Annotated in this window: 50 protein-coding genes (1 of these 50 cut by a window edge); 29 read left to right on the top strand and 21 right to left on the bottom strand. The window is 58.4% G+C overall.

Annotated elements, in window-relative coordinates; translation table 11 throughout:
- Positions 1 to 612, bottom strand: the 5' portion of a protein-coding gene (locus tag XX99_RS09950) for a pyridoxal phosphate-dependent aminotransferase (protein WP_082125426.1). It extends 519 nt beyond the left edge of the window; 612 of the gene's 1,131 nt are visible here — the first part of the coding sequence; it begins with the start codon at positions 610 to 612; its stop codon lies beyond the left edge, outside the window.
- 210 nt (positions 613 to 822) lie between these two features.
- Between XX99_RS09950 and XX99_RS09945 the strand changes: the two genes are divergently transcribed.
- Positions 823 to 1,404, top strand: a complete 582-nt coding sequence (locus XX99_RS09945; RefSeq protein ID WP_050059173.1) for a TetR/AcrR family transcriptional regulator — start codon at positions 823 to 825, stop codon at positions 1,402 to 1,404.
- Positions 1,405 to 1,579: 175 nt separating this feature from the next.
- Here XX99_RS09945 and XX99_RS09940 read toward each other — a convergent pair whose 3' ends face one another.
- The 3 genes from XX99_RS09940 to XX99_RS09930 form a co-directional block, all read right to left on the bottom strand.
- Entirely contained in the window at positions 1,580 to 1,873 is a 294-nt protein-coding gene (locus XX99_RS09940; RefSeq protein ID WP_050059172.1) for a DUF1330 domain-containing protein, read from the bottom strand.
- Between the two features lie 27 nt (positions 1,874 to 1,900).
- The gene (locus XX99_RS09935) at positions 1,901 to 2,776 is read right to left on the bottom strand and encodes an MBL fold metallo-hydrolase (RefSeq protein WP_082125425.1); all 876 of its coding nucleotides are present in this window, start codon (positions 2,774 to 2,776) and stop codon (positions 1,901 to 1,903) included.
- A 196-nt stretch (positions 2,777 to 2,972) separates the two neighbouring features.
- Positions 2,973 to 4,160, bottom strand: coding sequence for a YbfB/YjiJ family MFS transporter (locus XX99_RS09930; RefSeq protein ID WP_050059170.1), 1,188 nt, complete (start codon positions 4,158 to 4,160; stop codon positions 2,973 to 2,975).
- A 246-nt stretch (positions 4,161 to 4,406) separates the two neighbouring features.
- Between XX99_RS09930 and XX99_RS09925 the strand changes: the two genes are divergently transcribed.
- The 4 genes from XX99_RS09925 (at position 4,407) to XX99_RS09910 (ending at position 8,663) form a co-directional block, all read left to right on the top strand.
- Positions 4,407 to 5,393 carry an aldo/keto reductase gene (locus XX99_RS09925; RefSeq protein WP_050059169.1) on the top strand — a complete coding sequence of 329 codons (987 nt, stop codon included), beginning with the start codon at positions 4,407 to 4,409 and terminating at the stop codon, positions 5,391 to 5,393.
- Between the two features lie 38 nt (positions 5,394 to 5,431).
- Positions 5,432 to 6,304 carry a haloalkane dehalogenase gene (locus XX99_RS09920; protein WP_197081864.1) on the top strand — a complete coding sequence of 291 codons (873 nt, stop codon included), beginning with the start codon at positions 5,432 to 5,434 and terminating at the stop codon, positions 6,302 to 6,304.
- 366 nt (positions 6,305 to 6,670) lie between these two features.
- Positions 6,671 to 7,906 carry a cupin domain-containing protein gene (locus XX99_RS09915; protein ID WP_050059167.1) on the top strand — a complete coding sequence of 412 codons (1,236 nt, stop codon included), beginning with the start codon at positions 6,671 to 6,673 and terminating at the stop codon, positions 7,904 to 7,906.
- Between the two features lie 85 nt (positions 7,907 to 7,991).
- The gene (locus XX99_RS09910) at positions 7,992 to 8,663 is read left to right on the top strand and encodes an HD domain-containing protein (protein WP_082125424.1); all 672 of its coding nucleotides are present in this window, start codon (positions 7,992 to 7,994) and stop codon (positions 8,661 to 8,663) included.
- Between the two features lie 37 nt (positions 8,664 to 8,700).
- Here XX99_RS09910 and XX99_RS09905 read toward each other — a convergent pair whose 3' ends face one another.
- From XX99_RS09905 to XX99_RS09895, 4 genes are all read right to left on the bottom strand, one after another.
- Positions 8,701 to 9,918: a cytochrome P450 gene (locus XX99_RS09905; RefSeq protein WP_050059166.1), complete on the bottom strand. Its 1,218-nt coding sequence runs from the start codon at positions 9,916 to 9,918 to the stop codon at positions 8,701 to 8,703.
- 183 nt (positions 9,919 to 10,101) lie between these two features.
- Entirely contained in the window at positions 10,102 to 10,260 is a 159-nt protein-coding gene (locus XX99_RS27190) for a hypothetical protein (protein WP_156185901.1), read from the bottom strand.
- 567 nt (positions 10,261 to 10,827) lie between these two features.
- Positions 10,828 to 14,571, bottom strand: a complete 3,744-nt coding sequence (locus XX99_RS09900) for a TonB-dependent receptor (RefSeq protein ID WP_082125423.1) — start codon at positions 14,569 to 14,571, stop codon at positions 10,828 to 10,830.
- Positions 14,572 to 14,992: 421 nt separating this feature from the next.
- Complete coding sequence (locus XX99_RS09895; protein WP_050059164.1) at positions 14,993 to 16,504, bottom strand: sugar transferase; 1,512 nt, start codon at positions 16,502 to 16,504, stop codon at positions 14,993 to 14,995.
- 548 nt (positions 16,505 to 17,052) lie between these two features.
- Between XX99_RS09895 and XX99_RS09890 the strand changes: the two genes are divergently transcribed.
- Together XX99_RS09890 and alaC are read left to right on the top strand one after the other, a co-directional pair.
- The gene (locus XX99_RS09890; RefSeq protein ID WP_050059163.1) at positions 17,053 to 17,658 is read left to right on the top strand and encodes an HD domain-containing protein; all 606 of its coding nucleotides are present in this window, start codon (positions 17,053 to 17,055) and stop codon (positions 17,656 to 17,658) included.
- Between the two features lie 475 nt (positions 17,659 to 18,133).
- Complete coding sequence (gene alaC, locus XX99_RS09880; protein WP_197081863.1) at positions 18,134 to 19,336, top strand: alanine transaminase; 1,203 nt, start codon at positions 18,134 to 18,136, stop codon at positions 19,334 to 19,336.
- 90 nt (positions 19,337 to 19,426) lie between these two features.
- Here alaC and XX99_RS09875 read toward each other — a convergent pair whose 3' ends face one another.
- The 3 genes from XX99_RS09875 to XX99_RS09865 form a co-directional block, all read right to left on the bottom strand.
- A complete protein-coding gene (locus XX99_RS09875; RefSeq protein WP_050059161.1) occupies positions 19,427 to 20,842 on the bottom strand; it encodes a UDP-glucose dehydrogenase family protein in 1,416 nt (471 codons plus the stop codon).
- A 736-nt stretch (positions 20,843 to 21,578) separates the two neighbouring features.
- Positions 21,579 to 22,505: a malate dehydrogenase gene (mdh, locus tag XX99_RS09870; protein WP_050059160.1), complete on the bottom strand. Its 927-nt coding sequence runs from the start codon at positions 22,503 to 22,505 to the stop codon at positions 21,579 to 21,581.
- 84 nt (positions 22,506 to 22,589) lie between these two features.
- Positions 22,590 to 23,990, bottom strand: a complete 1,401-nt coding sequence (locus XX99_RS09865; protein ID WP_050059159.1) for an NADP-dependent isocitrate dehydrogenase — start codon at positions 23,988 to 23,990, stop codon at positions 22,590 to 22,592.
- 237 nt (positions 23,991 to 24,227) lie between these two features.
- Here XX99_RS09865 and XX99_RS09860 point away from each other — a divergent pair, with 237 nt between their 5' ends.
- The 5 genes from XX99_RS09860 to XX99_RS09840 all read left to right on the top strand — a co-directional run bounded on the left by XX99_RS09860 (position 24,228) and on the right by XX99_RS09840 (position 30,635).
- Positions 24,228 to 25,358 (top strand): Gfo/Idh/MocA family protein, encoded by a 1,131-nt coding sequence (locus XX99_RS09860; RefSeq protein WP_156185900.1) that lies wholly within the window; start codon positions 24,228 to 24,230, stop codon positions 25,356 to 25,358.
- A 250-nt stretch (positions 25,359 to 25,608) separates the two neighbouring features.
- Positions 25,609 to 26,478: an alpha/beta hydrolase gene (locus XX99_RS09855; protein ID WP_050059158.1), complete on the top strand. Its 870-nt coding sequence runs from the start codon at positions 25,609 to 25,611 to the stop codon at positions 26,476 to 26,478.
- A gap of 31 nt (positions 26,479 to 26,509) precedes the next feature.
- On the top strand, positions 26,510 to 27,358 hold the full coding sequence (locus tag XX99_RS09850) for an SCO family protein (protein ID WP_050059157.1): 849 nt from the start codon (positions 26,510 to 26,512) through the stop codon (positions 27,356 to 27,358).
- An 88-nt stretch (positions 27,359 to 27,446) separates the two neighbouring features.
- The gene (locus XX99_RS09845; protein ID WP_050059156.1) at positions 27,447 to 28,874 is read left to right on the top strand and encodes an MFS transporter; all 1,428 of its coding nucleotides are present in this window, start codon (positions 27,447 to 27,449) and stop codon (positions 28,872 to 28,874) included.
- Between the two features lie 177 nt (positions 28,875 to 29,051).
- The gene (locus XX99_RS09840) at positions 29,052 to 30,635 is read left to right on the top strand and encodes a DHA2 family efflux MFS transporter permease subunit (RefSeq protein WP_050059155.1); all 1,584 of its coding nucleotides are present in this window, start codon (positions 29,052 to 29,054) and stop codon (positions 30,633 to 30,635) included.
- Positions 30,636 to 30,724: 89 nt separating this feature from the next.
- On the opposite strand, the gene XX99_RS09835 is transcribed toward XX99_RS09840, so the two are convergent.
- Complete coding sequence (locus XX99_RS09835) at positions 30,725 to 31,018, bottom strand: hypothetical protein (protein ID WP_050059154.1); 294 nt, start codon at positions 31,016 to 31,018, stop codon at positions 30,725 to 30,727.
- 72 nt (positions 31,019 to 31,090) lie between these two features.
- The gene (locus XX99_RS09830) at positions 31,091 to 32,011 is read right to left on the bottom strand and encodes a diguanylate cyclase domain-containing protein (protein ID WP_050059153.1); all 921 of its coding nucleotides are present in this window, start codon (positions 32,009 to 32,011) and stop codon (positions 31,091 to 31,093) included.
- Positions 32,012 to 32,186: 175 nt separating this feature from the next.
- Here XX99_RS09830 and XX99_RS27185 point away from each other — a divergent pair, with 175 nt between their 5' ends.
- The 5 genes from XX99_RS27185 to XX99_RS09810 all read left to right on the top strand — a co-directional run bounded on the left by XX99_RS27185 (position 32,187) and on the right by XX99_RS09810 (position 37,263).
- On the top strand, positions 32,187 to 32,456 hold the full coding sequence (locus XX99_RS27185) for a hypothetical protein (protein ID WP_156185899.1): 270 nt from the start codon (positions 32,187 to 32,189) through the stop codon (positions 32,454 to 32,456).
- Complete coding sequence (locus XX99_RS09825; protein WP_050059375.1) at positions 32,453 to 34,666, top strand: alpha-N-acetylglucosaminidase; 2,214 nt, start codon at positions 32,453 to 32,455, stop codon at positions 34,664 to 34,666. The genes XX99_RS27185 and XX99_RS09825 overlap by 4 nt, the downstream gene beginning before the upstream one ends.
- Positions 34,663 to 35,841 (top strand): acyltransferase family protein, encoded by a 1,179-nt coding sequence (locus tag XX99_RS09820; RefSeq protein ID WP_050059152.1) that lies wholly within the window; start codon positions 34,663 to 34,665, stop codon positions 35,839 to 35,841. The genes XX99_RS09825 and XX99_RS09820 overlap by 4 nt, the downstream gene beginning before the upstream one ends.
- Before the next feature lie 272 nt (positions 35,842 to 36,113).
- A complete protein-coding gene (locus XX99_RS09815; RefSeq protein ID WP_050059151.1) occupies positions 36,114 to 36,839 on the top strand; it encodes an energy transducer TonB in 726 nt (241 codons plus the stop codon).
- A 154-nt stretch (positions 36,840 to 36,993) separates the two neighbouring features.
- Entirely contained in the window at positions 36,994 to 37,263 is a 270-nt protein-coding gene (locus XX99_RS09810) for a glutaredoxin family protein (protein WP_050059150.1), read from the top strand.
- 63 nt (positions 37,264 to 37,326) lie between these two features.
- On the opposite strand, the gene XX99_RS09805 is transcribed toward XX99_RS09810, so the two are convergent.
- On the bottom strand, positions 37,327 to 37,557 hold the full coding sequence (locus XX99_RS09805) for a putative signal transducing protein (RefSeq protein ID WP_050059149.1): 231 nt from the start codon (positions 37,555 to 37,557) through the stop codon (positions 37,327 to 37,329).
- Positions 37,558 to 37,750: 193 nt separating this feature from the next.
- Between XX99_RS09805 and purB the strand changes: the two genes are divergently transcribed.
- Entirely contained in the window at positions 37,751 to 39,070 is a 1,320-nt protein-coding gene (gene purB / locus XX99_RS09800; protein ID WP_050059148.1) for an adenylosuccinate lyase, read from the top strand.
- Between the two features lie 292 nt (positions 39,071 to 39,362).
- On the opposite strand, the gene XX99_RS09790 is transcribed toward purB, so the two are convergent.
- The gene (locus XX99_RS09790) at positions 39,363 to 39,959 is read right to left on the bottom strand and encodes a peroxiredoxin family protein (RefSeq protein ID WP_184084775.1); all 597 of its coding nucleotides are present in this window, start codon (positions 39,957 to 39,959) and stop codon (positions 39,363 to 39,365) included.
- Positions 39,960 to 40,061: 102 nt separating this feature from the next.
- Between XX99_RS09790 and XX99_RS09785 the strand changes: the two genes are divergently transcribed.
- Complete coding sequence (locus XX99_RS09785; protein WP_050059146.1) at positions 40,062 to 41,756, top strand: L,D-transpeptidase family protein; 1,695 nt, start codon at positions 40,062 to 40,064, stop codon at positions 41,754 to 41,756.
- A 35-nt stretch (positions 41,757 to 41,791) separates the two neighbouring features.
- Here the strand turns inward: XX99_RS09785 and XX99_RS09780 are convergent, their stop codons facing one another.
- Complete coding sequence (locus XX99_RS09780; RefSeq protein WP_082125421.1) at positions 41,792 to 42,340, bottom strand: YcbK family protein; 549 nt, start codon at positions 42,338 to 42,340, stop codon at positions 41,792 to 41,794.
- A gap of 276 nt (positions 42,341 to 42,616) precedes the next feature.
- Between XX99_RS09780 and XX99_RS09775 the strand changes: the two genes are divergently transcribed.
- The 3 genes from XX99_RS09775 to XX99_RS09765 all read left to right on the top strand — a co-directional run bounded on the left by XX99_RS09775 (position 42,617) and on the right by XX99_RS09765 (position 45,054).
- Positions 42,617 to 43,642, top strand: a complete 1,026-nt coding sequence (locus tag XX99_RS09775; protein WP_050059145.1) for a radical SAM protein — start codon at positions 42,617 to 42,619, stop codon at positions 43,640 to 43,642.
- A gap of 23 nt (positions 43,643 to 43,665) precedes the next feature.
- Positions 43,666 to 44,370 carry a class II aldolase/adducin family protein gene (locus XX99_RS09770; protein WP_231581226.1) on the top strand — a complete coding sequence of 235 codons (705 nt, stop codon included), beginning with the start codon at positions 43,666 to 43,668 and terminating at the stop codon, positions 44,368 to 44,370.
- A gap of 96 nt (positions 44,371 to 44,466) precedes the next feature.
- Entirely contained in the window at positions 44,467 to 45,054 is a 588-nt protein-coding gene (locus XX99_RS09765) for a UbiX family flavin prenyltransferase (RefSeq protein WP_050059144.1), read from the top strand.
- Positions 45,055 to 45,093: 39 nt separating this feature from the next.
- On the opposite strand, the gene XX99_RS09760 is transcribed toward XX99_RS09765, so the two are convergent.
- The 3 genes from XX99_RS09760 to XX99_RS09750 form a co-directional block, all read right to left on the bottom strand.
- Positions 45,094 to 46,191 (bottom strand): 3-deoxy-7-phosphoheptulonate synthase, encoded by a 1,098-nt coding sequence (locus XX99_RS09760; RefSeq protein WP_050059143.1) that lies wholly within the window; start codon positions 46,189 to 46,191, stop codon positions 45,094 to 45,096.
- A gap of 61 nt (positions 46,192 to 46,252) precedes the next feature.
- The gene (locus XX99_RS09755; protein WP_082125420.1) at positions 46,253 to 47,191 is read right to left on the bottom strand and encodes an alpha/beta fold hydrolase; all 939 of its coding nucleotides are present in this window, start codon (positions 47,189 to 47,191) and stop codon (positions 46,253 to 46,255) included.
- Positions 47,192 to 47,286: 95 nt separating this feature from the next.
- Positions 47,287 to 47,757 (bottom strand): NUDIX hydrolase, encoded by a 471-nt coding sequence (locus XX99_RS09750; protein ID WP_050059141.1) that lies wholly within the window; start codon positions 47,755 to 47,757, stop codon positions 47,287 to 47,289.
- A gap of 178 nt (positions 47,758 to 47,935) precedes the next feature.
- Here XX99_RS09750 and recR point away from each other — a divergent pair, with 178 nt between their 5' ends.
- Complete coding sequence (gene recR, locus XX99_RS09745; RefSeq protein ID WP_050059140.1) at positions 47,936 to 48,541, top strand: recombination mediator RecR; 606 nt, start codon at positions 47,936 to 47,938, stop codon at positions 48,539 to 48,541.
- A gap of 220 nt (positions 48,542 to 48,761) precedes the next feature.
- On the opposite strand, the gene XX99_RS09740 is transcribed toward recR, so the two are convergent.
- Positions 48,762 to 49,133 carry a response regulator gene (locus tag XX99_RS09740; RefSeq protein ID WP_050059139.1) on the bottom strand — a complete coding sequence of 124 codons (372 nt, stop codon included), beginning with the start codon at positions 49,131 to 49,133 and terminating at the stop codon, positions 48,762 to 48,764.
- Between the two features lie 355 nt (positions 49,134 to 49,488).
- On the opposite strand from XX99_RS09740, the gene XX99_RS09735 reads away from it, so the two are divergent.
- From XX99_RS09735 to XX99_RS09720, 4 genes are all read left to right on the top strand, one after another.
- Positions 49,489 to 50,835, top strand: coding sequence for an ABC transporter ATP-binding protein (locus XX99_RS09735; protein WP_050059138.1), 1,347 nt, complete (start codon positions 49,489 to 49,491; stop codon positions 50,833 to 50,835).
- Entirely contained in the window at positions 50,832 to 52,592 is a 1,761-nt protein-coding gene (locus XX99_RS09730; protein WP_050059137.1) for an ABC transporter permease, read from the top strand. The genes XX99_RS09735 and XX99_RS09730 overlap by 4 nt, the downstream gene beginning before the upstream one ends.
- Positions 52,593 to 52,826: 234 nt before the next feature.
- Complete coding sequence (locus XX99_RS09725; RefSeq protein WP_050059136.1) at positions 52,827 to 53,135, top strand: PadR family transcriptional regulator; 309 nt, start codon at positions 52,827 to 52,829, stop codon at positions 53,133 to 53,135.
- A 16-nt stretch (positions 53,136 to 53,151) separates the two neighbouring features.
- Positions 53,152 to 53,676: a hypothetical protein gene (locus XX99_RS09720; RefSeq protein ID WP_050059135.1), complete on the top strand. Its 525-nt coding sequence runs from the start codon at positions 53,152 to 53,154 to the stop codon at positions 53,674 to 53,676.
- 407 nt (positions 53,677 to 54,083) lie between these two features.
- Here XX99_RS09720 and XX99_RS09715 read toward each other — a convergent pair whose 3' ends face one another.
- Complete coding sequence (locus tag XX99_RS09715) at positions 54,084 to 54,533, bottom strand: transthyretin-like family protein (protein ID WP_156185898.1); 450 nt, start codon at positions 54,531 to 54,533, stop codon at positions 54,084 to 54,086.
- A gap of 273 nt (positions 54,534 to 54,806) precedes the next feature.
- On the opposite strand from XX99_RS09715, the gene XX99_RS09710 reads away from it, so the two are divergent.
- Positions 54,807 to 55,616: a thiamine pyrophosphate-dependent enzyme gene (locus XX99_RS09710; protein ID WP_156185897.1), complete on the top strand. Its 810-nt coding sequence runs from the start codon at positions 54,807 to 54,809 to the stop codon at positions 55,614 to 55,616.
- A 79-nt stretch (positions 55,617 to 55,695) separates the two neighbouring features.
- Complete coding sequence (locus XX99_RS09705) at positions 55,696 to 57,516, top strand: capsule assembly Wzi family protein (protein WP_231581225.1); 1,821 nt, start codon at positions 55,696 to 55,698, stop codon at positions 57,514 to 57,516.
- The last annotated feature ends 155 nt before the right edge of the window (positions 57,517 to 57,671 follow it).

The following is a 57,671-nucleotide window of genomic DNA, read 5'->3' as shown; positions in this document are numbered from 1 at the left end:
GGCGGTGTATTCGAGATAGGCCTCGTCTACGATCACCGGCGCCTGCTGTGAGACCTCGCGAAGAAAGCGTTTGAAGGCCACGTTGTCGCTGAGAGTGCCGGTTGGGTTGTGCGGATTGATGAGATATACGGCGCGAGTCTCTGCGCTGACCTTCGCCGCGAGCGCTGCGAGGTCATTCGCATACTGCGCATCGAGCGGCACGGGAACGCCGATGCCGCCGACGCGAGAAGCGGCATCAATGAGCGCAAGATAGCCTGGCGTGGAGTAGACGAATTCTCCGCCTGGACCTTTCTGGCTGCCGAGGTAGAGCCCGAGTGCGCCAAGGATTTCACCCAACACCACCTGCTCCACGGGCACGCGCTCGTAGGCTGCGATCTGCTCGGCGAAGGCTTGAGCGGATGCCGCATCGGCGTAGCGTGAGAGGCGGACAAACTCGCGCTCGATAGCTGAAGCCACATTGGGTGAGGGTCCAAAGGCGTTCTCGTTCAGGTTGAGATGGATAAGGTTTTGTGGAGGCTTCTCCGCAGTGACAGCGGATGCGGGTAAAAAGCCTGCTCCAAGCATAAGTCCTGAAGTCCTGATGAGTGAACGGCGAGTGAGATTCGATGGCATTTTTGCTCCTTTGCGGGAGATAACTGGAGGACAGGTTTCTCTTCGAGGGCAGGAAACGGGGCAGGGAAGAGAGTATGTCCGCCACACTAACTTCATCCGCTCTTCGCCGGCCCATCGGCGAGATTGTATAGCTTTTGCTATATTTTATGATGAAATTGGTAGAATTGACGAGATCCCAGTTCGAGACTTGCTGACCTGGAGGAGAAACATATGGCACGTCCACGCGTGTTCGACATTGACAAGGCCATCGAGATTGCGACCGACCTCTTCTGGAGGAATGGCTATGAGCAGACCTCGCTTGCAAACCTGACGCAAGCTATGGGCATTACGCCTCCGAGCTTTTACTTTGCATTCCAGAGCAAAGACAACCTCTTCTGGAGAGTGATTGAGCACTATCAGGCCACCTATCTTGGCTTCATGGAAGAAGCTTTGCGTCAACCTACAGCACGAGGCGTCGCCGAAGGCGTGCTCTACGGAAGCGCCAATACCTACAGCGATGCTTTACACCCACGCGGATGTCTTATTGTGAACTGCTCGCTGCCATGTTCGGATGATGCGATTGAGATACGGCGCGAACTGGCAAAGCGCGGACGAGTGCGTCAGGCAAAACTGCGCAAGCGCTTCCGAGATGCCAAATCCGCCGGCGATCTTCCTCCTGATTCTGACCCGGACGAACTCACGCGATTCATCCTTGTCGTCAGATGGGGAATGGCCATGGATTCGCAAGCGGGAGCAAGCCGTAAAGACCTCCATCGCACGGTAGCGAGGGCAATGCAGGCTTGGCCCCGATGACAGCAGCCGTTGTTGAGAAACTGAACAGACCACGATGGTGTGGTTGTCGAAGTTACTCGATAGCAGTTTCGAAGGTTCCTTTCACTTAGGAACCTTCGACCAACATAGTCAACTCCTTGTCTGCGTCGTGAGCCGCAAACTCGCGGGGAAGCTTCTCTGAGCCGGAAGCTCGACATCATTTCATCCCTTGTACTGTGGCGCCGAAATGCGTGATCGCCGAATTTAGACGTATCGGTTTGACAGGCCGATAGGCCTCGCCCTCGTACCATTTTTCGAACGATGCCTTGTCTTCGAACTTCAGCAGGATCACGCGGCTGCCTGGCAGTGTGCCCTCGTGAGTTACCGGATTATCGTCGAGCGCGAGAATTTCGCCGCCCGCGGCGGACAGCGCAGAGGCTGCGCGCGGTACGTACTCTCCGAAGCCTTGGGAATCATGTATATCCAGCAAGCTGATGAAGTAGATTGCCATTGCGTTTCCTCCTATCTGGTGAACTACTTATTCGTGGCCGGGGTGGAAGCGAAAGGCATCTCCGTCGCGGCTAATTCTGCCATAGTGCGGTGCTCCTAGATGCGCCGCAGCCAGGAGATGGCCGTTATCGGCGCACTCGCCGAGATAGCGGCGCCGCGTTGCAACCGCGAGTTGAGGATCAGCGCAGAATATGGTGTTTACTTCCGGGTATCTGGTCTGGATGGGGTGATAGATCAAGTCGCCGACGAACAGGACCGTTTTGCCGTGCGCTTTCGCGCGAACTACCATGTGTCCCGGTGTGTGTCCCGGCGCCGCCTCCATCACGAGGTTGTCGTCGAGGGCATATCCATCTTCGACCAGCACCATCTGACCAGATTCCGCCACCGGCAGGATGCTGTCCTTGTAGATGACGTCTTCGCCGTGCGGCTCGGGAGAGAATGCGAGCGACTGCGTGTTGTCGAACTCCCGGCTACCGAAAAGATAGCGCGCCTTAGAGAAGGTCGGTACCCAGCGGCCATTCTCGAGCTTCGTATTCCATCCGATGTGATCGAAGTGCAGGTGGGTGCATATGACAAAGTCGATGTCGTCTGGAGACAGGCTTACGGCGGCGAGCCGCTCGAGATAGGGAGTTTCGATTTGATTGAATGCCGGAATGAGACGCTTCTTATGATTACCAACACAGGTGTCGATGAGGACGTTGTGATGTTTGGTGCGTATTACCCAGCTATGCGAGCTTAGTAATACCATGCCAGATGTTTTGTCGAAGTAATCTGGACCGAGCGAGCCGGCCTCTGAATTCAGCGCGTCTTTTGACAGGCCGACAAAGAAGTCCTGCGGCGGAAAAGGTAAGGCGTACTCCGCAACTCTATCAATCTGGAGCTCGCCAATCATAAATACACTCATAGTTCAAATCCTTATAGAGGGGAAGTAGTTTATAAGTCTTATAATCGGAAATTTGCGATTTCAATCTCGGCGATATCGCGCGCTTATCGCCCAGGTTTAACTACGAAAAATGCAGAGCAGATCTCCCTATCGAACATTGGAGTTGCTGAGGTAGAGTCGTAACACTTCTTCCAGAACGTGACGGCTGCCGGCTTGGCTAAGGCGCCGGTTCAGGTTGGAAAGCCGCGACCAGAGTGGCGATTGCGAGGATACCCACCGAAAGCCAGAGGCCTGCCCGCAAGCCATTCGCCTTGTCGGAGAACGCACCAGTCAACACAGGCCCAACGCTCTGTCCGATTCCCAACGCGATGGTCAATGCAGCAATGGCGGCAGTCCAAGCATGCGGCTTCGCCGCCCGGCGCGCGAACGATGTCACGGCAGTAATAACAGCGAGAAATGAGCCGCCGAAGAGAATGGCGGATAGATATCCTACGCCGTGTCCCTTCCATAGGAGAGGTAGAGCAACCCCAACGGTTACGCCGCAAAGAGTCGCCGCTGTTCCCCAGCCACCCTTCAGCCGGCCGAGGATCGGCCCCCAAGCAAAGGCGGTGGCCACAGAAGCGATGCCGAGTATCGACCAAAAGTGTGTGACGTCAGCCGCCGAGAACCCTTCGTTGCTCCGTAGATACGCGATGATGAACGTCGCGTAGGAGATGTAACCTACGCCGAAGAGGCCATACGCCAGCAGTATGCACATCATGAAACGCGGCGACCAGCCGTCGAATGCCGATCCCGCGAGGGCATGGGCCGGTTCGGGAGCGCGATCCAAGACCCACCAGCCGAATATTGTGGCAGAGAGTGCGAGAGCGCCTAACGCTAGCCAGCCACCTCGCCAACTGACCCTTTCCAGCAAGGGAGAAACCACGAGAGCCGATGCCGTGATGCCGATGCCGGCCCCGGAGAAATACACGCCCAACAGCGTGGGAGCGCGTTTCCTGGAACCACCTTTCGCGGCGGCTGAAGCCAATCCGGCGCCGCACACGAAGACGAGCGCACCCGTAAAACCTGCGATCGCGCGTAACGCCAATAGCACGGGGAAGTCGGCCGAAAGACCTGAGACGCTCACCGCCACCGCGGTCAAGAGTAGGCTGGCCGCGAAGACGCGCCTGTCACCTACTCGTTTCCCGATGGGCGTTGCGAAGAGCGCCCCAATCAAATAACCAGCTGCGTTGGCGGTGTTCATCGCTCCCGCGTCCGCGAAACTCCATCCAAGGGCGGTACGCATTGACGGAAGCAGCAGCGCGTAGGCAAAGCGCGCAAAACCGAGAGCGACCGCCGGTCCCATCGCGAGGCCAACGACGACCCATGAAGGCGTCAGGGCTGTGGCTGGTTTTGCGGGTCGCATACAAGCTCCATTCGAGTAATTTAGCTATTGCTATAGAACCATGAGCGGAGACTTTATTCCGTGCCCGATGATTTTCTTCCTTATGGCGAAAGAATTGCCTCGCTCGAGGAGGACCGGCTCGATTCGATCACGTCGATTTCCAGACGTAATATAGCCATCGATATACAACGCTCCTGGAATTCGCTATAAATATATCCATCGCTATACATCTTGGCCGCTGGCCAATGAGGAGCGGAAGGAGTCGATATGGAGTTCACGAAATTCGGTCGAACGGGGCTAACGGTTTCCCGTTTGTGTCTCGGCACTGGAACATTTGGAAAACAGACGGACGAAGCAGAGGCGCATCGCATGCTTGATCGGGTAGCCGAGGCAGGCGTGAACTTAATCGACACTGCGGACATTTATCCGCCGGGAGCGGAGGCAGGCACCTCGGAGGTCATCACAGGCCGCTGGCTTCGCGGCAAGCGTGGTCAATTTATTCTCGCGACCAAAGGCGGTGGTCGGATGGGATCAGCTGCGTGGGATCAAGGCAACTCACGGAAGCACCTCCTGGACGCTATCGACGACTCGCTACGCCACCTCAATACGGATTACGTCGACCTATATCAACTGCACATGGACGATCCGGCGACCCCGCTCGACGAAATGGTTGAAGCGGTGGACGTGATTGTGCGCTCTGGCAAGGCGCGCTATATCGGCGTATCCAACTTCCTCGCTTATCGTCTGGCCAGGGCCCTCGGTCTGCAGGCGTTGCAAAAGATGACTCGTTTCGTTTCCGTCCAGCCGCGTTACAACCTCTTGTTTCGGGAGGTCGAACGTGAACTGTTTCCGTTGGCCCAGGAGGAAGGCATTGCTGTCATTCCGTACAACCCACTGGCCGGAGGGCTTTTAAGCGGCCGATATAAACACGGCGACACGCCTGACACGGGCCGCTTCTCGACAGAGCTCGGAGGATTTGGAAAGATGTATCACGCTCGGTATTGGCACGAGCGTGAGTTCGAGTCGGTTGGCAAAATTGACGAGATTGCTGAACAACAAAAGATACCGGTCACAACCTTATCTATAGCTTGGGTTCTTGCGAACCCCGTTGTTACGTCAGTCATTCTGGGAGCCAGCCGCCTCAATCAACTGACCGACACATTGGCCGCGGCAGACTACAAACTCGATAATGCAGCGAAGGCGAAACTGGACGAAATAAGCAGTGTGTACCGAAGAGGCGACGCAGGGAAGTAAGGCTGCATTGCTCGAATCAAGCTCGATCGGAGATATACGTGACCCAGCGTTCGATGAAATATGTAGAAGTTCTCAACTCAAAGATGGCGTACGTGGATGAAGGCTTGAGCGAAGGGAAAGAAACCGTTGCGCTGTTTCTACATGGCAATCCCACCTCGTCCTATCTCTGGAGAAATGTGATCCCACACGTCGCACCGCACGTACGTTGTGTGGCGCCGGACCTGATCGGGTTTGGACATTCTGACCGGCCCAATCTCTCCTATCGGATAGAAGATCACGCGAGCTATTTGCAAGTATTCATCGAGGCACTCAACCTAACGGACGTGATATTGGTCCTGCACGATTGGGGTTCTGCGCTGGGACTCGACTGGGCGCGGCGTCATTCGACGCAAGTCAAAGGCCTGGCGCTGATGGAGTTCATCGCTCCGGTTCCGACCTGGCTGGACCTCGGTACAACAGCATACGAGTATCTCAAGACACTCCGGGATCCGGCGATCGGGCGGTCGCTGGTGATCGATCACAACATTTTCATTGAGCAAGGCCTGCCCAGTGGAGTCGTACGTCACCTTTCTGCTCACGAGATGGAAGAGTATCGTCGTCCCTTCCTCAACGCGAACGATAGGGAGCCTATTTATCGGTTTCCAAATGAACTTCCGATTGCTGGCTCCCCGAGCGACGTCTACGCGATGGCAGTTGCTTATCATGAGTGGCTGCTGTCAACGGATACGCCAAAGCTTTTCTTTCATGCCCAGCCCGGTATTTTTATTCCACCGGCTCGAGCGGAGTTCTATCGCACACATCTGAAGTCATGCCACGCTGTCGATCTCGGACATGGACTCCACTACCTGCAGGAAGATCATCCGGATACGATCGGACAGGAGATAGCCGCGTGGTTGAAGATGCTCCCCTAAGCCCGGCAAGATCGCCAACTGGCTTCACTTGGAGATGACCCACATTCACCATCGTGGGTTTCAGGCTTATGTGCCGGTCGGTTTATCCGCGCAACCTTCTTGTGACAACAATCTCGTTTGTAAGATAAAAACATGGGCATAATTTGCCACCTGGAGTGTTTTTATTCACAGGGGCCTGCGAAAGCAGATGGTCTGCAACTGACAAATGAGTCGCGATCTTGATTTCGCGGGACGGCTGAACATCTTGAAACCGGCCTCGAAAGAAAGAAGGCTGTTCATTGCCGGATGAACTTGAAGTTCCTGTTCGGTTGTAGTTTCCTCACATGGAGGACTCCCAATATTGCATGAACGAAGAGAGACGAAGTAGTGAAAGCGATCGAAGCGGAAGACGAGAAATCCTTGAGCCGCCGTTCTTTTCTAGGTGCGGCGGCAGCAACCATAGGCGCGGGAACTCTGATGGCCCCTCATGTGTTCGGGCAGACCAGCAAGGGCGAAGCCGATCATTCGGCGAGCAGCGCTGAGACTGCCGGGAAAATAGCGGCTCCAGGCAATCAGGCCGCCGCTTCTCCGCATATCACTTCGGTCACTAAGAAAAAGCCGTATTTCGCCGGTGACTTTGGCAGCCAGACTCGCATCGATGTGAGCGATCTGCCCGTGCTTGAGCGGCTCTCGATTCGCCGTTTGCTTCTCGCGCCAAAAGGTGTTCGAGAGCCACACTGGCACGCAAATGCGCACGAGCTGGGATATTGCCTGCACGGAGAGCACCTTGTAACGATCGCCAGCAACGGCGAGGCCAGAAACAGTTTCGTCATATCCGCCGGCGAGATGTTTTTTGTGCCATCCGGCGCTCTCCATCACGTCGAGAACATTGGCACGCAAGAAGGTGAAATCATTCTTGGGTTTTCACACGAGAGCCCGGAGGACTTCAGTCTCTCCGGCACCTTTGGCTGTTTCAGTGATGCTGTTCTCGGTAACAGCTTTGGCTTGCCTGCATCTGACTTCGCCAATTTGAAAAGGACGCGGCAGAACACTGAAATAGGGCATCGAACGACCGCGGCCGTGATTGAAGTCCAAGACAAAGAGAACAATCCCTACAAGTATTCCATCGAGGCGGCTTTGCCACAGCGGAATTCCGAAGCAGGCACAGCCCGTACGGCTCTCGCCAAGCTTTGGCCGGCCCTCCAGAATATTGCAATGTTCTCCGTGGATCTTACCAATCAGGGAATGCGCGAATTACATTGGCATCCCGAGACTGCGGAGATGGGATACATAGCCAAGGGAAAAGGCCGGATGACGATCGTGAGCCCGGATGGATCGGCCGACACATTCGAGATGAATCAAGGAGATGTCTATTTCATACCACGGGCGTATCCGCACCACTTCGAGGACATCGGCGACGGTGATCTCAAATTGCTCGTCTTCTTCGATCAAGTTTCTCCAGGGGACATCGGCGTAAGAACGGCAGTTGGATGTTATTCCCGCGATGTGTTGGCGGCGACGTTTAAAGTTGAGCCCTCAGCGCTTCCTCGATTTCCTTTCACAGACGAAGATCCGCTTCTTGTGCCACGAATCAATCCTATTGACCCATTGACCAAGTCTTAGGCAACGCGCCTCTGCTGAGGGAAGGCTATCATCGCCAGGTGACGCTTTCCGCTCGGCAGTCGTGATGTCCGGGCGAGGAGACAGCATGTCGAAGCTGACGAGTTGTGTTAAGAGCGAAGTTTTAAAACGAGTAAGTAATTCCGAACAATCGGTTGCACATCGTTTCGACCACATAGAGCGTGTAATGCATAATGCTCTTAAGATTGCCGCAACCATCCAAGGCGTCGATTATGAGCTTCTCGAGCTTGCGGTGCTCTTACACGATGTTGACCAGCCAACTGGAAGGAAAGCGGAACATGTGGAGTTGAGCCTGCTGGCGGCAGAGGAAATTCTGCGGCAGGCGGGTTGTCCGAATGATCGTGCAAGCGATGTTCTTACGGTCATTGCGGAACACTCCTCAGAACATGTCCGTACTATCAAGCCATCTACAGACGAGGCAAGAGTTCTGTTTGACGCAGATAAACTCGATGGCCTGGCGGCGGTGGGTATCGCCCGCGTTTTTTCAATGTTCGGGCAGATGGGGCTAGCGCCTTTTGAGGCGATAGAGTGGTACAAGAGAAAGATTGAAATTGCTTCGGAATACGTTCAGACCGATGAAGGACGCAGGCTCTTTGCGTTGCGATTGCCCTACGTCCAACAGTTTCTCTCTGAGATGGAATCAGAAGCTGGGGACGTCGCGGATATCTGGAAATCGGGTAAATTTGATTCATATGCTGCGTTGCCGCCACCTACATTCAGCAGCGGCTCCGAGGTTTAAGAGAATTCGCACTCGACATTGATTCTTTTTGCTAAGACTAATCCGTGTCGACCCATAGAGCTTCCAGGCCATTGAAAGATGGCAATGATTTCCGCATTGGGTGATGGCCGGCCATGAGGCGAAGCTTAGGAAACCTCGTCAATAGCAGTGGGATGGCGATCTGTGCTTCCACGCGTGCGAGCGGTGCTCCGAGACAGTAGTGAATGCCACCTCCGAAAGAAGAGTGCTTTTTGTCCTGGCGCTCGATATCAAACTTCTCCGGGTTGGGATGTGCTGCCGGATCGTGATTCGCACCGAACAATAGCGTTGTGATGCTTTGCCCCTCCCCGATATCCACTCCTCCCATCTGCATGGGCTTGGTTGCAATGCGAGTCGCATTCACGACCGGCGAGTCGTAACGCAAGACCTCTTCAACTGCATCGCGAATTAGTTCGGGCCGCGTAGTGAGTTTATCCCGTTCCTCCGGATTGTTGATGAGTGCCAGAACGGCGTTGCCAATCAGGTCGGTTGTCGTAACATTCCCGGCGATGAGCAGCAGGATACAAACGTCGACGATCTCCCGTTCTGTGAGTTTCTGTCCTACTTCTTCGGCCGATATGAGATTGCTAATAAGGTCGGACCCACGTTCTTTGCGGCGCTGATCGATAATCCTTGCGAAATATTCGTTCAATGCTTTGCGTCCCGCCACGAGTACAGCAGTTTCTTCTACGGTGCGCCTGGGATTGAAGCCAATTACCTGACTGTCAGACCAGTGCTTAAAATCTTCTCTATCCTTGTCGTCGATCCCCAGCATTGCGGCGATCACGATTGTCGGCAGGGGATTTGCATAGGCTTCGATAACGTCGAAGCGATCAGGATCGGGAATCTCGTCCAGAAGTCGATTTCCTATTTCAACGATGCGTGGTCGTATGGCATCGACGGATTGCTGATTGAATGCCTTCGAAACCAGGTCGCGAAGACGCTTGTGATCGGGAGGGTCCGCGAACAACATGGTCGGCTTGTAATCATCATCCACTCTTTCTATGACACGCGCGAAAGAGCCTGGCCTGGATTTCCGCGGATCCTTAGCCAATTTACGATCGTTCAGAACAGATTCGATATCCTCGGCACGTGTGAGCACGATTCTGTCGAATTCCCGATCTTGATGCACAGGTTCCTCTGATCGAAGCTGGTCTATGTATAGGCTAGGATGATCCCGAAAAGTCGGATCGAGTGCTGAAAGTGCTATTCCAGTGGGAGGCTTATCGTCGCTCATGCTTGCGCATCCTTTGCTGTGGAAGTGATCAGTAAGTGAGGGTGCTTTTTGGCCGATATACGGCTAGCACAGCCATAACGTTTTCAGTTTGCCATTGACGTCGAGTCGTAGTTGCCGCGCGATTGCCAAGGGGAGGCCAATTTTAGGCGAGGACTTCGGGAATCTGCATTCTCCGCATGTAGCTCATGACACGCCAGCAGCGAATTTATTCCCATGTAGAACCATCGTTGTCTTGATCGCCCACTCAAAGACCTTCCGCTGCATTTCATTGTCGAGCGTTATTGATAGATCGTTCAACATGCTGCCGGCGATAGGGAAGTTCGCTGCTTCAAGGTCGCTCATCCAGCCGTTCTCATACTTTCGAGACGTGATCGAAGAAGCCGGCACGGGAACCGTGGCACCCGAATATGGGAACTCCTGAGGCAGCGGCTTACCAAAGTGGAGCGACTCTGGATGATCGACCGCGCTGACGCAAATGTTGCAAAAGCGGCGCTCACGGAGCGTTGATCGTGGTGATGCTGTGACGCAAACCCGGCGTCAGCAAGGAACATAAAGAAACTACATCAACGTCCGATAACGTATATTCTGTATAGTTCAAGTGTTGATGCCAATGGCATCGGTATCTGTCTTTATTTCATACAAATCCCGCAATTTTTTCAAGTAACGGTCGTTTCACTTTCGGAGTTCCCCGTCACGTACATTGAAAACTCCATTTCCTGTGCGCGGGCGACCGAAGTAAGCCCTGGTTGACGCTCTCTAAGGCCATACGGTGTTGGAGTTTCGTGTAGAACACAGGATGCACATTTTCGTGGATCGAAGGTCTTCACGGCGAGACGTGCCGATGTCACAGCTGCTGAAAAGAAAAATGCCGGAGAGCGTGACGCCTCCGGCATTTGGTCAGGCTGAGAGTTAGAAGTCGTAGCGCAAGGAGAATTGCATACGGCGAGGTGTGGAGAGGGTTGCATTGTAGACACCGAGGCTGCCGGTGCCCAGGCCCTGCCCTAGATCGTTGGGGCTGGTGTTGAAGCGCACGCTGTTGGTGACGTTGAAAACCTCCCAGGCAAACTTGAGAGCTCCATATTCTTTCATCCCCCAGGTTTTGGATAGACCGGAGTCGATGCCAAAGATGCCGTCGCCGCGGAAGTTGTTACGTTCTCCGGCCTCACCCGGATAAGGAAGACGGATAGGCCCGCCCGTGAGTATTCCGGAATTGATTGCGTTTGGATTGGCAAAGATCTGCGGGGCTCCGTTGACGACGTGCTTGTGCAACTGAACCTTGCCTGTCACGACACCGAAGCTTGAATCGTTCCAGTCGGTGGTGAAACCAGGCTCGGTTACACCAAAAGGCAGTCCGCTGGTCCAGCGATTGATGCCTGACCACTGCCAGCCGCCAATGACGGCGTTGGCAGCGGCGCTTGTCGAGCCGAGAAACTGCTTTCCCTGACCGACGGGAAGCTGATAAACCCAGTCGGCGGTGATGAGATGCCGGGTGTCGAAGTCTGAAGGAGCTCGATTGAGAGAGGGCTTCCAAGTGTTCAGGATGGCACTGAACGACCCGTCGTTAGAAAGGTTGGAGGTTTCATTGCCGCGTTCCGTGTCCGACCCCATGTCGATGGATTTCGATAGGGTGTAACTGAAATCAAGATTCAATCCATGACTGGTGGGATGACGGAGGATAAATTGACCGGCGTTGTAGTAGCTCACGCCAATGGTGGACAGCGCATACAGAGAGGAGAACTGATTTTGCCAGAAACGGGTACCCAGCGGGCAGCCGTAAAGGCAGGAGAAGTCAAGGTCGGCGAGAGCGTTGGTCTCTCCCAGAGTGCTGCGGTTGGGTGCCCACTCCAGGTCATAGATGGCCTGGGTAGCGCTCTCACCCGCATATTCGTATCCAGCCATAAATGGAAAGACGTCTTCAAAGTATTTGATGGCGGGAACCGGAGCGGGAGCCCTGCCGCCATTGGCATCAACCAGCTTGGCGAGCTGAGTGCCGGCGGTGAAGTAGTCTCCTCCGCCTTTATTATCGACGAAGTCGACGGGCTGGGCGAGATCGAGGCTTTGCAAAAGATGACGCCCGAGGCGGCCAACATAGTTCGTCTCGAGGGTGAAACCGCCGGGAAGCTGACGCTGCACCGATAAGTCGATGGATTCGGAGTAAGGAGTCTTGAGGTGGTTGTCTAAGCCCCAGCTGATTGCAAAGTTATTTGTGGGTGCCGTGTAGGGATAGCTGATGGTTGCCGGCGCTATCCCGTTACTGATGGGCGGAAAGGTACGGTTGTTGACGTAACGAGGAGCGTTTTCGAAATTGTAAGCGTCGGCGGGACTCTCGATCTGAGAATTGATTCCGAAGGAGCCGTTCTGATCGAAGGTGCTCACCAGTTGCTCGCCATAGTGATCGAAGAAGATTCCGAAGCCGGCGCGAATCGAGGTCTTCGAGTCAAGAGCATAAGCGAAAGAGGCACGCGGAGCAAAGTTCGCCTTCTGCTTGGGCCAATAGCCCGGCTTGTTGTAGAAGGGCCCACTTGGACTAAAGGCCAGGTTTGGCTCATATACCTGTCCTTGCTGAGCGGCAGCTTCACGCTCCGTGAACCAGGCGTGAGTATCGATGGTGGGAGCGACCTGCTGACCGTGCGTTTCCCAAGGAGTTTGCAGGATGCTGTGCCGTATGCCAAAGGTCATCGTGAGCTTGGGTGTGGCATGCCAGGAATCTTGAACGTACCATTCGAATTCGTTGGCTTTGAAATGGCGCGCGAGAGGCGCACCGTCGCCAAGCAAGGAGCCGGATGTGGCGCTCGTGACCTGATAGTTCTCGGTCGTTGTAACGTCGGGCACGGTGCCGACCAGATTAGCGTAAGCCTCCAGGTAAGATTGCGAAAAACCGGCGTCTACAGGGAGGCCACCAATCGTGGACGGGTCAGGAGGATTGCCCGCAAGCCAGAGGGGATTGGTGCTGGCGACGTTAAAGGAGTTCGAGTCGGAGGTGCGATTCTGATGGACGAGCCGCCAGTTTCCTCCGAATGCGACAGTGTGTTTCCCCTTAGTCCAGCTCAGGTTATCAACGATGTTGTTCACCGGCACGCTGATGATGGTATTGCGGTTCTCGGAGGTGAGCGACGTAAGGAATTTGATGTTGACGTAGTCGCCGCTGCCGGCCCCGAGGTTGCCAAAGCCCTGGCGTATATAGCCATAGCGAAGGTCGTTGATGAGGTTGGGAGTGAAGGTATACGTATAGCCAGCGGCCAGTCCCTTCGTGTTGTCCACCAACGTGGAAGAAGGACCCTGTCCGGGAAATTGTTCCGTGCCTAGTGTGGTGTCCTTCTGGAAGTTGCCGCGCACGAAGATGCGCTGTTTGTCGTCAGGAGTGTAATCAAGGCGGACGATCGTGGTATTCAGCGCAACGGGATTCGGTGAGGAGAAAGTGAAAGAGCCGGTATTCAGTCCGTCGCCGAGGGTCGTTCCGTTGGCTGTGGGGTACTGATTGAGGTAGCTGAGAATGTTGGGATTGGGACCAGGGCCGTTGGGATAGCTAGAGGTATTGCACGCTTGGCAGCCGGCATCGAGTGCTGTAACTTGCGCGGCCGAGATGGAAGTGTTCTGAAGCGCGCCGGCTGCGCTGTCGCCCTGATAAGTGATGATTCCCTGCTTGTAACTCGCGGTGGGAGCGATCTCGCTCACAATCTGGTTCTCCGCCTGGCGCTGGCCTTCGTAGTTGGCAAAGAAGAAGAGCTTGTTTTTGAGGATCGGGCCGCCGAGCGCACCGCCAAAGGTATTGCGGATGAGCTTAGGAGGCGTATTCGCCTGACCGTTGCCTAATTCAGCTGCCTTGTTGAACCAGTCATTGGCTACGGTGAAAGTGGGCCGATTGTATTCATAGAGAGCGCCGTGGAATTGGTTGGTTCCGGACTTAGTGACCAGGCTAACCTGCGCGCCGGAAGAGCGGCCCTGATCGGCGCCGGCATTCCCGGTGGTTACGCGGAATTCCTCGACCGAATCCTGGGTTTCACGGAGCACTCCGGTGAATGCGAAACCGTTGACCTGATCATTGTCGTCGAGCCCATCGACGGTGATGTTGCCCTGGTCGGAACGGCCGCCGTTGACCGCGCCGCTGCGCGGATCGTTTTGCTCGTTGGGATTGGAAGGCCTGCCGGAATTTTGTCCGAGATTGAGCACGCCAGGTTGCAGCGAGAGCAGGTCGGGGACGTTGCGGCCTTCGCTCGGTAATGCCTGGATCAGCGAATTGTTCATCGAGCCGCCGAGCGAAGCGTCCGTGGTATTCAACGTTTGCGCTTCAGCGCTCACATTGATCACTTCACTGCTGGCCTGGACTGAGACGGTGAAATCAATGGTGGCGGGCTGATTGACCAGCAGCTCGGCCGTCTTGGTTTGGTTGCCGAAGCCCGTGGCCGAAACTGTGATCGTGTACTTGGCAGGCGGAATCTGAGCGAAGACATATTCACCCGAGCCGTTCGATGTGGCAGCGAACCTGCTGCCGTTGGCCGGATCGGCCAGGATGATTTTGGCTCCGGGGACAACTGCGCTGGTGGGATCTTGAACAACGCCGCGGAGCGAAGTGTTCGCGTTCTGGGGGAAACTGCGTACAGCTATGGCGATCAGCAGAAACACGACTGCTGCAGAGAGACGGCGTCTGGTCAAAAGTCCTCCGAAAGAAAGTACAGCCTGGCCCGGCAATCTTAGGTGCGCCGATGTCTTTAAGTTTTGGCGCGGAGATCAGGAATGAGTCCCGCACCACTGAAATAAGTTGGTAAGTGATTTATTTTTTAGCAAAAATTTCACGCCAATTTGACGGATAGTGGTCAGTTTCTGGGTGTCACCGACGGATTACTTTCGCGCGATCAAAAGCTTGGCGTGATGAAAACTGATGCGCTACTGGAGGGAATAAATTTCGCTCTCGACTGTGATGGCCGCGGTGCTCTTCTGCTGAAGAGGAAGCTTTCGTTAACGGTGAGAATGTAAGCAAAGAAAATTCCACTGTCTGCGATCAGATGTGCAGCCGCGACAGAGGACACCACTGGAAGAGAGCGGCGGGTGCGTTCAGCGAGGATTAGAGCGTGTTCTAAGTGCCGGTGCCGCGGAGGACTACTTCGGCTGTTCGCATGAGGATCTTGAGATCCAGCCAGAAGCTCCAATTCTCGACGTAGGCGGTGTCGAGCGCGATGTACTTGGCGAAGGAGGAATCCTGCCGCGCCTGCACCTGCCATAGGCCGGTCAGGCCGGGCAGCACTTCGAGGCGGCGGAAGTGCTCGAGCTCGTACTTCTCGACTTCGCTGGCGATGGGAGGCCGCGGACCGACGATGCTCATCTCGCCGCGCAGGACGTTGAGGAACTGCGGCAGCTCGTCGAGGCTGTATTTACGGAGCATTCGCCCGACCCGGGTGATGCGGGGATCGTTAGTGACCTTGAAGAGGATGCCGTCTCGCTCGTTGAGAGCGGCAATTCCCTTCTTCATGCGGTCTGCATCCTTCACCATGGTGCGGAACTTGAAGCACGGAAAGACCCGGCCACGCTTACCGATGCGCTCGGAGACATAGAAGATGGATCCGTTGCCTTCGATCTTGATGGCGATGGCAATGGCCAGCATGGTGGGAAAGACAAGGATCAGCGCGGCCAGCGAGAGCGCGATGTCGACTCCTCGCTTAAGCGCCAGGGCGATGGCTCGCGTCTTGCTGCGATGGAGCGAGACGACGGGAAATGCTCCGAGATATTCGATCGGGGTATCCGCTGTGAGCTCGCCGAAGTATCCTGAGATGGTGCGAATATCCAGGTCCAGCTCGCGCGCCTCTTCGACCAGGCGGATGACCTGCTCAGTCGAGCAGGGTTCGGCGATTACTACTTCATCGATGAAATGCAGCCGGGTGAGTTGGCGTATGCAGTCGATGCCGCCCAACAGCTGATGGCTCGGCACTTCGCAGCCTGGGATGGAATCGGGAGTGGCGACATAGCCGCGCAGGCGATAGCCGAGACGGATATCTCTCTCGATATGCTGGCCTACGGCGCAGCTGAAATGATTGGTGCCCAGAATCACTACATTTCGTGTTTCCAGCCCGCGCTCATATTGACGGAATCTTGTGCGTCTCCAGAGGGCGCGATGAACGGAGAGTGCGACGATAGCGGCGGCGATGAGCAGGATCACCAGCAATCGCGAGACGGAGAAAGCGCCGGTCATGTACAGGCCGCCGCATAGCAGAAGGCCGGCATTGAGGGATGCTTGCGCCGTCAGGCGGAAGGTGTGAAGCTCGCTGGCCTGCGGCAACGGAGAAAACAATCCGTAGCGATGCGCCACCAGGAGGTACGCGAGGATGAATCCGCCGACCAGCACTGCGCTGACCGGGGCCCCGGCTACGTCGTGAGTGAAAGCAACAAAGCGGCTGGCCTTGTGATACAAAATTCCGCGCAGGACAATGGCGACGCCGAATGCCATCAGAATAACCACGGCGTCGCTCAGCATCATGGCAATGGCGCCGGGGTCTGCAATTCTGCCCCAGCTCTTCTTGCTGACGGGCAGTGCCTGGACCTGCCGATCCCGATCCTCGCCGGGTAATTTTGATAAGTATTCAGTAGTTGCCATGCAGTTCCGAAAGCCTATCGTTGTTAGAAACTAGCCGTCGAACTTCCAGTGCCGCACCTTGACTACAATCGATCCGACAAGTTTGCGGCGCATCCAGTGAGCAGTGGAAGTAGCAAGTGAAGGCTGAGCAGCGGATCACACAATTCAAACAAACCCGACATCGTGCGTGGCCCCGAAACCCCAGTGGAACCTGCCTCAGCGATAGTTCAAGGCAGCGAGGCTCCGTCGAGTAAAAAAGACTTCGATTCGGTGACTAATATAGCATTCCGTCCGGCTTTCCAAGTACCTCTTTTAACAATCTCTCGTAACCCGGTTGCTCGATCTTGAAACAGTGAGCAATGCATACACGCGGGCGATAGTTGGTCAGAACGATGAGTAGGAGTTTTCTGGATAAATGTGTGGTTCACGGTTGCAATTTTGAATAGTTTCTCTGCATAGAACACGGATGAAACCTTCCTTTGGTTTCGGAATAAACGAAAGATTGTTGCCCGACATCGCTGGAATCATCGCGCGACACCGATGGCAGGATGTTGCAATAAGATGAACGCATGAGCCAGGATTTTCGCAGCGCAATCGTACGTATCATCGAAGAAGAAGCGCGTCCCGTAGACAAGTTTGGCCATCAGCCGCGGCTCTACGCTCTTACCCGGCAGATCGGCGAAGACATGGCCTACGATGACGACGTTGTCTTTGCGGCAGCGTGGCTTCACGATCTCGGAGTCTTCGTGGGCAATCGGCCGGAAGAGATCGAAGCTTTGCAACGGTGGGATCATGTTCACTATGCCTGCTCCCGTACTCCGGATTTACTTATGCAATCCGGCTTCCCTTCTGAAAAAATCCCTGCCGTTCTCGACGCCATCCGCACGCACCAGCCGCATGACGATCCACAAACCCTCGAAGCCACCATCCTTCGCGATGCCGACATCCTGGAGCAGCTGGGCGCCATCGGCATTCTGCGCAACGTCTCCAAGGTGGGGCGCGACACCCGCTATCCCCGCTTCAGCGACATTGTCACCGTCCTGCGCAAATCTCTTGCTCAGCTGCCTTCGCAGATTCGCCTGGAGCCCACGCGACGTCTGGCGCAGCCTCGCATCGCCCTCCTGGCAAGCTTTCTTGAATCGGTCGCAGGCGAAGCGGGCGACGCCCTTTACTAAAACTGGTCTCATCCCGATTGATGAGAGCCCTTCCAGGGCTAAAGTCCAGTCATTCCAGAGTCCGAAGCGGCACGACTGAAGTCGTGCCCTGATACGAAACTTTCATGAGACAGCCGAGCTGTGTTGACATGCTTCCCCCTGAATTCAATGTGTGGGGTGCAAGCACAAAATTGGTGGTTGCGCGGGCAAACTGCAGGTCCTTCGACTCGCTTTGCTCGCTCAGGATGACAAGTTTCGAGAGAGAGGCGGATATCAACAGAGCCAGACAGCCTCTAGAAGCCGCCTCTTCTCGACGCTTGGATAGTGCAGGAAACGGAAAATCGTTTCACGCGATTTTGAGTGCGGCGGGGAGCGTGTGATTTATGCGACGACATTGCTGGCTGCGGTTCCTTGGCAAGAGGTTTTGCTTTCCCTGCCCTCTGCTTTGATGCTGCTTTCTGAGACAATAGTTGGAATCAAATTACCCGAGGAAACCTTGGAAGAGTTCTCCAGAATCAAGCGCCTCCCAGCCTACGTCTTCAACATCACCGGCGAGCTGAAGGCCTCCGCGCGCCGCAGGGGCGAAGACATCATTGACTTCGGCATGGGCAATCCCGACGGGGCCACGCCGCAACACATTGTGGACAAGATGATTGAGGCAGCGCGCAAGCCGGACACGCACCGCTATTCCCTTTCCAAGGGCATCCCCAGGCTGCGCCGCGCGATTGCGCATTGGTACGAGCGCCGCTACAACGTCGCGATCGATCCCGACACCGAGGCCATCGTCACCATCGGCTCGAAGGAAGGCATTGCGCACCTCTGCCTGGCCACGCTCGACCAGGGCGATGTGGTGCTGGTGCCCAATCCCAGCTATCCGATTCACATCTACGGACCGGTCATCGCGGGCGCGAACATCCGCAGCGTGGCTATTCACGACACGGACAGCTTTCTCGCGGAACTGGAACAGACCATCCCGCTGATGTATCCCAAGCCGAAGATGCTGATCCTCAACTTCCCTGCCAATCCGACCACGCAATGTGTCGATCTCAGCTTTTTCGAGCGCGTTGTGGACCTGTGCCGGCAGCATGGAATCTATCTGGTACACGATCTGGCGTACGCCGATATTGTCTTCGACGGCTTTCGCGCGCCCTCGATCCTCGAAGTGCCGGGAGCTCGCGATATCGCGGTCGAGTTCTTCACGCTCTCGAAGAGCTACAACATGCCGGGATGGCGCGTAGGCTTCATGGTGGGCAACAAGACGCTGGTCTCCGCGCTCTCACGCCTCAAGAGCTACTTCGACTACGGGACATTCACGCCGATTCAGGTCGCGTCCATCCTGGCGCTCGAAGGGCCGCAGGAATGTGTAACTGATATATGTGAGATTTACCGCTGCCGTCGCGATGTGCTGGTGCAAGGGCTCAACAAGCTGGGCTGGGAGGTGGCTCTGCCCAAGGCGACGATGTTCGTGTGGGCTCCTATTCCAGAGCCGTACAAGCATTTAGGGTCGCTGGAGTTTTCGACGCTTTTGCTCAAGGAAGCGAAGGTTGCTGTGAGCCCCGGCGTGGGCTTTGGAGAGTATGGAGACGGCCACGTCCGCTTCTCGCTCATCGAGAACGAGGAAAGAACACGCCAGGCGCTACGGGGGATTCGCCACATGTTTCAGAAAGACGGCGTGGGGCTGGCGGCATCGGCGCGATAAGACGCCTGAGAACCTGTAGTCAACAAGCCCAAAACAGCTGCGGCGCCGAAGAATATCTTCGGCGCCGCAGAGTTGTTTTAGCAATGCGGACTACGGGAGGCGATGTCCGACGGTCAGGTCGCGTGTGTGCTGGTGTGCGGGGCGTCCCACGCTGAGGTAGTTGAAGCCGCGCTCGATCATCTCGGCCGGATCGTACAGGTTGCGTCCATCGATCACGATCGGGTAACGCAGCGTGTAATGCAACTTGTCCAGATCAAGCTCGCTGAACTCGTGCCAGTCGCTGAGGATCAGCAGCGCATCGGCATCGGCTGCGGCCTCGTAGGGATCGTCGACGTAACGCATGAAGGCGGACGGCGGAATTACTTCCTTGGCGCGCGGGGTTGCAGCCGGATCGAAGGCCGCGATGTGTGCGCCCTCCTTCAGCAACTGCTCCACGATGTCGAGTGCTGGAGACTCGCGGATGTCATCGGTGCCACCCTTGAAGGCGAGGCCGAGTACGCCGAGCTTCTTGCCGCGGAAGGTCCAGAGAGCGGCACGCACCTTCTGGAAGAAGCGCTTCTTCTGCTCTTCGTTGATGGACTCGACTTCCTTGAGCAGGTCGAAGTCGACGCCCAGCTGCTCGGCGACATAGCGGAATGCCGCAACGTCTTTCGGGAAGCAGGAGCCGCCGTAACCGATGCCGGCGCGGAGGAACTTGGGTCCGATGCGCGAGTCACTGCCGATACCCTTGGCCACCTGCTCCACGTCGGCGCCGACCGCTTCGCAGATGTTGGAGACGACGTTGATGAAGGAAATCTTCATGGCCAGAAAGGCGTTCGAGGCATGCTTGATGAGCTCCGCGGCCTTGGTGGAAGTGAGCAGGAAGGGCGGAGGATTGTTCTCGTTCAGGCTGCCCGGAACCGCCTGCGGCAGTTTGTAGTATTCGCCCGAGGTGAGAGGGGCATAAATATCGCTCATCAGCTTGCCGGCGCGCTCGCTTTCGACGCCAACCACGATGCGATCGGCATGCAGGAAGTCGACCACGGCCGTGCCTTCACGCAGGAACTCGGGGTTCGAGGCTACGTCGAAGAGATCCTTGGGTACGCCATTGCGCTCGATCACGCGGCGAATCCATTCGTTGGTGTAGACCGGAACGGTGCTCTTCTCGACGATGACTTTGTAGCCATCGATGGAGCGGGCAATCTCGCTGGCGACGGCGTCGACATAGGAGAGATCAGCGCTGCCGGTCTTGCTCTGCGGGGTTCCGACGGCGATGAAGATGGCCTGCGAACGCTGGGTCGCCGACTTGAGATCGGAGGTGAACTCGACCTTGTTCAAGCGATGGCGATTGAGCAGCTCAGGCAGATAATCTTCGTGGATCGGGATGCCGCCTTCGCGCAGCATTTTGACCTTGGATTCATCGTTATCGACGCAGATTACGTGATGACCCATTTCAGCGAAGCAGGCCGCGGCCACCAGGCCTACGTACCCGGAACCTACGACTGCGATTGACACCGGTTGGCTCATATTTCCCCCAGGTTGATTAGTGTGGTTGCTGGCCTACTCGAAACATACTTCCGGTTATTTCGAAAAGTAATTCCAAACAAATTCGCGCTTGGCGCGCGGAAAGGGCCTGCTGGCCCACTGGGAACGCATGGCGTTCGTAAAAAAGTCGCGGCGAAAAACGCCTGGCCACTCGTGCTCGGCTTCTGCCTAAGCATGGCTTGCCGATGAGCATTTGTCAACCAATACCGCCGATTTGTGGATTGATCCGCCCGCGAGAACGCTTCTCTTATGCCCTGAAATTTCCGCAGAATCATGAAAGCCTTGCTTGACTTAGGTCTTCTAAGACAAAGTGTTGCATCTATAGCAAACGTTAAAAATTGTCCGCTAACATCCTGAATCTTTGGGTTAGAACGCCTTAGGCGCCCATCTGCCACGCGATGCGTCCCGTCGATCCCTCTGGAGAAAAGAACACCCCTAATCGGGGGATTATTCCCGCTTAGATGCACGGATATGGAAACGGATTGCCGCGCAAAAGAGAAGGCCCGCCAGAAAGGCGGGCGGTAATTGATGGCAATGCTGGATCTAGTTTAGGAAAGAAAAGCCCAGGGCTGAAGCCCTCTGAATTTCATTGACATAATCGTGAGGCTGAAGCCTCACGCTCCCTCCGAGGAACAAATCGCAGGTTTTTCATCAACCCGAGCCCGCCAGAAAGGCAGGCCGAGATCGAGGCGAAGCCGCGTGTCACCAGGCGCGAAGCCTAGACGCCGATGACTGCGCAGAGCTCCTTGACGGCCTCGGCGCTCTTCTTCAGTGCAGCATCTTCCTCGGGAGTCAGCTTGATCTCGATGATCTGCTCGAGTCCGCGGGCTCCCAGCTTGCAAGGCACGCCGATGTAGTATCCGCTGATGCCGTACTCGCCTTCGAGATATGCGGCGCAAGGCAAAATCTTTTTCTTGTCCTTGAGGATGGCCTCGACCATCTCGACCGCTGCGGCTGAAGGAGCGTAGTAGGCGCTGCCCGTCTTCAGATACTTCACAATCTCCGCGCCGCCGTCGCGCGTACGCTGCACGATGGCATCGAGGCGCGATTTCTCGATCAGCTCGGTGATGGGTATACCGGCCACCGTTGAATAACGCGGCAGAGGAACCATGGTGTCGCCGTGGCCTCCGAGGACGAACGCCGTCACGTTCTCGACCGAGACCTTCAGCTCTTCGGCGATGAAGGTGCGGAAGCGCGCCGAGTCGAGTACGCCGGCCATGCCGATGACGCGTTCGCGATTGAACTTCGCCTGGCGATAAGCGGCCTGAGCCATGGCGTCGAGAGGATTCGAAACGATGACGAGGATGCTGTCCGGCGAGTTGGCGACGACCTTGCCGACCACGTCCGACATGATTTTGTAATTGGTCTGCAGCAAATCGTCGCGGCTCATGCCTGGCTTGCGCGGAATGCCAGCCGTAATCACGACGACGTCGGAATTCGCCGTGTCGGCGTAGTCGTTGGTGCCGATGATGTGCGCGTCGCGCTTCTCGATGGGCATGGCCTCGAGCAGATCGAGCCCCTTGCCCTGCGGAATGCCCTCGACTACATCGATGAGGACGACGTCCGCCAATTCCTTCGACGCAATCCAGTGCGCAGCCGTTGCGCCCACGTTTCCTGCGCCGACAATCGTTACTTTCTTTCGCATGCTTCTCCTTCTTTAAAACAACACGTTAAGGCCGAGACTAAGTCAGGGTTTGCGCCGAAGGCGCGATTGCCTGGACGGCCAGTCCTACATATTTGCAATCATGTGTGTGGCAAATTCGCTGGTCTTCACCTTCGTTGCGCCCTGCATCTGGCGCTCGAAGTCGTAGGTCACGAACTTTTGCTGAATGGTTTTCTCTATAGACGACTCGATCAGCTTCGCAGCTTCCTTCCAGCCGAGAAATTCAAACAACATCACGCCGGAGAGCATGACCGAGCCGGGATTAATGACATCCTTATCGGCATATTTGGGCGCCGTGCCGTGCGTGGCTTCGAAGACCGCGTATCCGTCTCCAATGTTGGCGCCTGGGGCAATGCCCAGGCCGCCCACCTGCGCCGCGCAGGCGTCAGAGATGTAATCGCCGTTGAGATTGGGGCAGGCGAGGATGGAATACTCCTCGGGCCGGATGATGACCTGCTGGAAGATGGAGTCGGCGATACGGTCGTTGATGAGGACTTTCTTCTTCCACTGGCCGTTGCCGTGCGATTTGCCGATCGAATCGAGGACGGATTTGACTTCCGCGAAAAGCTCTTTGCGGAAGTCGTCCGATCCGAACTCCAGGCCGGGTTCGATCAATGCCGCGTTCTCCTCGACGGTGAGTTTAGGATTCGCTTCCTGATTGCCGAGGATCCAGCTCTCACGCTCGGTCACTACCTGGTCGCGAAACTCATCGACCGCGACCTCGTAGCCCCACTCGCGGAATGCGCCTTCGGTGAATTTCTGGATGTTGCCCTTATGGACGAGCGTGACCGACTTGCGGCCGTACTCCAGCGCGTATTTGATCGCGTTGCGCACCAGCCGTTTGGTTCCGGTGATGGAGATGGGCTTGATGCCTACACCCGAATCTTCGCGAATCTTCTTCTTGCCGCCCTTCAGCATCTCGTCGTTGAGAAAGCTGATCAGCTTCTTGACCTCGGGCGTGCCTTCGCGGAACTCGATGCCCGCGTACACGTCTTCGGTGTTCTCGCGGAAGATCACGACGTCGAGTTTTTCAGGATGTTTTACCGGGCTGGGCACGCCGGCGTAATACTTTACCGGACGCACGCAGGTGTAGAGATCCATGATCTGGCGCAGGGCCACGTTCAGTGAGCGGATGCCGCCGCCTACCGGCGTGGTCAGCGGTCCCTTGATGGAGACGCGGAGATCCCTGGCAGCAGCCACGGAGTCGTCGGGCAGCCAGTTCTTGAACTCGCGATAAGCTTTTTCGCCGGCGTAAATTTCGAACCACTTCACCGACCGCTTGCCGCCGTAAGCCTTCTCTACAGCCGCATCGAAGACACGCTGCGAGGCGCGCCAGATGTCGCGTCCGGTACCGTCGCCTTCGATGAAAGGAATGATGGGGTGATTGGGGACGGTGAACTTGCCGTCGGCGTACTGGATCGCCTCGCCGCCCGCGGGCAGGGGCAGTCCGTTATAGCTCGTCTGCATGAATGGGTGTGTCTCCCGGGTACGAAATGAATTCGATGGAAACGGAACACTCCGAGGCTAACACTGGCCAAGAACCAGTGGCAATGGACTACGCGTCCAGCGATCCGTGCCTTCGGCGCAAAATCCCTCCACCGGTGCCGGGTGCCCCATGTCTCGCTTTTGAGACATGGGATCTCACGGCTCTCCATCTGTGACGGCGGATCTCCGAATCGTGACTGACGTCTTATGATGAAAGGCATGGCATTCCGCAGGAAACTCCCCGCTGCTGTTTTTCTTTCTGCTGCACTTTTCACCGCAAACATTCTTTCCGCTCACGCACAGTCCGATCAGCCGGTTCGCGTGGTTATTGTGGGCCTTGAGCACGGACACGTCGATGGCTTTCTAGGCGCTTTCCCGCGCCAGCATGAGGCCGAGCTGGTGGGTGTCGTCGATGCCGACCCGGCGCTACGCGAGAAGGCGGAGAAGAATTTTCATCTCGACCACAGCCTGTTCTATTCGAGCCTGGATGAGGCGATTGCCGCCCGGCATCCACAGGCGCTGCTGGTTTACACCTCGGTCGGCGACCATCGGCGGGTGATCGAAGCGGCAGCGGCGCACAATCTCGACGTGATGGTCGAGAAGCCGCTCACTCTCTCCGTGGCCGATGCGCTGGCCATTCGGAAAGCCGCGCGCGAGCACCATATTCAGGTGATGGTGAACTATGAGACCACCTGGTACTCGAGCAACAAAGCGGTGATGGATATGGCGGCCGCGGGCAAGCTGGGCGAGGTGCGCAAGGTTGTGGTGCACGACGGTCACGGCGGGCCGAAGGAGATCAACGTGCAGCCCGAGTTCCTGAAGTGGCTGACCGACCCCGCGCTCAACGGCGCTGGAGCGCTCTACGACTTCGGCTGCTACGGAGCCGACCTCATGACGGTGCTGATGCATGGCGAAGCACCAATATCGGTTACGGCTGTAGCGCAGACCGACAAGCCCGGCATCTATCCGCATGTGGACGACGATGCGACCATCATCCTGCGCTATCCGCATACGCAGGCGGTGCTCATGCCGTCATGGAACTGGACCTTCGGCCGCAAGGACATGGAAATCTATGGGACCACGGCGTATGCGATTGCGGTGAATCCTACGGAGATCAAGGTTCGCACCAGCGATCGCGGAGCGGAAGAAGAGAGCACGGCAACGCCGCTCACTCCGCCCGAGGATACTTCCCTGCACTATCTGGCGGTAGTGGTTCGCAAGCAGCTCGATCCGAAGGACGATCTGACCGGGCTCGCAACGAATATGACGGTGGTGCAGATTCTGGATGCGGCAAGGCATTCGGCGGCCGAGGGGAAGACGATCACCTTGAAGCCGCTGCCACAGGACTAGCCGTCCAGGCGATTGCGCCTTCGGCGCAAGATTCGTGATGATAACTACGGTCGTGGAATCCCACATCTCAGAAGCGAGATGTGGGGCACCCGGTTCTTGTTTTCTAAGCGTTTATTACGGAGATATGGAGACATACCTCAGGGGCTGAAGCCGTATTTGTTCGGGTGTTTTATGGCATGGCTGAAGCCATGCCCTACCTAAAACCATTCAGGATGACAGAATTTGTGGTGACCGCTGAGGTGACTTTTTCATGACGACCGCAAAGGTGGCTCGATTTGTTGTTTGGCTGGTGATGGCTACGGTTTTTTGTAGGCCTGCTTTTGCGCAGCAGCCTGTCGTTGAGCTGTGGAAGGGCGTTGCTCCGGGCTCGGAGGGTAAAACCGCTCCTGAGGCGGTGCGCGTTACTCCGGCTGGAGATCATGTTGTCTCCAGCGTTCATCATCCGTCGATTACCGTGTATCTTCCCGCCGCAGGTATAGCTACCGGCACATCGGTGCTGGTCATTCCCGGCGGTGGCCACCGCGAAATCTGGATCGACCATGAGGGGTATGCCGTCGCGGACTGGCTGAGCAAGCACGGCATTGCCGCCTTCGTTCTCAAATACCGGCTGGCTCGCGAAGCGGGTTCGACCTACACCGTCGAAGGCACGGAGCTGCAGGATGCACAGCGCGCGCTTCGTCTGATTCGCAGCCGCGCGCATGAGTGGAACGTGAATCCTGACCGCATCGGAGTCATGGGATTTTCCGCCGGAGGCGAACTGGCGGCGCTTGCGGCTACGCGTTCCGACGCGGGCGTTGCCGGTTCTACCGATCCCATCGATCGCGAAAGCAGCAGGACGGCCTTTCAGGCCTTGATCTATCCGGGTATCCCGCACGAGATGCGGCTGGGCAAGAGCACACCTCCGGCCTTTCTGGCTTGCGGCGAGCAAGACCGGCCCGACATCTCTGAAGGTGTGCCAGCGCTCTACGGCAAGATGAAAGCTGCGGGCGTCAGCGTGGAGATGCACGTATTCGCGGGCATCGGCCACGGCTTCGGCATACGTCCGACGAATCCGGCCAATGTAGCCGAATGGCCTCAGCTCTTCTACAACTGGCTGGACAGCTCTGGCTTGCTGAAATAGCGGCTGGGGGAAGAGCGTATCCTAAAAGACGATGCACCGCCTCGCAATCGTCGCCACGCTGCTTGCCGCTCTGACCTCCATTCCCTGCTTCGCGCAGGGCGCATATTCCGCGGATAAGCCGCTGGGGGCTTCGGCGCAGAGCGCGCCTGCATACCTCAAAAATTCGGGCATCGATCAGCGTCTCAACTCTACGCTGCCGCTGCAGGACCATTTCCGCGATGAATCTGGCCAGGATGTGGCTCTTGGCCGCTATTTCAGCGACAAACCGGTAGTGATGGCGCTGGTTTACTTCAAGTGTGGAATGCTCTGCCCGCAGGTGCTGCATGGCATGGCGCAGTCGCTGAAGCAGACGGGCTTCCACGTCGGCCATGAATACGAGATTGTCGTCGCCAGCATCGATCCCTCGGACACGCCGGGTGATTCAGTTGAGGCCAAGCAGCATTTTGTTTCCATGCTGGATAGTCCGGATGCGGCGGCTCACGTTCATTTTCTTACCGGACAGCAGCAGGCGATTACCGACTTAGCCACGGCGACGGGCTTCCACTACGTGCGCGTTCCGGGGCCCGACGGCAAGCTGGACCAGTTCGCGCACTCCAGCGTGATCATGATCGCTACGCCTGACGGACGCATGTCGAAGTATCTCTCGGGCATCGAGTATCAGCCGCGCGATGTTCGCCTGGCCGTGATCCAGGCCAGCAATCACAGGATCGGCTCGCTCAGCGACATGGTGCTGATTTATTGTTGCAGCTACTCGCCCACCCAGGGCCGCTACACGGTCGCTATCCTGCGGGTGATGGGCCTGGCCGCGATGGGCAGCGTCTTCGCGCTCATCGGCATCTTCTACCTGCTTGGCAAAAAGCCTAAGCAGGTCGCTGCCTGACGCATTTCACTTTCCCCAGCCGCACGCACTTCGCTCCAGCGTCTTTATCCCTTCTGCACGCTGGATGTAGGAAGATTGTAGTGAGCGAATGAAAACCCGTTCCCCTTTTCTGGTTACAAGCCTGGTAGCCGCGGCCATGTTCATGGAGCTGCTCGACGGCACGATTATCGCCACGGCGCTGCCGCAGATGGCGCGGGCGTTCCATGCCAGCGCGGTGAGCCTGAATGTGGGCATGACCGCGTATATGCTGACGCTGGCCGTCTTCATCCCCATCAGCGGATGGATGGCCGACCGCATGGGCTCGCGAACTGTCTTTGCCGCTGCCATCATGGTCTTCACGCTGGCCTCGATTCTCTGCGGATTCTCGAATAACGTGACGGAGTTCGTGCTGGCGCGCATTGTGCAGGGCGTGGGCGGCGCGATGATGGTGCCGGTCGGGCGCCTGATCGTGCTGCGCGCCACTCCGAAAGAGGATCTGGGTAAGGCCATCGCTTACATTACCTGGCCCGCACTTTCTGCGCCGGTCATTGGGCCGCCGCTGGGCGGGTTCATCACCACATATTGGAGCTGGCGCTGGATCTTCTTCCTGAACGTGCCGCTGGGCATCATTGCACTGGGGCTCACGCTGGCCTGGATCACGAATGAATTTTCCGAGGCCAAACATCGCTTCGACTGGCGAACCTTTGTTTTCGCGGGGATCGCCTCAACGCTCTTTGTCTATGCGCTCGAGGCACTCTCCAAGGACCACACCGACGTGCCGCTGGCGCTCATCCTGATGGCGATCAGCATTGGAGCGGGAGTGATCGCCGTGCTCACCGCGCGCCACGCGGAGTTTCCGCTCATCGACCTGATCTCGCTCAAGCTGCCGAGCTATGCGCAATCGATCTACGGAGGCTCGCTGTTTCGCATTGCGGTCAGCGTGCTGCCTTTTCTGCTGCCGCTGATGTTTCAAATCGGCTTCGGGCTGAATGCCTTTCACGCCGGACTCTACTTGCTGATTCTCTTCGCGGGCGATCTCTCGATGAAGGCAGCAGTGATTCCGGTGCTGCGCCGCTTCGGATTCCGCCAGGTGCTGCTGGTCAATGGTGTGATGGCGGCGGTTTCGGTGGCATTGTGTGCGACCCTTACGCCGCACATGCCTATCGCCATCATCGCAGTGGTGCTGTTCGCGCACGGGGCGCTGCGCTCGATGCAGTTCACCAGCATCGGGACTTTGGCGTATGCAGATATTCCTCCGGCGCACATGAGCCGCGCCAACGGATTTTTCAGCGCGGTGGTGCAGCTCTCGGGAAGTATGGGCATAGCTATCGGCGCGGCGCTGGTTCGGGCCTCGGGATGGCTGCGCGGCCACCACACCAATCCTCCGGCGCTGCGAGATTTTCATTTCGCCATCCTTGCGGTGTCGGGGCTGGTCCTGCTCTCGCTCATCGACGCTCTCCGGCTGGCGCCGGACGCGGGGGCGGTGGCCAGCGGGCACCGGATGCATCTTCGCGCGAGCGCGGTGGTGGCCGAATAGTCTGCGGATCAGCCGCCCGTTTCCGGACACAGCTGACGGCGATGATTACCGATCGCGCGAGAAATGAATCCGAGAGCAATCGCGACGCATCTTTGTGGGCGGCAAGAACTGATAATCTAGCCGGTAATCCCCCCACATTCCGCCCGCAAGCTGGGCAAAAACGCGATTGGAATTCGTTTGCCAGAGCAGTCCATTGATATTCATGACTGGAAACCGGCCCACAATCCGTGGGCTATTGCGCTCACCGTCACCCTGGCCACGTTTATGGAGGTGCTCGACACCTCGATCGCCAACGTGGCGCTGCCGCACATCGCCGGATCGCTAGGCGCCAGCCAGGAGGAAGCCACCTGGGTGCTGACCAGCTACCTGGTGTCGAGCGCGATTGTGCTGCCCATCTCCGGATGGCTGATGGCGCGCTTCGGACGCAAGCGCTTTTACATGGCCTGCGTCATCATGTTCACCTGCTGCTCCATGCTGTGCGGCCTTGCGCCCACGCTGCCGCTGCTGATCCTGGCCCGCATTCTGCAGGGAGCCGGGGGCGGCGGGCTGGCTCCCAGCGAGCAGGCTATTCTCGCCGACACCTTTCCCATCGCCAAGCGCGGGCAGGCCTTCGCCGTCTATGGAATGGCGGTGGTGTGCGCCCCCGCCATCGGCCCGACTCTGGGCGGATGGATCACCGACAACTTCAACTGGCACTGGATCTTCTTTATCAACGTGCCGGTCGGCCTTATTTCGCTGTATCTCAGCCATCGCATGGTCGAAGATCCTCCCTACCTGAAGGTGAAGACCAAGAACATCGGCAAGGTAGATACGGTTGGATTGGGACTGGTGGCGCTGGGTGTCGGATGCCTGGAGTTTGTGCTCGACAAGGGACAGGAGAAGGATTGGTTCGGCGATCCCAAGATCACCTTCTTCGCCATCCTCGCAGCCTGTGCGCTGACCTTCTTCGTGTGGTGGGAGTGGCACCACCCCGACCCCATTGTCGACCTCAAGCTGCTCAAGAATCGCAATTTCGGAACCGCCGTCTTTCTGCAGTTCGTCCTGGGCATGGTGCTCTTCGGCTCGACGGTGATCATCCCGCAGTTTCTTCAGGTATTGATGGGCTATACGGCACAGCGAGCGGGCGAGGCTATCTCGCCGGGGGCGGTGGTGCTGATGTTCATGATGCCTATCGCCGGACGCCTGGTCAGCAGGATGGACGCGCGGCTCATGGTGGCGATCGGCTACACGGTCACTGCCGTAGGACTCTATAACCTCACGCGTCTCGATCTAGATGTCGGCTTCTCGACCATCGTGTTGTGGAGGATGTTCCAGGTCGCGGGACTGGCTTTTGTCTTCATTCCCATCAGCACGCTGAATTATGTGGGCGTGCCGCGCGACAAGAACAACCAGATCTCGAGCTTCTCCAACTTCGCTCGCAATCTGGGAGGCTCGGTAGGCACGGCCATGCTCACCACCTTCATCGAGCGGACGCAGCAAACGCACCAGACGGCGCTGGCCGCCAACGTGGTCTCGGGCAGTCCGGCGTATACCCACTTCGTCGACGCTACAAAAACAGCGCTGATGAGCCTGGGCCGGGGCGCCGATCAGGCCACGCAGATGGCTACGGGACAGGCCTACCAGACCATGCTCCGGCAGGCTTCCATGCTTAGCTATCAGAATGCGTTTTGGGCGCTGAGCGTCACTATTGCCTGCCTTATTCCGCTGCCCTTCATCATGCGCAAGCCGCCGAAGCATGTTGCTCCGGCGGCGGGACATTAACGGCAGGGGGTCGGGTGGAGGGTTTAGGGGGTAGGGGTTTGGGGATTAGATCTTCGCGGTGTTCGGAACTACGTTCCTCGGCTAGGCTCTTACTTCTTCGTTGCGGGAAAGCTCTTCACCACTACGCCTGCGGTTTCGAAGTGCGCGACCTGATGGTCTCCGGCGTGGCCCATGATGATTGCCTTTTTGAGCAGGTTGATGAGGGCGCGTGAGTTTTCGGGGAAGAATCGGTCGATCGCCTGTTCCCACTCGACAGCGAGGTTGTAAGTCACGTCGCATTTGGGGCAGGTCAGGGGCGTTTCCAGCCAGCGATGGAACGATCCACCGGGCAGTTCGCCGACGGGATCGGAGCCCGAACGAATCGCAGCAATCTTGAGCTTCATTTCTTTTCAGCCTAACATTGCGATCCCTATATCTCCGTACGGGAGAGACCCGGCAAATTGTCGTTATGCCGGCTAAGATATTTCTGGTTCCCGAGACTGAACGGCTAGGACAAGACAGCTCTTGCCTTGGCGCTTGGCTTGATACAGCGCTGCATCGGCGCTAACCAGCAGTTCGTTCGGGTTCTTCCCATTGGAGGGAAAGATGGCGGCTCCGCAGCTGATGCTCGGCGTCAGAGCGATGCCGTTGTACTCCAGCGGTTGATTGACAGCGCGCTGCACGCGGGCGATGGCCGATTCGATTCCTGGAACTCCTTCGGCATCGGCGGCCAGGAGAAGAAACTCATCCCCGCCCAGCCGGGTCACGGTATCGGTCGCGCGGATGGCCTCTTTCATGCGATTGGCGATGCTCTTGAGGACGAAGTCTCCTGCTTCGTGTCCATAGCTGTCGTTCACGTTTTTGAATTCGTCGATGTCGATGGCCACCAGGCCGACCACGCCGCCTTCACGCTCGGCGCGCATCATGGCTGCGGAGATGCGATCCATGAGCAGGACGCGGTTGGGGAGACCGGTAAGAAAATCGTGCGTGGCGAGCATCTCGGCCTGTTTCTTTGCGGCTTGCAGCTCAATTTCCAACCTCTTCAACGGAGTCACGTCGGTCACCTGGACGGAGAAGCCCTGCACGATTCCGTTCGCGATATCCGGATAGTACGACGCTATGGTGTGGCGAATTGAGCCATCGGGGAGCGTGAAGTCCCGCTCGAAGACCTGCGGCTGGCCGCTCAGAACACCCGAGATATAAGGCCATTCGAGCTCGAAGAAAGGTCCGAGCAGCTCCTTCTTCGTCATCTTCAGAATTTCTTCCCGGGTGCGTCCGAACCACGCTGGATAGGCGGCGTTGACGAAGCGGCAGCGCAGGTTTCGATCCCAGTACCCCAGCATCGTATCGACGCGGTCGATGACCTTCATCGCGATATCGATCTGACTTTGCGGCATAAGATGCTCCCGACCGCGGGCCTGGATATGTTCAACCCAGCGGGTGCCCATCATTTGGCTCCGGCGCCGGAAAATGACGCCGGTCTCTCGATAGCTCGACGGGGGAGGGATAATGGCCGCACAGTCCACAGGTAAATCGTCATAGTTGGACCGGCGCGATAACTTCGGTCTCTCAATGTCAGATGCCAAAAGAAAAGAAGATCAAACTGGCCCAGGTGGGGATGAAACGCAAGAATACGGCTGTTCCCTTTCGGGATTCTTGGGAAATTTGCTATTGTCAACAATTAGTCCAAAAATCGCCACTTTTACGAAAGTGGAAATGGCAGGTGCCAATCTGAGAGCCGCCAAACAGCGTCAGTCTTATCCCAGCGGGCCGGGCGCACTCAAGGCTGTAGGGAACAAGGTATCCTGCGTGGGCATGTTTTCAGTAAATTGGACCGCATGATCTGGAAGCATCTTCTGCTCGGCGCGGTCTGCCTCGCTTCATTTCGGGCCTTCGCCCAATCTACCACTGAGCCCGCGCAAGAGGTACTCCTTCGACTCATGCCCCGGCTCGCGCCGCAGTTTCATCTGATACTGAGCCAGCCGAAAGACGGGCGGGATTTCTTTCGTATCTCCGGGACTCAAGGGCACATCGAGGTCGAGGGGGCGACCGTCCCCACGCTCCTTTATGGAGTGAATACCTACCTGAAAGAAGTAGCCCATTTGCAGGTGTCGACCAATGGCTTGCAGCTCGGGTCGGCTGCACTCCAACTGCCGGCGCCGGCGCAGCCTATCAAGAGGCCTGCGCTCTACCCCTGGCGCTATGCGCTCAACGAAAATGTCGATGGCTATACCGCGCCTTATTGGGACCAGAAGCGCTGGCAGCGTGAGATCGATATTCTGGCGCTGAGCGGGATCAACGCGGTGCTCATTGAGCGCGGCACGGATTATGTGCTCTACCAAACCTTCCGCGACGCGGGGTATTCGGATGAAGCCATCCGCCGCTGGATCACGCAGCCTGCTCACCAGAACTGGCAGCTGATGGGCAACATGTGCTGCTTCGACGAGCCCATCTCGCTGGAGCTTTTGAAGAAGCGGGCGGAGTCTGCGAAGCAGCTGATCGCTTCGCTGCGTAGTCTGGGCATTGCGCCGGTGCTGCCCGGGTATTACGGCATCGTGCCTGCCGATTTCGCGGAGACGCATCCAGGAGCGCATGTCATTCCGCAGGGCGAATGGAATGGTTTCACACGGCCCGGCTGGCTCGATCCGCGCGACCCGCAGTTCGCGACTTTGGCTGCATCGTTCTATCGCCATCAGCGTGAGCTCTTCGGCGACTCTCCAATGTTCGACATGAATATCTTCCAGGAGGGCGGAACCTCGGGCGATGTTCCGGAAGCGGCCGGCGCGAAGGCCGTTCAGGATGCGCTCGAGAAGTCGAACCCGGGGGCGATCTGGTTCATGATGGCGTGGCAGAAAGAACCCACGCCGCAGCTGCTCTCGTCACTCGACACCAGCCGCGTCCTAATTGCCGACATCGAGCAGGGCCGTGTTCCACGCGAAACCCGCGAGAAGGATTTTCTCGGCGCGCCGTGGCTCTATGGCGGCCTGTGGGAGTTCGGCGGACGCACTACGCTGGGCGCGCCGCTTTACGACTATGCAGTGCGGCTTCCGGAGATGGCGAAGCGGCCGGGCAGCAAGATTCGCGGTATCGCGCTGTTCACCGAAGGGCTCGACACCAATCCCTACGCCTTCGATCTGTACACCGAAATGGCGTGGCATGCGGAGCCTGTTGATTTGCCGGAGTGGACGCGCGCTTATACAGGTCGTCGCTATGGCGCGGAGGACGCGCATGCGGAACGCGCCTGGCAGATTCTGCTGAAGACCGCGTATGGCTACCGCGCCGACGGTGTGCAGGGGCATGGCGAGCGGGACGCGTCGGCTGATTCCCTCTTCAACGCTCAGCCGTCTCTGACCGCAAAGCATGCGGATTTGTCGGCTCCCGACGAGTTGCGCTATAACCGTGACGATCTCGCGCCGGCTCTCACCGAGCTGTTGCAGGCGGCGCCTGCTCTCCGCACGACCGAGACATATCAGTACGATCTGGTCGATATCGCGCGACAGGTGCTGGCGAACAGTGCGCGCGAGCTGCTGCCTGAAATCAAGGCAGCATACGACGGCAAAGACAAAGAGGCTTTCGACCGGCTGACGTCCGAGTTTCAGGAACGCATGCGGCTAGAGGATCGGCTGCTGCGCACCAACCAGTATTTTCTTCTCGGACGCTGGCTCTCGTATGTTCCGCAGTGGTCGTCTTCAGCCGAGGAATCGGATCGTCTGAACTATGACGCGCGCTCCATTCTGACCACCTGGGGCGACCGCAAGGCCAGCGAGGACGGCCATCTTCATGAGTACGGCAACAAGGATTGGGCCGGCCTGGTCAATGATTATTACTTGCTGCGGTGGCGCATGTATTTCGACAGTCTTCGCGATTCGCTGTCCAGCGGACAGCCTGCGCAGCCTATCGACTGGTATGCCTTTGGCGACCGATGGAATCACGAGACGAAGAGCTACCCGGCTGTTCCTGAGGGCGACGCGTATCAGGCAGCGACAGAGATCGCAAGAAGGCTTAAGCTGATGCCTAACTCATCTTCGCTTGCAAAGGGCCCGCAAGAATGAATGCTTCCACCGCAGCCAAGCCTGCACGCATGCTCTCGCTCGACATCTTTCGAGGGCTGGACATCGGCTTCATGATCCTGGTCAACAATAACGGAGATGAGCGCCACGCCTACTGGCCGCTGAAGCACGCGGCGTGGAACGGCTTCACGCCCACCGATCTGGTCTTTCCGACATTTCTCTTCCTGGTGGGCATTTCCACCGTCTTCTCGACCGCCTCGCGCATGGCGCAGGGCGCAAGCCGGATGTCGATCTTCCTGCACACGCTGCGCCGCGCGGTCATTCTCTTTCTGTTCGGGCAGCTGGTCAACAACTTCCCTTACTTTCATCTCGACACCTGGCGCGTCTATGGAGTGCTGCCTCGCATCGCGATCTGCTACCTGCTGGTAGCTACGTTTTATCTTGTTGCTCCGGGATGGCGCAGCAAGGCCGCGGTTGCGGTTGGCGCACTCGCGGCCTACTGGATTCTTATGCGCTACGTTCCCGTTCCCGGCTATGGATTGCCGGGGCGCGATATTCCGCTGCTCGATCCCGACCGCAACCTGGTGGCGTGGCTCGACCGGCACATCTTCTCGGCATCGCATCTCTACGAGCACACGCGCGATCCCGAGGGCCTGCTCAGCACCATTCCCGCGCTGGCGACGGCGCTGATCGGAATGCTCACCGGCATCTGGCTGCGAACGGCCCGTCCGCTGGCGGAGAAGGCTCGCGGCATCGCACTTGCGGGGATGGGCGGTGTCGTCCTGGGAGCGGTGTGGAACTTTACTTTTCCAATCAACAAGAAGCTGTGGACCAGCTCTTACGTGCTTCTCGCCGCGGGGCTGAGTTTGCTGCTGCTGGCGTTGAGTGTGTGGCTCATCGATCTGCGCAATCAGTCCAAGGATGTGAGAAACCAGTCCAGGCCTGACGCGGCCAAATCCTCTGCGTGGTCCAGGCCGCTGCTGGTCTTTGGGACGAACGCGATCTTCGCCTACGTCTTTTCGGAGCTGCTGGCTGGGGCTATCGATAACATCCACATGGGTGCGGGCGTGAACCTGCAGCAATGGTGTTATCGGGGCATCGCGCATGTGGTGCCGAATGCGTCGCTGGCGTCGTTGATTTTTTCGTTGGCTTTTGTGGCGGTTTGTTGGGTGCCTACGTATGTGCTTTATCGGCAGCGGATCTTTCTTAAGATATGAAAGAGGCGGCTGAAAAGCGGGTCGCTGAAAAGCTGGTGGCTATGAAGCGGATCGCTAAAAAGCGGTTAGCAACGCGGGAGCAAATTCGCTTTTCTCACGCAAGTCATTGCTCTCCAGATAGCAGGATCATCGCCAAGTGAATGCAAGCTACCCGCTTCATAGCCACCAGCTTTTCAGATACCCGATCTTCAGCTGACCGCCTTTTAGCCGCGCCCGGTGTCTAACCAAACAGGTGTCTCGCTCTCTCTCAAATCAGCTTTTTGGGAGAGGTTATGTTTGAAGACAGTCTGGTTGAGTCCACGGGACGGATCCGCACGCGCAGCAGCAGGCTGGCGGGTGCTTCGTTTTTTCTGCAGGCGGCAATTCTTGCCGTGCTCATTCTTATTCCGTATCTCTATCCCGATGCTTTGCCGCGGCAGGCGCTGACCCGGCTGCTGATTGCGCCGCCTCCTCCGCCGATGCGTGCGAATCTGCCGGAACATGCTGTGGTGAGTCGTCCGGCGATGCCTACGACGCTCGCCTCGCTCACCATGCCCAGCCGCATTCCAGCCCACGCGGCGATGAACGTGACCGATGCGCCGGGACCACCGGAAGTAGGCATCGGTGTTGTGGGCCTCGGATCGTCCACTCCGGGAGACGTGCGCGGGCTTTTCGGGTCCGATACCGCCCTGACACCCCATGTGGTGTCCGCGGCCAAACCACGAGCGGGGCCGCTTCGCGTCTCGGCTGGAGTTGCGGCGGGACGGCTGCTGGCGCCGATCCGGCCTGTCTATCCGGTGATCGCCAAGAGCGCTCGCATCCAGGGAACGGTGGTTGTGGAGGCCACTATCTCCAAGACTGGCGCGGTCGAGAACGCGCACGCGGTCAGCGGACCGCCGCTGCTGGTCCAGGCAGCGATTGAGGCCATCGCGCGGGCGCGGTATCAGCCTTATGAGTTGAATGGAGAGCCGGTCGAGGTGGAGACCAGCATCAATGTTGTCTTTCGGCTCGATGAATGAGGCCGTTAGCCCTGCGTCTCGTCACTGGAACGCGGGGCTAATGCGCTGGGGCTGGCGTCGCGCGGCCCGGAAATCCTGCCCGGCGGAGAGAATTTTGGCCTCGTCCTTACGTTCTACTTACCAGTAATACATTCCGTTCGCTATTATATTGCGCATGCAAATGCTGGTCTATTCCGCCTCCTGGTGCCGTGACTGCCGCGAGGCCAAGCGCTTCCTCGAAAAGAACAACATTCCCTTCACCGAGATCGATATCGAGGCCACGCCGGGAGCGGCGGCCGAGGTGATCGAGCACGTCGGCAAACGGGCTATCCCGCAATTCGTGATCGATGGCGAATGGGTGCAACCCTATCGCCCAGGCCAGGGCTTTCTCTATGAAGAGATGACTGTGCGCCTGGGGCTGGGCGGGAGGCTTGCTACCGGCTAGGGCATCCCCCGCCGGATGGGGTAAGGATCCGGCGTCTCATGGGATCCCGATTCATTTCTACTTTCACTCGGCAGTCAGGCCTTCATTCGGCAAGCCGGGATCGGCCAGCACGGCTCGTGCGTCGACCTCGTCTTCGGAGCTCACCTGCAACTCCAGCGGCCCCAGGCCGGGCTCGAGAATCCGCGCATTCTCGCCTGACAAAAACGTTTCGATCCCCGCGGACTGCAACCGCAGACGCGCCATCTCCGCCTCAAGCGGCTCCGTAAAATGCGCAACTGTAACTACGTCTGACATAAATTCCTTTCAGATTCCTATATTTGCCTTCTACTAGGATGCACCCTGCGTCACTGCGATTATTTTGAACGGCTTCATGGCAATAACTTCAAGAAAAACTTTACGCCGGAGGCATAGACGCCTGGACAGCCAGTCCCGGCAAGTTCCCAACGATACAATAAGAGGTTCGGCAACACCCGAGGAGGAAGTCTCGTTGATCGCCCGCTATACCCGGCCGCAGATGGGCCATATCTGGAGTGACGAAAATAAATTCAGCAAGTGGCTCGAAGTAGAAACTGCCGCGAGCGAAACCCTGGCTGAGGACGGCATTGTGCCGGTCGAGGCGGCGAAGGCCATCCGCGAGCGCGGGAGCGCCATTCCGGCTGCGGCGCTGGCCGCTCGCGCGCTGGAGATCGAGGCGGAGGTGCGCCACGACGTAATCGCTTTCACCACCGCGGTGGCCGAGCATGTCGGTCCCGAATCGCGCTGGCTGCACTATGGTCTGACTTCGACCGACGTGGTGGATACGGCGCAGGCTTTGCAGCTTAAGGATGCTTCGGCTCTCATCCGCCAGGACCTCGTCGATCTTGCCGAGGTGCTCAAGCGGCGGGCCATCGAGTTCAAGCACACGCCGATCATCGGCCGCACCCATGGGGTTCACGCCGAGCCGACGACGTTCGGACTGAAGCTGCTGAACTGGTATGCCGAGATCCGCCGCAACGTTGCGAGATTCGACGCAGCAGCGGAGCAGATTCGCATTGGCAAGCTGTCGGGCGCGGTAGGAACTTTCGGACATCTGAAGCCGGAGCACGAGGAGCGCATCTGCGTCAGGCTGGGGCTGGAGCCGGCGTTCGTCGCGACGCAGGTGATCCAGCGCGATCGCCATGCACACTACATCTCGACGCTGGCCATCATCACTGCGACGCTGGACAAGATCGCCACCGAGATTCGCCACCTGCAGCGCACCGAAGTGCGCGAGGCCGAGGAGTATTTCTCGCCCAAGCAGAAGGGCTCGTCGGCGATGCCGCACAAGCGCAACCCCATCACCTGCGAGCAGATCAGCGGACTGGCCCGCGTGGTGCGCGCCAACGCGCAGACGGCGTACGAAAACGTAGCGCTATGGCACGAGCGCGACATCTCACACTCGTCGGCAGAGCGGGTCATCTTCCCCGACTCGACGATCCTCACCGATTACCTGCTGGCCAAGACTACGAACCTGATCGACAAGCTGCTGGTCTATCCCGAGCGCATGAAGAAAAATCTCGAGTCGACTGGGGGTCTGATCTTCAGCGGTCAGCTGCTGCTCGATCTGGCTGAGGCGGGAATGCTGCGCGAGGACGCTTATCGACTAGTCCAGACTCATGCCATGAATGCGTGGCAGAACGATCTGGTCTTCCGCGATCTGGTGGCCGGCGATCCGGCGATCACCGGGCGGCTTAGCAAAGAGAAGCTGGAGAGGACGTTCGATCTCGGGCGCCAGTTGAAGAACGTGGATGCTATCTTTGCGCGGGTGCTGACGAGTGAGGAAGAGTGACTCGTCACTCCGATCGTATGAAGAATCTCAGCGGTGTGAATGCGCAAACCGCGCAGAGATTCTTCCTCCCTTTGGTCGTCAGAATGACGTTTTTTAAAAGTTTTTTGTGGGTTGAGTTCGCGAGTTGCCTTCGTTTCATTGTGGAATCCCACATCTCAAAAGCGAGATGTGGGGCAGGACTGGCCGTCCAGGCGATTGCGCCTTTCGGAGCCTGATCCGTGGTCATAACAGAGGTGTGGAATCCCACATCTCAAAAGCGAGATGTGGGGCACCCGAACTATTTCGCTTTCTATCAGTGCTGTTCGCTGAAGACCTTGGCGTAGCTCTTGCCGTAGGGGTAGAAGCGGTCCTTCTCGCCTTTTTCCCATGCTGCTTTTTGCTCCGGCGTAGTGATGTCCCAGTCGGGACGGAACTTCGTGCCGACGGCGCGGAGATCTTGGCGTAGCTCTTCCAACGTGGGGCGTCCGAAGAACCAATAGCCGTTGTAGATTTTGTAGACGATCAGTCCCGGCTCGAGAACCAGCGTGTACGGGATCATCGGATTATGCACGGGGTCGGTGTACTCCGCGATGTCGAGATCTTTCTGAACCGTGCGGGCTGGGTCAGATAGAAACGTCCAGTGGGCGTCGAGGCCGGTGCGGAATTCGTTCATTTCCGCTAGGGTGTCGGTGCTGATCGTGACCAGCCGGCTGTAGCCCACCTCCATCTCGCGATGGAGTTCGATCAGCCCCTCGGTCTGCCGGCGATCCTTGGGGCAAAATGCGCCCCGGCTCAACACCAGGATCAGCGGATCGTTGCCTTGCAGCTCGGAAAGCTTACGGCGCTTGGCCGTGTGGTCGGTCAATTCATAGTCAGGAAATACTGCGCCGGGGACGATATCTGCTCGCATGGATGGAACTCCTCCAGTTCCATGATGCTCGGCAGGCGAATTCGGTCACGAATGTTTTCACCCGAGCGTGGGCGCTGACCCGGAGCGATGTTTTAATGGGTCATGCGCAAGAAGAGGCATTTCGACCCTGCCGCTGTGCTGTTGGCATTTCTCTGGCTCATCACCCTCGGCTGCAAGTCTCAAGCCGCCCCGCTCGCTTCCGGCAATACAGCCGATGCGTCCGCGGTCTCCGCGCAGCTGCATGCCATCGCCGATGCCGGAACGCTCTCCGATCTGCACTGGCCCAATTTCACCGATTATCGCGGACACGTCCAGCGCTTTTATGAGAGCGAGAGCTACGCGCCCGTGTGGATTCGCAACGGGCAGCCCACGCCGCAGGCGCTGGCAGTCATCGCTGCTTTCGGCAACAGCCGCCAGAAGGGTCTTAATCCCGATGAGTACGATGCCCTGCTCTGGGCGCAGCGCATCGAGGCGCTCAAGACCATGGGCGGCAATCCGGAGACGATCGCCCACTTCGATGCGGCGCTGACGGTCAGCACCATGCGCTACATCTCCGACCTGCACATTGGCCGAGTCGATCCACGACATTTCCAGTTCGGCATCGATGTCGATCAGAAGAAGTACGATCTGCCGCAGCTGCTCGCGCAAAAGTTGCTTCCTTCGAACGACGTGGCTCAGGTGCTGAATGCGGTCGAGCCGCAGTTTCCGGGATACCAGCGCACCGAAGCAGCTCTGCAGACCTATCTCACGCTGGCCGCACAGGACAAGGGCACGCAACTGCCTGACGTCGCGAAGCCGCTTTCTGCAGGAGATACGTACGCAGGAGCCGGACCGCTTGCCGACCGGCTGCGGCTGCTCGGCGACCTGCCGCAGAATGCCGTTCTCACCCCCGGCGTCTACGACAGCGCGCTCGCGGATGCGGTCAAGCACTTCCAGAGCCGCCACGGTCTGCTTGCCAGCGGCAAGCTGGGCAGCGATACCCTGCGCCAGCTCAATACGCCGCTAAGCCAACGCGTCACGCAGCTTCAGGATGCGCTCGAGCGCTGGCGCTGGCTGCCGCCTGATTTTCCGCAGCCGCCCATCGTCGTCAATGTTCCGGAGTTCGTGCTGCGCATCTTTACACCCGATCACCATGTTGCTTTGCGCATGAACGTCGTCGTCGGCAAGGCGGTGCGCAACGAAACCCCGATTTTTGCGCAGAACATGCGCTATCTCATCTTCCGGCCGTACTGGAATGTCCCCATCAGCATCGTGCGAGCCGAGATCGTCCCGTCGCTGCAGAAGAACCCGGGCTATCTCTCCGCCAAGAATTTCGAGATTACCGACCAGAGCGGCAAGGTCATCACCAGCAGCGCCGTCAACGCCGATATCCTGGCCCAGCTGCGTTCCGGAAAATTAGCGGTGCGCCAGAAGCCCGGGCCGACAAACTCGCTGGGACTGGTGAAGTTCATCTTCCCCAACGAGCACAATGTTTATCTGCATAGCACGCCCGCGCCGCAGCTCTTCTCCCAGTCGCGCCGCGACTTCAGCCACGGTTGCATCCGCCTCGAAAAGCCTGCGGACCTGGCCGCGTGGCTGCTCCAGGATCAACCGCAATGGACGCCGGATCGCGTTCGCGCGGCGATGGACTCCGGCCCCGACAATCAGCAGGTGAACCTCACCCATCCGGTGCCGGTGCTCATTCTTTATCTCACTGCCGAGGTCGAGGAGAATGGCGAGGTTTATTTCTTCGATGACATCTACGGGCATGACCGCTCGCTGAACGCGGTGCTGGCGAAGGGTCCGCCGTATCCATAGCCCTGGATTTGTAGATCTGGACTTTTAGATCGGATCTACCAGCGGCGAACGCGGCCTACGTCTACGTGCACGAAATCGGATTGCGCGTAGTAGCCCACGCCGCCGCGCCCGAGGGAGAGCGCAGCATCCCGTACCCGGTCAGTGGGAACGCCGGGGATGCGGATGTCGATGGCCTTGGCTTCCATGTGCTGGCTGTGCTCGGCGACACCGTGCGTGTGCTCGCGAAGGTAGTTGTTGCTCCATGGCGTGCGATAGCCGCAGACGATGTCGATCTCGCTGTCAGGGTGATCGAGCTTGGCGAGCAGATCGTGCAGCAGGTCGAACTCGCGCACATCGTAGTCCTTCACATCGCCGGTGCGATGGTCACGCAGGAAGTGATCCAGGCGGGCGATGCCTTCGGGCAGATATCGATCGCCGATGCGATAGACGACATCGAGCCGCTCTCCGGTGTGGAGATGGTAGAGACGCAGCCGGTAGACGGGCTGAGCGGCGTGCGGCGTGATGTTGCCGGCTCTGACAGACGGCACTGCAAGCAGCACCAGCAGTGCTCCGAGAACGGCCGTCAGAGATTTTTTGCGCGACATATTTTCTTCCAAGCCTAACTTTTGATTTTAAATCGTTGCCGCTGATAAATGAAATCGGCATGACGGGCTTGAAGATATTTCCACAACGGGACGATGCCGGAACCGCAGTGGGCATCCATTGTGTATATCTCTTCGAACTTCTCTTTACGGATCGGACTTTGCCTTTCGCGCGTCTATTACCTATACGTGGGAGTTGTTTAAGTTTCGCTCCTGTTCAACCGTTTACGAGATTGGAACGTCGAGTGGCCTGGATGTCATCCGATGGTTGGAGATTGAATGAAGAGCTCGGATATTTTTAAGGCGTGGGGTACGATCCTTGCCGGACGCGCCCCATCGCTCTCGATCGAGATCACCAAGGAGTGCCCGCTGCGCTGCCCTGGCTGCTACGCCTTCGACGCCGCCCATCTGGGCAGCGATGTGCAGCTGCGCCAGCTCTCCGATTTCAAGGGAGAGGAGCTTGTCACCCGCGTGCTCGCGCTCATCGACGAGAAGAAGCCGGTGCATGTCTCGCTGGTGGGCGGCGATCCGCTGGTGCGTTATCGCGAGCTGGATGTGCTGCTGCCGGAGATCAATCGCCGCGGCATTCATACGCAGGTGGTCACCAGCGCCTTCCGCGTCATCCCTGCCGCGTGGACAAATTTGAAGAAGGTCCACGTCGCTGTCTCGATCGACGGTCTGCAGCCGGAGCACGACGCGCGGCGCAAGCCTGCGACCTACGAGCGCATTCTCAAGAGCATCGAAGATGCCCGCGTCACCATCCACTGCACCATTACCGCGCAGATCGCAGAGCGTCCCGGCTACCTGGAGGAGTTCGTGCAGTTCTGGAATGGGCGGCCGCAGATCGAGCGCATCTGGTTCAGCCTGTTCACACCGCAGCGCGGAGCGACCGATCCGGAGATTCTCACCGCCACGCAACGGGCTTCGGTCATCGCAGAGCTGCGGCGGCTGCGTCCGTTGTATCCTGTGCTGGCGATGCCGGAAGAGCTGATTCAGGAGATGGCGTCGCCGCCCTCCAGCCCCGAAGAGTGCATCTTCGCGCAGACGACGGAAACCATCTCCGCCGATCTCACGACGCAGATCACGCCCTGCCAGTTTGGAGGAGAGCCCGACTGCGCGCAGTGCGGCTGCATGGCGTCGATGGGACTGGCCGCGGTGGGTCATCATCGCGTGGCGGGATCCCTGAATGCCGGGCACCTCTTTACAGCGTCGCTTCGGATCGGTAAAACATGGAAAAAGCTGCAGGAGAAGGTCGCTCCCAGGCCCACTCCCGCTCCGAATCTTTCCCCATTCAAGATTTTGTAAAGAACTATCGGTGAAAGTGCCGCATGATAGAGGAACGCGTTGAAATTCGAGAGACGGTGACCTTGGCTGACCGGAACTGTGAGAAAGCGTGCGAGTTGAGGCGGGAGCTGGTCCGCTTCGGCAAATGGCTCTATAGGCTCGGCTTCATGCCCGGAACCTCCGGGAACCTTTCCGTGCGGCTGGACGATGATCGCCTTTTGGTCACGCCCACCGGCACCAGTAAGTACCTGATGCGATCGGCCGACATGGTGATCGTCGATCTGGACGGCCGGCATGTCGCCGGCTCCAAGAGGGCGACCAGCGAGCTGAGCATGCACCTGGCCGTTTACCGCCATCGCGACGATGTGAATGCCGTGGTTCATGCCCATCCTCCAGTGGCGACGGCCTTCGCCTGCGCCGGACGCGGCTTGGATGAGATGCTTTGCCAGGAAGCCGCCATGACCCTGGGCAGCGTTCCGCTGGCCGAATATGCGACGACAGGGACGGATGAGGTTCCAGCCAGCCTGGAGCCCTTTCTGCCCGGCCATGAGGCTATCCTGATGGCCAATCACGGCGCGGTGAGCTATGGCGCGACTCTTCTGGATGCCTTTTTGAAGATGGAAACGGTCGAGCATCTGGCCATGATCCGGCTGGCGGCCCATCAGCTTGGCAGCACGCAGGCGCTCACCAAGGAGCAGCTGCAGCAGCTGGTGTGGGCCAAGGCGAAATATACGCAGAACGCAGTCTAAGAGAATCCCGCATCGAACAAACCGGGTGCCACCTATCTCGACTCTGAGATGGGTGCCAACATCCTTCAGACGGCGAGTCCCTGTAATCTGTAGTAAGTGCATCTGACCGTCGCCATCACCGGAGCCAGCGGGGCCGTATTCGGCCAGCAGCTTCTTTTCGCGCTCGACGCCGACTCGCGCGTGAGCCGCATCCACTTCATCGCCTCGGAGAGCGCGCTGCGCGTTCTGGCGGAGGAGATGCAGTTGAGCGGGCGCAACGGCCTGGTTGAGAAGCTGCTCGGCCGCGCGTCGGAAAAGATTCAGCAGCACAACGAGAACGACATCGGAGCGTCTATCGCTAGCGGCAGCTATCCGAGCGCGGGAATGATCGTGCTGCCGTGCAGCATGGGAACGCTGGCCGGCATCGCCAATGGGCTGGCGCAGAACCTGATCGAGCGCGCCGCAGATGTATCTCTCAAGGAGCGGCGTCCGCTGATCCTCTGCGTGCGCGAGACGCCGTTCAACAAGATCCACCTGCGCAACATGACGCTGGCTGCGGACGCGGGAGCCACCATCTTTCCGGTGATCCCCGCCTTCTACAACCATCCCGTGGATTCGGTCGAGATGGCCCGCCAGTTTGTCTATCGCGTGCTAGCCCATATCGGACTTCCGCAGAAAGATGCCTACGTCTGGAAGGGCGAGTGAGCCGCTAGACTCAAAGCGCAAAGGCTTTCTCTTCAGACCTTAGACACGCGTTTCCCGGGACTCAAGCTGCCCGGTGCCAACATTCGCTCGCCGTTTCCGCACTGCCCCGGCAAGTTCATGCAGGAGGGTTTGCGTCTCGGGCCAATCGATGCAGGCGTCGGTGATGCTCTGTCCATAGACAAGCGTCCTGCCCTTGACGAGAGACTGCGATCCGGCAACGAGATTGCTCTCGATCATGGCTCCCATGATGTGCTCCGTGCCGTCCGCGACCTGCTCGGATACGGAATGGCAGACCGCAGCCTGCTTGCGATGATCCTTGCCGCTATTGGCGTGGCTGAAGTCGATCATGATGCGCGGCTTGGCGCCCGCCTTTTCCATCTGCTCGACGGTTGATGTGACAGAGGCGGCATCGTAGTTCGTGACCTGACGGCCGCCGCGCAGGATGACATGGCAATCCTGGTTGCCGGAGGTCAGAAGAATTGCGGCCTGCCCGGTTTCCGAGGTCCCCAGAAAGGTGTGCGGCTGGCTTGCGGAGAGGATAGCCTCAATCGCAATCTGCACATTACCTGACGTGCCGTTCTTGAATCCGACCGGACACGAGAGCCCCGAGGCGAGCTGGCGATGCACCTGGCTCTCCGTGGTTCGCGCGCCGATGGCTCCCCAGCTGACCAGGTCGGACATGTATTGCGGCGAGATCATGTCCAGGAATTCTGTACCGGCAGGCACTCCCATCTCCGCCAGATCGAGGAGGAGGCGGCGCGCAATACGCAGTCCGTCGCTGATACGGAAGGACTCGTCGAAGTAGGGATCGTTGATCAGGCCCTTCCAGCCCAGCGTGGTGCGCGGCTTCTCAAAGTAGACGCGCATGACGAGCATGAGCTCGCCGGAGAGCTCGGCGATGGCTTCCTTCAGCAGGCCCGCGTACTCCCGAGCGGCGATGGGATCGTGGATGGAGCAGGGGCCCACCACGACGAGGAGGCGATCGTCCGATCCGTTGAGGATGTCCACGATCTGGCGACGCGCGTCAAAGACCGTGCGCGAGGCGTTCTCGGTAACGGGCAGCTCCTCTTCGAGGAAGATGGGAGGAAGAACAATTCGGCTGGATTTGATCCTGAGATTGTTTGTGGGATATGTCATAGTCGCCTTTTCAGGATACTAGGTGTGGCTGGTGCAGGAAGCGAGAAGGGGTCATTAAGTCTTAGCGGGGAATCTCAATCGCGCCACCGCTCGGAGCCGGTTCGGCATTGAGGAACTGCACGATCCGTGGGCCGATGCGGGGGACGCATTGGCGCGGCGCCAGGTGGCCGCAGCCGTCGTAGACTTCGAGCACCGATTGCGGGGCCTGGACGTGCAGATCGTATCCGAGAGAGACGGGCGTGATCTGATCCTGCTTGCCCCACAGGATCAGAAAGGGCATCTTCAGCTCCGATACCTTGCCGTCGACGATATCCGTGCCGGTCATCATCGATTGCAGACTTCGCTGAATGACCCAGCCGTCGCGGGCCAGCACGCGCAGCACATCTCTCTCGATAAAACCCGCCAGTCTTGGAGCCTTCCCCGTCGACAGCAGATCATTCAACTGGGACAGCCTTGGCGCGGTGTCGGCGAAGAACAGGGTGGGATCGTAGGCCGGAGCGAAGCGCAGCCCGGCGCTGTCAAAGACAATCAGCCGGCGGATGGCCTGAGGATTGTCCAGAGCAACGCGCATGGCGATCCAGCCGCCCATCGACCAGCCGGTCAGGTCGGTCTGCTTGAGGCCCTGGTCTGCGATGAAGCGCTCGACGATGCCGGCTTCCTGGGGAATGGAGTAGGCTGCGTCGCGCGGCCGATCTGAGCGGCCATAGCCCAGAAGATCCGGCGCGTAGACGCGGTAGCCATTGTGCAGAAGATAAGGGATCAGGATGGTCCAGTCCTCGGAGCGGCCGCCCAGCCCGTGGAGCAGAACGACGGGCTTGCCCGTGCCACCGGCGTAGTAGTGAATGCGATGGCCATCGACGCTCGTGTATTCGCTATGCATCCCCTCCCAGCGCAGGGCCACATCAGCCAGCGTGAGCAGCACGCGGATGGGACGCATCCATACCAGAATGCTGAATCCAGCGAAGAAGCAGATCACGACCAGGAGGATGCGCAATCGCATTTCGCGTGCTGAAGACGGGCTTGAAACAGCGGAAGATTCGTTCAAACGTTGTCCCTATCCATTGCTAATACAGCTAAAACCAAATTGAATCGCCGTCAATTCCCTTGATTCGACGGTACAGCCGGTGGAATAGACGCGCTGGGGGCCGCGTGGAGGGCCATGGCCTTCTCGATGACGGCGACGGTGAACGCTGCCACACCCTCCAGCTCTTCGCGCGAGGCCCATCGGGCTTCGGTGGCATCGGTTGCGCAATGAAGATCGCCTCCGGTGACGCGGCAGAGATAATCGACCAGGACGTAGTGATACTGCACTCGTCCATCGGCGTCTCGCGCGATTCGGTCGAGCACTTCGATGAGGGCTACCGGTTCGATATCGAGGCCGGTCTCTTCGAGAACTTCGCGGCGCACGCCTTCGAGCAGGGTTTCGCCGACTTCGAGGGCTCCGCCGGGAATCGACCACTGTCCTTTCATCGGCTCCTGGCCGCGGCGGATGAGCAGCACCCGGTCGCCATCCAGAACCACGGCACCCACGCCGACCAGCGGAGCGGCTGGATACTCGCGCGTCACTCGACCTCCCGTAATTGCAGGGCGATGGCTTTCCTTCGTTGCGGAAACGCACTGCTTCCGGAGCGCACTGCTTCCGGAATGTACTCCCGGGAGCCAGCTTAGCAAAGGAGTTGCCTTGTCCGGCTGCGCCCCGGGCCCAACTCTGCTACAAACGAAGCTGGAAAGGTATTGGCATCCTGTGGCACGATTTGCGGAACCCATGGCGCGGCTCATCGAGGAGCTGCGCAAGCTGCCTGGCATCGGCGCCAAGAGCGCGCAGCGGCTGGCATTTCACATCCTGCGCTCCAGCGGAGACGATGCCGAGGCGCTGGCCACGGCGGTGCGCGAGGTGAAGGCGCAGCTGCGCCTCTGCTCCATCTGCAACAACATCACCGATATAGATCCCTGCGTCTATTGTTCCAGTCCCACGCGTAATCAGCGGCTCATTTGCGTGCTGGAGGAGCCGACGAATATCGCCACTATCGAAAAGACGCGGGGTTACAACGGTGTCTACCACATCCTGCACGGGACGCTTTCACCGCTGCACGGCGTGGGCCCGGAACACCTGCGCATCGAGAGCCTGGAGGCGCGCGTGGCCAAGGGCGATATCGACGAGGTGATTCTCGCCACGTCGCCGACCGTCGAAGGCGAAGCCACGGCGCACTACCTCGCCGATCTGCTGCGCACGGGCAGCGCGCGCATCAGCCGCATCGCCACCGGAGTGCCGGCGGGCAGCGATATCGAATACGCGGATGAAGTGACGATGACGCGGGCGTTGGAGGGCAGATTCAACTATAGGGTTTAGGGGGGAGCGTTCAGGGTGTAGTTCTTGCAGCTAGCTGCCGGCTCTATTCCGGAACTGAAGGTCGGCGCTTCGGGGATCGAGGCGGCGCGACTGAAGTCGCGCCCTGATACGGACCGTTCTCGCTACGGATCTTTTATGAGACAGCGTCTACTATCGCAAGAGCAGGCGGGGGTGAGGGTCGGAACTACAACCCAAACCCTATCCCCTAAACGCTGCTTTTTTAGCTTCTGAGTCGCGCCAGCAGATCCTGCGGATGTACCGGCTTGGCGAGTATTTCGAACTCGTGGCCCTGGACGCGCGCGCGGTCCAACAGGTCGGCGGTTGCGGCCTGCCCCGAAAACAGCAGAATCTTGCAGGAGGGCAGAAGGGCGCGAATCTTGATCGCGGCGTCGATGCCGTTCAGATCGGTCATGATTACGTCGCTGATGAGCATATCCGGCTTGAGCGTCTTCGCAGTCTCTACGGCCTTTTCGCCGCTATAGACCGCCGTGGCCTCAAATCCGCTCTGGTTCAGAATAATGGCTAGAGTATCTGCAATCACACGCTCGTCGTCGGCGACCAGCACCTTGGGCTTTACCTGGGTTTCGGGCATTTCGCTCGTTCACATCACTTTCTGTCTTGTTTGATTGCACTGAGAAACATCTTCATCAGCCTGGTTTCGTAGAAAACTGCAGCCACAAAGAGTTCGGCAGATCAGAAACCCGTCGGACGATGTCCGCAAGGAAACTGCCCACTAAGATGATACGCTGTCCGTGTGAGGATGCTTCATCCTCCTGCAATCCGAGCAACTTACAATAAAGACGCGGGATGGGCACGGTGAGACGCCGTGCATTGATGAAATCTCGCAGCTTGCGACCCGAATTCATCCCCCATCGTCAAAGAGCTGTATCTGTTTTGACCTTGTCAATCGAAATGGTCACCAAATTCTATTAGGCGGAACGTGAGCGATGGCCGAACCAATCATTCGTGCACAGCAGGTGGAGAAGTTCTATGCTCAGCCGAGCGAGAACCGCATCCAGGTCATCTCACCCACGGACCTGTCCATCGTTCCGGGCGAGATCGTCGCTCTGCTCGGCCCCTCGGGCTCGGGTAAATCGACGCTGCTGCGCATGCTGGCCGGCCTCTCGCAGCCCTCTGCGGGTGAGGTTTTGTGGCACGGCAAGCCCATCTCGACTGTCCGCATCAATGTATCGATCGTCTTCCAGAGCTTTGCCCTCTTTCCCTGGCTTACCGTCCTCGAAAACGTCGAGGCGCCGCTCAAGGCGCGGGGCATGGCTGCGGCGGAGCGCCGCGAGCGCAGCATAAAGATCCTCGATACCGTGGGTCTGGACGGTTTCCAGGCGGCTTATCCCAAAGAATTGTCGGGCGGCATGCGGCAGCGCGTGGGTTTTGCCCGCGCCCTGGTGGTCGAGCCTGAAGTGCTGTTCATGGACGAGCCATTCTCCGCACTCGACGTGCTGACCGCCGAAAACCTGCGCAGCGAACTGCTCGAGCTGTGGCAGAAGAAGACCATCCCTACGCAATCGATCTTCATCGTGACCCACAACATCGAAGAGGCGGTGCTGCTGGCCGACCGCATCATCGTGCTGGGCCGCAATCCGGGGCATGTGCGCACCGACTTCAAGGTCACCAATCTGGCCCATCCCCGCGACCGCAAGAGCCAGCCTTTCACACAACTCGTCGATTACATCTACAAGGTGCTTACCCGGCCCGATGTCACTCCGGACATGCCCAATCTCGAGCCCGGCCGCAAGGTCCGCGACCAGCGCCAGATGCACTACGAGATGCTGCCCCACGCCCGGCCCGGCGGCATTGCCGGATTGCTGGAGCTGATCATCGACCTGGGCGGACGCACCGACATCTATCGGCTGGCCGACGAGCTGGCCTTCGAGATCGACGACCTGCTGCCGATTGTCGAAGCGGCATCGCTGCTGGGCTTCCTAAAGGTCGGGGAAGGCGATGTCGCCATCACCCCTGAGGGACACGAGTACGCGGAATCGGAGATTCTGAAGCAGAAGGAAGTCTTCCGCAAGGCGGCGCTGGAGCACGTTCTGCTGCTGCGCCAGATCACCCGCGCGCTCAACAACAAGACCGATCACACGGTTCCCGAGGACTTCTTCCTGGATATGCTCGATGAGCAGTTCAGCGAAGAGGAGACGCAGCGCCAGCTGGATACCGCCATCAACTGGGGACGCTACGCCGAGCTCTTCGACTTCGACGCCAGCCGCCGCCGCTTCATCCTTCCCGAGGTGGACGAGACAGCCGAGAGCGTGGAGGGAGTCGAGGTCGAGTGATCCCTCAGCTGAAAACCCGCTATACCTTTTCGCGCGAGCTGGTGATCGAGCGGACCTGGCCTTTCTTCCTCGACCTGACCGTCGCGGCGGGGCTGCTGGCCGGCTTTTACGCCATCCTGTGGGTGGCGCGGTTCTGGTTCAGCGGCGCGATTCCAGAAGTCCAGATCTATCGCTCGCCGGCGCATCTGCCGATCTATGCCTTTTATTCGACGGTGCGCATCTTCGTGGCGTATCTGCTCAGCTTGATCTTCGCTATCAGCTATGGGTATATCGCCGCGTACAACAAGCGCGTCGAGGCGCTGATGATTGCCACGCTCGACATCCTGCAGTCGATCCCAGTGCTCAGCTTCCTGCCCGGCGTGATGCTGGCCATGATGTCGCTCTTCCCTTCCAAGCAGATCGGAATCGAGCTGGGCGCGATCCTGCTCATCTTTACCGGCGAAGTCTGGAACATGGCCTTCAGCTTCTATTCGTCGCTGAAGAGCATTCCCCGCGAGCTGAATGAGGCGTGCAGCATCAACCGCTTTTCGGCGTGGCAGAGGCTGTTTCAGCTGGAACTGCCTTACGCCACCATCGGCCTGGTGTGGAACTCCATGGTTTCGGTGGCGAGCGGATGGTTCTTCCTGATGGTCTGCGAGATGTTTCCGGTGGGCAGCCGCAACTTCCGCCTGCCCGGCCTGGGATCGTATCTGCAGACGGCGGCCTCGAATGGCGACACGGTGGCGATGATCTACGGCATCGTGACGATGATCATGATCATCGTACTTACCGATCAGCTGCTGTGGCGGCCCATCATCGCGTGGAGCGACAAGTTCAAGTTCGAGAACGTCGAGGCTTCGGTGCGTATCACTTCGCCGGTGCTGCATCTGCTGCGCAATTCGAACCTGCTGGGCACGCTGCATCGCTCTACCTTTGCTCCGCTCAGCGAACAGCTTTACCGGCGTATCGCTCACCGCAACGAACGCCGCTTTTCGCACGGCGAGAGCACTGTGACTCCGACGAGCCGCAGATCGACTGCCGCGATGATCACGGTAGCGACGATCGCAATTGCCGCCATCGTCTATGCCGCCTTCCGCGCGATCCTGCTGCTGCGCCAGGTGCATGGGAATGAGCTGCTGGCGCTCTTCGAAGGCGCCGGGGTGACGTTTCTGCGCGTCAACGTTTCGCTGCTGCTGGCCTCTCTCTGGACAATCCCGGTCGGCGTCGCCATCGGCTTCAATCCCAAGCTGGCGAACATCACTCAGCCTCTGGCACAGATCGCGGCCTCGTTTCCGGCGACTGCCCTTTTCCCTGTCCTGTTGCTGGCGCTTTCGCGGCTGGGGCTGGGACTGGGCATCGGCTCGGTGGCGCTGATGATGCTGGGGACGCAGTGGTACATCCTATTCAACGTGATCGCGGGCGCGATGGCCATCCCTTCGGACCTGAAGGAGGTCTCCGACCTCTTCCACTTCACTAGCCTGCAGCGCTGGACCACAGTGATCCTGCCCGGCATCTTCCCGTTTCTCATCACCGGCCTGGTCACGGCCTCGGGCGGCGCATGGAACGCGTCCATTGTGGCCGAGTATTTTCAGCTGAAGGATAAGACGCTGACTACGACTGGTCTAGGAGCGCAGATCAGCGCCGCCAGCCTGCATGGCAATTACCCTACTCTGCTGCTCGCTACCATCATCATGGCGCTGATGGTGGTGACGATCAACCGGCTGGTGTGGCGTCCGCTGTACCGGTTGGCGGAGACGAAGTACCGGCTGGAAGGGTGATAACGGCAGGGTCTAGGGGATAGCGTTCAGGGTTCAGTCCTTCACTGCTGGGATCTGCAGTCCGGTATTTGGGTTCGTCTCGAGGGAGGCTATCCCCTGCTGACGACCAGCGGGAGGAAGAATCTCGACAATGCCATCGCATTCTCGTGGCTTCTCAGAAAACTCGTTAAATTCCCATAGAGCCTTCGTCGAATTTCGTTGACCGTGAAACTCTATATATGTAGAGTTTCGCCAATGAAGATTCGCCTTTCCCCACAGACGCTGCTGGTTCTGGATGCTTTTCTGCACTCTCCGGCGGATTGGAAGTATGGCTACGACATCAGCCGCAACACCGGGCTGAAGTCGGGCACGCTGTATCCGATCCTCATTCGCATGGCGGAGCGGGAGATGCTCGAGACTTCGTGGGAGAACAGCGAGGAGGGACGGCCTCCGAGACACCTGTACCGGCTTACGGCGGAGGGCGCACGCTTTGCACGGGAGCATCGGCTGGCTCCGGCGAAGGGAGCGCTGCGTCCGGCTTCGATCCAAGAGGTGAATGGCTAATGGAGGCAGACGGCTGATGTCTTCTCTACGGCGACTGGCCTACGGATTGTTGCGCGCGGTGCTGCGCCACTCGCGCACCGAAAACGAAGAGTGGGCGCGGGCCATGCTGCACGAGCTGGACTTCATCGAGAACGACTGGGCGGCGCTGTGGTGGGCTCTCGGCTGTACGACAGCGATGTGGAGGCAATCGGCGCGCGGTGTAAGGCGATGGTTTTCAAAACAAGGAAGCAAAAAGGAGGCAGGTATGAACGAAGGCGGAAAGAAAGCGCTCGGATTTGTATCGGGGATCGGGCTGGCAGCGGCCGTTGGTGCGATCGGAGTGGGGCTTTGGCTTCTATCTTTCTCTCTCATCCCGGCTGCGCGGGCCGGCGGGCAGTGGGTCCACCTGACAGTCGGCGTCTTCCTACCGGAGACGATCTTTGTCGTGGCTACGATTCTGTTGTGGCGTAAGCGACGGCCGATGGCGCTGGGGATTATGCTGTTCGGAGCGGCGGCAGGAGTGCATGTGCTGATGCACTTCGCTAAACACTGGCGCGGGTGAAAAGTTCAGGGTTTAGGGGGTAGGGGTTAGGGAATAGGGTGTATCTCTTTATTTCCGACTCTTCTTTGCCAGGCAGGTCTCCCACATCTCAAAATCGAGATGTAGAGGCAGGACTGGCCGTCCAGGCGATTGCGCCTTCAGCGCTCGATCCATAGTGGTAACGGCGATTGTGGAATCCTGATTTGTGGCTTTACGGATTGCCAGCCGACAGACGCGACTTCCTGGAAGGAACATAAGTTAGTCCGTCCTTCTGACGACCGAAGGGAGGAAGAATCTTCGCGATGTTTATGCACCAGCATCGCGGAGATCCTTCGCCAGGCTCAGAATGACGACCATCAAATGAAGTCAGGCCCCATGTCGCATCTGAAATGGTGCCTTGACCGGATCAACCCAGCGTGGGCTCTACGCTACTGCTGAGGAGGCTTGCTCGCCGCCGGAGCCGGGTCTGCCCCGCCCTCTTGGGTGTCGGGATGCTTCTCGTAGATCGAATACTGTCGGGCCGGCCGCTTCAGCTTTACCTGGATCTCTTTGCTGTCGGTGGTGATCTGGTAATCGTCTCCGAAGGTCTGGTAGCCGTTGGCGATCACCTGCAGACGCACCGTGTCGCCGATCGGAATCACGTCGATGACGGCTTTGCCATCTTCGTTGGTCTTCAGCTCGAGGTTGCCCTCGTCCTTGTTGTCTTTCATGGGATGAAAGATCACGGCGGCGTTCTCTACCGGCTTGCCGTTCGTCTCCTTGGTCACGACGACCGTAATCTTGGCCGTATCCGGTGGCGGCACGTACTTGCGGCCGCGAGTGGGTGCGGTTTGGGCGAACAGCGCCGGAGCACCGATGACTGTGAAAAGAAGAAGCAAAGGGAGCCAGCGAAATCCTTGCTTGGAAGGTTGGGAAAAGCGGCGAAGCGGTACAGCAGCGTTCATACTCGAATTGTATGCAATCCTGACCGTGCAACTCAATCCAAAGGCGACGGCGACGGCTTTTTCCTGCGCGTTCGCGGTTGGAAAGCAGTGATGCGCGAGCCGTCCAGCTTTTAAAACGGCAGACGACAGAGATCGTCGAAACAGCCATCCCGCTGGCTCCGGTTCTCCGTTACAATCGCCACACAAAGGACTTCAAACGCATCCATCATGCCTTCACCCTTGCAGGACTCCGCTGCGGCGATGGCCGGAAAAAACGGCCACTCTCTCATTAGCCAAGACAAATTCAAGCAGCTCTTTCACACGCTCATCGAGAGCCAATTGTTGAACGAGCACCTTCGCTCCACGGGCAAACCGGCAGCGGCTGCTCATCGCGAGGCCGGCCCTGCGGGCCTGGTGCTCGATCTCCGCCGCGAAGACACCATCCTTCTGCCCTCGCCGACCCACTTCGCGCATCGCGTGAAGGGATCGAAGCTTAAACCTCTTCTGGAGCAAGCCGCAGCGGCGCCATCGGCAGCGATCCTGGCCCAGCGGCTGATCGAAGCGCTTACCGTGGCATTGAACAACCGGATCGAGAAGAACGACGGCATCGTGCTGGTGCTCTTCGACTTTGCCGGTCGCGGGGATGACTCGCTCTCGCACTACGACGCCGTCTTTGCTGCGGCGGTGGGCGCGAAGCTGCCCATTCTCTTCGTTCTGGAGAGCTATGACGGCTTCGCCGATTCGGTCGCTTTCAAGGAAACTCATCCCACGCTGCCCTACATCTCCGTCGACGCGCATGACATTGTTGCTGTCTATCGCGTGGCGCAGGAATCGATCGTTCGCACCCGTGAAGGCAGCGGTCCGGCGGTCATTGAACTTGCACCGATCCCCGACGGCGATGAGAATCCTGTCGACAAGATGCACCGCTACCTGGAGACCAAGGGCCTGCCCGCAAAACGATGGAAGACTGACGCTGAACGCAGGTTTGAGAAGGAGCTGCGGGCGGCTTGTCATCTCCAGGGCGATCCTCTAGCCTGAGAACAGCCTGGCAGTTTGCATCCGCAGTTCGCATTTGTAAAGGATGCAGATCGATAGCCCCCAATCGTTTGAGGTGTGAGTGAGAATTGTTGTAGCGTCCGGCCTGCTGTTTGCGTTCAGCTTTTGTCCCCTTCATGGAATAGCGCAAGCCGCTGGCGAGGATCATCCCTTCCACCTTGCCGCCGATCTTGCCAGCGCAGCCATGCCTGATTCCGGTGTCGATCCTGCGGCAGCCGCACAGCAGCCTGTTCCCTCCGACTATCGGCCGGCCATTCCGATCATCTATAACAGCTCGCTGGGCTCGACGTATGTGCCGATGGATAGCTGGATGTATCCCGCGCTCGATCGTCTGCATGCGCTGGGTTATCTGGACACCGCGTTTCTCGGGCTTCGTCCCTGGACGCGCCTCAGTATCGTCCACATGCTGCAGGAGACGAGCGACAAGCTCGATGCCCATTCGAACGACGAGGAAGCGCTGGAGATATTCCTTGCCGTCCGTGAAGAGCTGGGCGCCGATCAGCAGGACGCTAACGGCGGTCATGTGCGGCACGCCGAGCTGGAAAGCACCTACACGAATCTGCGCGGCATCAGCGGCACGCCCCTGCGCGACAGCTTCCATCTCGGCCAGACCATCGTCAACGATTACGGCCGCCCGTATCAGGAGGGCTTCAGCAACTACAGCGGCTTCAGCACGCGCGCGGAAGCGGGACGATTCTCTCTTTATTTCCGCGGAGAGTACCAGCATGCGCCGAACGCGGCTGGTTATTCGCCCGCATTGTCGGCGTATCTCTCCAACGTCGTTGATCTAATCCCCTACGCGACGAATCCGGTGCAGGCTACGATCCCTCAGGGGCCCATCGCCGAGGCCAATCCCTTTCGCGTGATGGAGGCAAACCTCTCTTATCATCTGCTCGGCCACGAGGTTTCCTTCGGCAAAACGGATCACTGGCTGAGCCCTGCACAGGGCGCGAGCATGTCGTGGAGCACGAACGCCGAGAATATCTACACGTTCGAGATCAATCGCGTGGAGCCGCTTCGCATTCCCGGCATCTCGCGCCTGATCGGGCCGATACGCTATGACTTTTATGTGGGCAGCCTAAAGGGCCACACCGCGCCGAACGATCCCTGGGTGCATGCGGAGAAGATCAGCTTCAAGCCTTCGAAAAATCTGGAGTTCGGATTCGAGCGCACTGTGATCTGGGGCGGCAAAGATCATGAACCGATCACGATTCACACGTTCCTGAAAAGCTTCTTCAGTGTGCAGAATGTTACGGCAGCGGAGAAGTTTTCGCGCGACGATCCAGGCGCGCGCTTTGGCAGCTTCGATTTCGATTATCGCTTGCCGTATCTGCGCAACTGGCTGTCACTCTATTCGGACTCCGAGGCCCATGACGACGTCAACCCCATCAGCGCACCGCGGCGCTCGGCAGTAAGGCCTGGAGTTTATCTCTCGCATTTCCCCGTGCTGACACATCTTGACCTGCGCGTCGAAGGCGCATCCACCGATCCGGTGAGTAGAAACGCAGGGGTCTACGGCGATTTTCTTTACGCCGAGGGAGTACAACTTCAAGGGACGACCAACAAGGGCTTCCTCTTTACCGACTGGATTGGGCGCGATTCGAAAGGCGGCCAGGCGTGGCTGACCTATCACCTGTCGCCGAGCGAGAACATCCAGTTCATGTATCGCAATGCCAAGGCCGATCAGAAGTTCATCCCCCTGGGCACGACGCAGAATGACTTTCAGATCTCGGTCGTGAAGCGCCTGATGAAGGACGTCGAGATCCGCGGGTGGTTCCAGCGCGAAGAGTGGAAGGCCCCGATCTACAAGCCCGGCCAGCAGAACGACACGCTCGCCGCCGCGCAGATTACCTGGTATCCCAAAGAGAGTAAGAACTTCTAAGGGACTCGCCGTCCAGGCAATTGCGCCTTCGGCGCTTATTTCGGTTGTATCCAAGACACTAGCGGTCTCCCACATCTCAAACGCGAGATGTGGGGCAGGACTCGCCGTCCAGGCGATTGCGCCTTCGGCGCTTATTTCGGTTGTATCCAAGACAG

This window comes from Silvibacterium bohemicum (assembly GCF_001006305.1).
Lineage (GTDB): Bacteria > Acidobacteriota > Terriglobia > Terriglobales > Acidobacteriaceae > Silvibacterium > Silvibacterium bohemicum.
This window is presented reverse-complemented; position numbering and strand designations above follow the sequence as displayed.

What these genes read in the sequence shown, in the direction of transcription:
- XX99_RS09945 (WP_050059173.1), top strand. Translation starts at nt 823, where the DNA reads ATGGCACGTCCACGCGTGTTCGACATTGACAAGGCCATCGAGATTGCG.
- XX99_RS09940 (WP_050059172.1), bottom strand. Translation starts at nt 1,873, where the DNA reads ATGGCAATCTACTTCATCAGCTTGCTGGATATACATGATTCCCAAGGC.
- XX99_RS09935 (WP_082125425.1), bottom strand. Translation starts at nt 2,776, where the DNA reads ATGAGTGTATTTATGATTGGCGAGCTCCAGATTGATAGAGTTGCGGAG.
- XX99_RS09930 (WP_050059170.1), bottom strand. Translation starts at nt 4,160, where the DNA reads ATGCGACCCGCAAAACCAGCCACAGCCCTGACGCCTTCATGGGTCGTC.
- XX99_RS09925 (WP_050059169.1), top strand. Translation starts at nt 4,407, where the DNA reads ATGGAGTTCACGAAATTCGGTCGAACGGGGCTAACGGTTTCCCGTTTG.
- XX99_RS09910 (WP_082125424.1), top strand. Translation starts at nt 7,992, where the DNA reads ATGTCGAAGCTGACGAGTTGTGTTAAGAGCGAAGTTTTAAAACGAGTA.
- XX99_RS09905 (WP_050059166.1), bottom strand. Translation starts at nt 9,918, where the DNA reads ATGAGCGACGATAAGCCTCCCACTGGAATAGCACTTTCAGCACTCGAT.
- XX99_RS27190 (WP_156185901.1), bottom strand. Translation starts at nt 10,260, where the DNA reads ATGAGCGACCTTGAAGCAGCGAACTTCCCTATCGCCGGCAGCATGTTG.
- XX99_RS09895 (WP_050059164.1), bottom strand. Translation starts at nt 16,504, where the DNA reads ATGGCAACTACTGAATACTTATCAAAATTACCCGGCGAGGATCGGGAT.
- XX99_RS09890 (WP_050059163.1), top strand. Translation starts at nt 17,053, where the DNA reads ATGAGCCAGGATTTTCGCAGCGCAATCGTACGTATCATCGAAGAAGAA.
- XX99_RS09875 (WP_050059161.1), bottom strand. Translation starts at nt 20,842, where the DNA reads ATGAGCCAACCGGTGTCAATCGCAGTCGTAGGTTCCGGGTACGTAGGC.
- mdh (WP_050059160.1), bottom strand. Translation starts at nt 22,505, where the DNA reads ATGCGAAAGAAAGTAACGATTGTCGGCGCAGGAAACGTGGGCGCAACG.
- XX99_RS09865 (WP_050059159.1), bottom strand. Translation starts at nt 23,990, where the DNA reads ATGCAGACGAGCTATAACGGACTGCCCCTGCCCGCGGGCGGCGAGGCG.
- XX99_RS09860 (WP_156185900.1), top strand. Translation starts at nt 24,228, where the DNA reads ATGGCATTCCGCAGGAAACTCCCCGCTGCTGTTTTTCTTTCTGCTGCA.
- XX99_RS09855 (WP_050059158.1), top strand. Translation starts at nt 25,609, where the DNA reads ATGACGACCGCAAAGGTGGCTCGATTTGTTGTTTGGCTGGTGATGGCT.
- XX99_RS09850 (WP_050059157.1), top strand. Translation starts at nt 26,510, where the DNA reads ATGCACCGCCTCGCAATCGTCGCCACGCTGCTTGCCGCTCTGACCTCC.
- XX99_RS09845 (WP_050059156.1), top strand. Translation starts at nt 27,447, where the DNA reads ATGAAAACCCGTTCCCCTTTTCTGGTTACAAGCCTGGTAGCCGCGGCC.
- XX99_RS09835 (WP_050059154.1), bottom strand. Translation starts at nt 31,018, where the DNA reads ATGAAGCTCAAGATTGCTGCGATTCGTTCGGGCTCCGATCCCGTCGGC.
- XX99_RS09830 (WP_050059153.1), bottom strand. Translation starts at nt 32,011, where the DNA reads ATGCCGCAAAGTCAGATCGATATCGCGATGAAGGTCATCGACCGCGTC.
- XX99_RS27185 (WP_156185899.1), top strand. Translation starts at nt 32,187, where the DNA reads ATGTCAGATGCCAAAAGAAAAGAAGATCAAACTGGCCCAGGTGGGGAT.
- XX99_RS09825 (WP_050059375.1), top strand. Translation starts at nt 32,453, where the DNA reads ATGATCTGGAAGCATCTTCTGCTCGGCGCGGTCTGCCTCGCTTCATTT.
- XX99_RS09820 (WP_050059152.1), top strand. Translation starts at nt 34,663, where the DNA reads ATGAATGCTTCCACCGCAGCCAAGCCTGCACGCATGCTCTCGCTCGAC.
- XX99_RS09815 (WP_050059151.1), top strand. Translation starts at nt 36,114, where the DNA reads ATGTTTGAAGACAGTCTGGTTGAGTCCACGGGACGGATCCGCACGCGC.
- XX99_RS09810 (WP_050059150.1), top strand. Translation starts at nt 36,994, where the DNA reads ATGCAAATGCTGGTCTATTCCGCCTCCTGGTGCCGTGACTGCCGCGAG.
- XX99_RS09805 (WP_050059149.1), bottom strand. Translation starts at nt 37,557, where the DNA reads ATGTCAGACGTAGTTACAGTTGCGCATTTTACGGAGCCGCTTGAGGCG.
- XX99_RS09790 (WP_184084775.1), bottom strand. Translation starts at nt 39,959, where the DNA reads ATGCGAGCAGATATCGTCCCCGGCGCAGTATTTCCTGACTATGAATTG.
- XX99_RS09785 (WP_050059146.1), top strand. Translation starts at nt 40,062, where the DNA reads ATGCGCAAGAAGAGGCATTTCGACCCTGCCGCTGTGCTGTTGGCATTT.
- XX99_RS09780 (WP_082125421.1), bottom strand. Translation starts at nt 42,340, where the DNA reads ATGTCGCGCAAAAAATCTCTGACGGCCGTTCTCGGAGCACTGCTGGTG.
- XX99_RS09775 (WP_050059145.1), top strand. Translation starts at nt 42,617, where the DNA reads ATGAAGAGCTCGGATATTTTTAAGGCGTGGGGTACGATCCTTGCCGGA.
- XX99_RS09770 (WP_231581226.1), top strand. Translation starts at nt 43,666, where the DNA reads ATGATAGAGGAACGCGTTGAAATTCGAGAGACGGTGACCTTGGCTGAC.
- XX99_RS09760 (WP_050059143.1), bottom strand. Translation starts at nt 46,191, where the DNA reads ATGACATATCCCACAAACAATCTCAGGATCAAATCCAGCCGAATTGTT.
- XX99_RS09755 (WP_082125420.1), bottom strand. Translation starts at nt 47,191, where the DNA reads ATGCGATTGCGCATCCTCCTGGTCGTGATCTGCTTCTTCGCTGGATTC.
- XX99_RS09740 (WP_050059139.1), bottom strand. Translation starts at nt 49,133, where the DNA reads ATGCCCGAAACCCAGGTAAAGCCCAAGGTGCTGGTCGCCGACGACGAG.
- XX99_RS09735 (WP_050059138.1), top strand. Translation starts at nt 49,489, where the DNA reads ATGGCCGAACCAATCATTCGTGCACAGCAGGTGGAGAAGTTCTATGCT.
- XX99_RS09725 (WP_050059136.1), top strand. Translation starts at nt 52,827, where the DNA reads ATGAAGATTCGCCTTTCCCCACAGACGCTGCTGGTTCTGGATGCTTTT.
- XX99_RS09720 (WP_050059135.1), top strand. Translation starts at nt 53,152, where the DNA reads ATGTCTTCTCTACGGCGACTGGCCTACGGATTGTTGCGCGCGGTGCTG.
- XX99_RS09710 (WP_156185897.1), top strand. Translation starts at nt 54,807, where the DNA reads ATGCCTTCACCCTTGCAGGACTCCGCTGCGGCGATGGCCGGAAAAAAC.